We start from the raw sequence: 56,211 nt of genomic DNA, 5'->3' as shown, positions 1-56,211 counted from the left end.
ACCGAGCCAAGCACCAGGTTCTTCAGGGCGCCTACGCCGTGCGAACCCATGATCAGCAGGTCGAATTTGCCCGATTCGGCGTACGACGCGATCTCGTCGGCCGGATGGCCCACCTTGTGGACAGCCTTGGCCTCGATGCCCTGCTCCGACAGAAGCGCGCGCACGGGTTCGAGAACGACCCGGGCATCATCGTCGTAGTAGCCATGGACGAGGTCCGGCCCGGCGAATGCGGCCGCCCGGTGCGGCACCGGGAGGACCACGTAGAAGACCGTGAATGAATGACCCGTCACCCACAAGTCCCTGTGTGCGCCGAGGTAGGAAATCATTCGTTTCGTGTAGTCGCTGCCGTCGACAGCAAGAAGAATCTTCACGGTGGTCTCCTGGAGAGTAGTCTGAGTGACCGAATATTCGCCGCTGCTTCAGCATCCTGGTTTGCGCCAGATCAAACCTTCGACGTGCTGCGATTCCGATACTGGGCGTCTCATCACTGCCATTCAGAAGGGGCCTGTCATGTACCAGCGAATTCTTGTACCCGTCGACGGCAGCCCGACGTCGACACGCGGGCTGGACGAAGCGATCAGCATCGCGAAGCTCACACAGGGGCGGCTGCGACTGCTCCACGTGATCGATGAACTGTCCTTCGCCCTCGCGATGGATGCCTATTCCGGCTATGCAGGCGATTGGCTCAACGTCTTGCGCGACAAGGGCCGCAAGCTGCTCGAAGACGGCAAGGCGGCGGCGCAGGCCGCGGGCGTCGAGGCTGACATCGTGCTGTGCGACACGTTTTCCAGTTCGGTCCATGAACAGGTCACGGAAGAAGCCAGGAAGTGGTCCGCCGACCTGATCGTGGTCGGAACCCATGGCCGACGCGGTGTCGGCCGGTTCGTGATGGGAAGCAGCGCGGAATACATCCTGCGCTACGCCACCATGCCAGTCCTTCTGGTTCGTGCCCAGGAAGCGAGAACAAAGGCCGAATCGGAAGTGGCGGCGTCGAAACTGGAGCTGCCTTCGGCCGCGTTATCGTTCGAATAGCCCTCCAGCATGCGGCGGCGGCTGATCGCAGCTCGCCGGCGTGCGCAAACTGTCGGGCCAGGAGCGACGTGACGCCCAGCGACGCCTCGGTCTCCACCTCCAGAGCGCCTGGCGCTCTACATCGTCCAGGGGCTCCTGGACGAGAAACTCGTGCTCGAGCACCTGCAGATTCGCCTCCGAAGCGTCGGCACCGCCCGCCTCGCGCGGCACCACCCGTTGGCGCAACTGGGCCTCGATTGCGCGGCAGTGGAGAATCGAGAAAGGCACGCGCAGTTCCGTGGCCAACGCGCGAAATGCCAATCTTTCTTCGCTGCGCGAAGCGCGCGAGATGATCCGTCCTCAGCCGCCCCTCCCGCACGAGGTTACGCAGTAGCGCGTCCTCCAAAAAGCTGCATGAGGACGGCAAGATCGATGACATCGTCGCCAACCAGGTGCGGGGACGCGTGCGTTCCGCAAAATTGGCGGATCGAGTCCGGAATCCATCTCATTTCGATACGCCGCGCTCGGCGGCCTCCGGCACCGTCTGCCACATTTCGCGCACGGCATGCCTCGGCGAGGAGCTAGCCGTCCAGGGGGACGCCGCCGCCGAAACGACAGACCCACCGGTCAAAGAGATCCTGATTGGACGCTTCGATGGCCTTCTGCCATGTGGTCAGGTTCTCGAGATGGATGCGCTGGATCAGGCTCCAGGTGTCGTGAACCGCCTTGTGCCAATTCAGCGCCGCGGTCAGATAGCGGTTGGCAGGAAACGACTCAGAGGAAGGATCGACAATCATTGTTTGCTCCAGGTTGGACGCGAGTCGCCTCCATGCTGGAGGCGCGGCGCCGATAGCAATGGCGACGCTTGGCTGCGCGTTGTCATTGCTGATCATGCTAGTCAAGGCACCCGATAGACCCTTGACCCCTATCAAGTCGCGTCGAATTCGCCACGGCGGGTCGCTGGCCATCGAACTCGGACACCGCTGATCGATACTTCGCAAGCCTTCTCGCATGCGTTGCGAGATGGTCGAACCGCGGCGATGGCGACACACGCCGCAAGCCCCAAGCCCGAGCCGATGTCGGCGTTGCCTGATCAGCCCGGCGACCGACGCCGTCCTACGAGTCCTTGCCAACCCGGGCCTCAGGCTGCTCCAGCTCGCGGCCAGCCTGCGGTCTCGCCAATGCACCTACGCACGCTGCGAACAATGGGAATGCCATGGACTGCTCTTCGAAGCGATCGCCGCGCCTGGAAGGTTGCGCCAGCAACAATGACAGCGGCATCACCCAACGATTCACGCGGCACCTTGACGCAGCGCAATGCCCAGCGATGTCACCGCGATGGGAAGCTGTCGGCCGTTCGCTTGCGCGCGATCAAGCTCGGGCACGGCCTGGACAGGCCGCAGCGGCATGCTGCGCCACGCGCAGCGACCGTCCCTTGATTCAGCGCAAGGATGGGCCGGTGGGTCGCGCCTACATTGATCGCTCGACAACGAAGTGGAGATCGGCAATGAGCAAGATCCTTGTGGTCGTCTATTCGCACACCGGCACTTCACGCCGCGTGGCCGAACTTCTGTGCAGCCAGCGAGGCTGGCGCATGGCGGAAATTGTCGATGCCCGTCGGCGCAGCGGCGTCTTCGGGAACTTGCGCTGCCTGTGCGAGTCGCTGTTCAAACTCCGCCCGGCCATCCGCTACGACGGGCCGCTGCCGCACGACTTCGACGCGGTCGTGCTCGTGTCGCCCATCTGGGCACTGCAACTCGCCGGGCCGATGCGCAGCTTCGTCGAAAGGCGGCGCGATCACCTGCCCGATGTCGCCGTGGTCTCGGTCATGGGAGGTCAGGGGGCACCCAACGCCGTGGCCGAGATCGCCAGGCTCACGGGTCGCACACCCCTCCTGAGCACGGCGTTCACCGTCAGCGAAGTCGACGACGGCAGCTACGCCGCCCGCCTGGAAGCGTTCGGTGTGGCACTGAACGCCGCCAAGGACTCGAAGGCGGTGGTCCAGCCTGTGACCTTGTCGCCCCAGACGGCCTGAAGCGTGAACGGTGCTCCCGTCGCTCGGCGGCTGACCGCCCTCAGTCTCGCGTGGCTGCTTGGCGCGTGCGCTTCCGACCCCGGCATCTCGCCTCAGGGCGACGTGATGGCGAAGCCGGTCGCATTCCGCTGGCGCCCGACGTCCTCGTTCGCATCACTCGTCACGGCCCGCAGTGCCAGCGTCGTCGAGATCAGCACGCTGCGAATCGGGCGCGATGAACGCGCGGGCGTCCCTGAACTCGAGTTCGCTCCCGAGATCGACTTTGCCGACCGGCTGGCCTGGCCGCTGCCCGCGAACGCCCGGATCAGCCACATCCGCGATCTCGCCTCCGGCGTGATACTGGATCGCGAAGGCGTGATCCTGACCAGCGCCCACGTGATCGCCAACATCGACGAGGCGCAGGTGCGTTTGAACGACGGGCGCCGTTTTCGCGCTCGGGTGATCGGCAGCGACCGGTCCACCGATGTCGGTCTCCTTCAGATCGAGGCGATCGGGCTGACGCCGGCCGTGATCGGCGATTCCTCGCGACTGGTGCCGGGCGACTGGGTTGCTGCCATCGGCGCCCCCTTCGGCTTCCAGGGCAGCGTCACGGCCGGCGTCGTGAGCGCCGTGGACCGGCTCATCGGCGGCGCCGGAGAAATCCCCTTCATCCAGACCGACGTGGCCATCAACCCAGGCAGTTCGGGAAGCCCGCTCTTCAATAGCCGCGGAGAGGTCGTCGCAATCAACTCGATGATTTACAGCGGCAGCGGAGGCTACATGGGCCTGTCCTTTGCCGTCCCCATCAACCTGGCCGTTCAGGTCGCAGTGCAACTGCGGGCCCACGGCCAGGTCCGCCGGGCCCAGGTCGGGGCGGAATTCCAGGAGATGACACCTGCGCTCGCCCAGTCTTTCGGCTTGCAGGAGGCGATCGGCGCACTGGTGGTCCGGGTCGACAAGGGCGGCCCCGCGGCACAGGCAGGACTGATCCGTGGCGACGTTGTCACGGCTTTCGACACCGCACAGATCCCGCACTTCACCGACCTGCTGCAGTTGATCGCCAAGGGACGGCCCGGTAGCGTCGTCCGTGTAGATGTATGGCGGCACGCCGCGAAGCACACGCTCTTGGTAACGCTGGCGGAACCGCAGACGGCAAGGATCGATGCATCCTTGGCTCTCGCGTCGGATTGGGGCGATGGACTCGGGCTCAGCCTGGGCGAGCTGACCCCCGCACAGCACCGTCAGCTCGGCATCGACGAGGGCCTGATGGTGCGCGACGCCACCGGCCTGGCACGCAGCGAGGGCATCCGCGCGGGAGACCTCATCGTTGCACTCAACGACGCACCGTTGGATCGCGTCGCGGACTTCAGGCGCAGCCTCTCGAACACGCCGCCCGGCCGGACGATCGCCCTGCTGGTCCTGCGCGACCGCAGGCTCGCCTACGTGCCCATTCAACTGCCGCCGGCGCCGGCCAAGCCCTAGAACTCGGCCGTGTCACGGCGCATGAGGTCCGCGATCTTGCAGACGCGCCGCGGCCCATGCGGTGCAGGCGATTCACCCACGCGGCCCGCCCGTGGATCGCGGCACCGTCGACCGAGACACCGAGACATGCATCTGATGCGCTTGGCCCAGGAACCCGGCATCAATGTGCCATCAGGAGCGGCACGCTCATCCGATCGAGAATCTCCCGAGTTACGCCCCCGAGCACGATTTCGCGCACGCGCGCATGCCCGTAGCCGCCGATCACAATGAGGTCGGCATCGATTCGCGCCGCACCCGACAACAACAGGTCTGTGATGCCTGTCGCGGCCGCGTGCTCCTCCGCCTTCGCCCGCACTCCGTGGCGCTCCAGCCATGCGAGCGTCTGCGGAACCAGATATGAAGAAGCCTCGGTGGTTTCGCCGGGCTTGGTGACAGACATGAGCACGACGTTTGCTGCCCGAGCGAGCAGCGGCACCGAATCGCGCAACGCCATCGCAGCCTCGCGGGTGCCGTCCCAACCGACGAGCACATTCTTCGCGAACTCGCGCGAGTGGCACTTCCGAGGCACGATGAGAGCAGGCCGGCCTGAGTGAATCACGACCTGCTCCGGCAAACTGCCAGATGTCATTGCGTCCCCTTCCTTTCTATCCGCCTGTCCCACCACGACCAGATCACTGGTGCGACCATGGCGGATCACGGAGTCCACGGAAGGCTCCTCGACCAGCCGAACGTCGAACGACAAAGGAGTGTCGCCTTGGATCTGTTCGCGGAACACATGGGCGACAGCCTCTGCGCGCGCTCGCAAGTAGTCCGCCGACGCTGCCATGAATTCGCTACCCTTGCCCGCAATGGCAGCCGCGGGAATGCTGCCGTCATAAAGGCCGGTGGGGATGAGGCCGATCAGATGGCTGCCATGCTGCCTCGCCAGCGTCGCGGCGAGTCCGGTGCGAACGGCGCAGTGCTCCGAATGGTCGAGATGCACGAGGATCGTTCCGAGGTTCATGCCGGTACCGGTCGAAGGAGATGCAGCGATCCTCGAACGACGAACGCCCACCAACGTTGACGCCGATCAAGTCCGGCGCGGGGCGCGTCACCAGCGCTCATGCAGCTCGTGATACCCAGCATTGGCGTCATGAGGGGCGGGACATTCAGGTACCTGGCGCCTCGCACGGGCAATTCCGGTCGCGGCTTGCCGACGACCTGTGACGCACCCGGCAGCTTCGTCATGGCCTGGCAGGAAGTGTGCGGCGCTTGATCCAACGCAAGCCCACCAGCGTTCGCGCTGCCTACAGTGAGAAGGCGATCAACGAAAGGGACGCCATGAAATCCGACGCCATGCTGAGAAGCGACATCGTCGCCGAAATCAACTTCGATCCTGCCATTTCCGTGAACGCTACCGACATCGGCGTGATCGTCAAGGATGGCGTCGTCACGCTGAGCGGTCATCCCGCCAGCCACGCGGAGAAGCACGCGATCGAGCGCGCGGTCCAACGCGTCAAGGGCGTCAAAGCGTTGGCAGTCGAGATGTCCGTCAGGCTGCCGGCCGGTAGCGAGCGTACGGACGCGGACATCGCCAAGACGGCGGAGAACGTCCTCGAATGGAACGTGCTGGTGCCTGACGACGCCATCCACCCGATCGTGGAAAGCGGATGGATCACCCTGAACGGCCGCGTGGAATGGGAGTTTCAGCGAAGGGCGGCAGAAGTTGCCGTGCGGAATCTGCTCGGCGTCAAGGGCGTCACCAATCTGGTGGAAGTCAAAGGCCGATTCACGCCAGCCGACGTGGAACAGAAAATCAGCGAGGCCTTGCATCGGCAAGCCGATCGCGAGGCAAGGCACATCGAGGTCATCGTCAACGGTGCGCAGGTCACGCTGCGAGGCACAGTCAGGTCCTGGGCAGAACGCCGAGCTGCGCAAGGGGCTGCGTGGTCGGCACCGGGGGTCGCGATGGTGGTGAACAACCTGCTCATCGAGGCCTGAGCGTTCCGGTCGCACTCGTCATCGGTGGCACGTCGCGTATCGGCGCGGCCGTGGATCGTGTCCAGGATGCGGCAGTCCTGCTGCCCTCGCATTGACGCATGCGGTCGCCCGATCACAAGGACTTGAGGTGCGTCAAATCGCAGACGTCGAAAGGCGGCGACGATCGTTCAACTCCATCGAACGGAATACCCCATGGAAACTCTCTCCACGTCAGATCGAAAAGCCCTGGCCCGCGAACTCGACATTCTGAAGCGCAGCGTGCTGGACCAGCTTCGCAGCGGCGGAGCGCAGGTCGACCGCAGCACGCTCGCCAGCAGTCATGAGGTGCACAGCCATGCCGACGAAGCCGAATCCGAGCGCCTGGACGAAGTGCAGTTCGCCGAGATCGAGGTCGACCGTGCGCGGCTGCGTGACATCGAACAGGCCCAGGAACGCATCGCCTGCGGTCGCTACGGCGTGTGCATCGACTGTGGCGAGGAAATTCCCCGAGACCGCATGCTGGTGCAGCCGACGGCCATCCGTTGCGCCGCTTGTCAGACCTCGGCCGAAAGCCCGCACCGGCGCTGACGGCTTGCCTGCTCTTCCGCACGGTTTCGCGTATCGATCGGAGCACGGTCCCATGACAACTTCGGCCAAGTCCCTTCTGGTCCACCTGGACGGCTCCGCACGCGCCAGAGTCCGCCTGGACCACCCTGAACCTATGGCGCACCGTTGCGACCCGGCGAGCGCAGGCGCTAACATGGCTCGGTGACCACCTCCACCCACCTTGCCGTCCTGGACGACGAAGCGGACATCACACAATTGCTCGCCAGCTATCTGGCGGGCCACGGCTTTCGCGTCAGCCAGGTCCATTCGGGCGTTGCGCTCATGGAACTGATGTCACGCGACACGCCCACGCTCGTGCTGCTCGACCTGGGACTGCCCGGCGAAGACGGCTTTGCGATCGCCCGCCAACTGCGCGAACACTGGCGGTGCGGCCTGGTGATCGTCACCGGGCGGGGTGACGCGGTCGACAAGGTGGTCGGGCTCGAGGTCGGTGCAGACGACTACGTCACCAAGCCTTTCGACTTGCGGGAACTGGTCGCGCGCATCAAGGCCGTACTGCGTCGCGTGGCGCCTTCGGAGCCGGCTGTGGCCCCTGCCACGGCCGAGCCCACCTCATTGCTCCGCTTTGCCGAGTGGCAGCTCGACACTGCGGCACGGCGATTGCTCAATCCAAGCGGGCAGGAGGTCGCATTGACCGCGGGTGAATTCGATCTGCTGAGCACGTTGGTCACCCATCCGGGACGGGTGTTGTCGCGCGACTTCCTGCTCGGGCAGACACGCGGGCGCGACGGCGGCCCCTTCGACCGCACGATCGACGTCCAGATCGGGCGATTGCGGCGCAAGATCGAGGCGGACCCCGACACGCCCCAGATCATCAAGTCGGTTCGCGGCGCGGGCTATATCCTGATCCCCAAGGTCGAGGCGGCGTGATGCCCGCACCGTCCACCGGACCCGGGTTCGACGACGGAGCGGTGTTCCGCTCTCTCTTCCTGGCTTACCCGGACGCCCTCGTCCTGGTCGACCTGCAAGGGGTGATCGGCCTTGCCAATCCAGCGGCGATGGAGCTGCTGGGCTATTCCGAGCGGGAACTCGTCGGCCTGCCGGTGGACGAACTGCTACCGGACGCCATCCGGTCGCGTCATGCCGCCTATCGCAGCGCCTATGCAGACCACCCGCGGCCGCGGCCGATGGGCACGCAGATGGATCTGGTGGCCAAGCGACGGGATGGCAGCGAGGTGATGGTCGAGATTGCACTGAGCCCACTGCAAGACCATGGCCTTCCCTATATCGTGGCCGCGGTCCGCAACGTCGGCACCTATCCGCGCGTGAAGCAGGCCTTGCAGCGTGCCCGCTATGCCGAATATCTGGCGCAGTTCGGCCGCCACGTGGTGGACGCACGGGATTCGAAGAAGCTGCTGGACCTCGTTCCGGTGATCGCCGCAGAAGCCCTGCAGGTCGAGATGGCAAAGATCCTGCTGCTGGAGCCGAACGGCACGGAGTTCCGAATCGTCGCGGGCGTTGGCCTGCTGCCCGAAGAAGCGATGGGCGATCGAATCCCCAATGAGCCCGGCTCTCCCGCCGGCCATGTGGTCGCCCGCGGGGAGCCGGTGCTGATGCGCGATTACGCGCACGAACAGCGCTTTCGCATTCCTTCCCAATACATCAAGGCGGGCATGGTGTGCGAACTCTCGGTTCCGCTGTGGGACCGGGGCCGCACCATCGGAACGCTGGCTGTTCGCTCGCGCACGCCTCAACGCTTCGCCGACGACGAAGTCCGCTTCCTGGAATCGCTGTCGAGCATGCTCGCCACGGTCCTGCAGCGCGAGAGCAGCGAAGACGCGCTGAACCACGCCCAGCGGCTCGAAAGCGTCGGGCAACTGACCGGCGGTGTCGCGCACGACTTCAACAATCTGCTCACCGTGATTTCGGGCAACCTGCAGGTACTCGAGGACGCCCCGGCCTACGCCAACGATCCCCTGGTACGGCAGGTTGTGAGCGCCGCGGCACGCGCCACCCGGCGCGGCGCGGAGTTGACCGCGAAGCTGCTCGCATTTTCTCGGCGCCAAGTGCTCCAGCCGACCATTGTCGACGTGACCGCACTCCTTCAGTCCCTGACGAACATGCTCAGGCGCACGCTGGACCAACGCATCACCATCACCCTCGATGCGCAAGAGGTGCTTTGCATTGCGGACCCGGTGCAACTGGAGTCCGCCCTGCTGAACGTCGCCATCAACGCACGCGATGCCATGCCACAGGGCGGCACGCTGTCATTTGACTGCCGGTCGGTGCGCACCCTGCCCGATGACCTGGACGATCAACGTGACGAAAAGGAGGCAGAACGATTCGTGTCGATCGCCATCTCGGACACGGGGGTCGGGATGCCGGAAGCCATCAAGGCGCGCGCCTTCGAGCCGTTCTTCACGACGAAGGAGACCGGCCGCGGCACGGGCCTCGGGTTGTCGACCGTCTACGGCTTCGCGAAGCAGTCGCGCGGCGCCGTCAGCCTGACTAGCACGCCCGGCGAGGGAACGACCGTCACCATCTTCCTGCCGCAGGTCGAAGGGGACAGCGCGATGGAAGAGACGGAGCTTCCAGCCGGCGACGTGCCTGCAGGACTGCGGGTGCTGCTGGTGGAGGACGATCCCGAAGTGCGACGGGTGGTCCGGAACTCCCTCGCCTCGATGGCCTGCGAGGTCATCGACTGCGCCAACGGGGAGGACGCATTGCGCGTGATGGCAGCGGGCCGCCACATCGACCTGCTCCTGACGGACATCCTGCTCGGCACTGGCCTGCGAGGCACCGAACTTTCGGACGCGGCGCGTTCACTGCTGCCGGAGCTTCCGGTGCTGCTGATGTCCGGCTATTCGGGAGCACTGCTCGAGGAGCCCCAAGGCCGCGAACTGCTGCGCAAGCCCTTCACACGCGCCGATCTCAAGAAGGCCATCGCCAGAGTCCTCAACGCCACTCAGTGAACCGCGGCAGCCATCGGCGCAACGGTGCTCTGAATGAACGCGGTGAGCGCATCCACCTGCGGGATCTGGATGTCACGCCGGCCTTTTTCGCTGAAGCGGATCACGTCGCCTCTCGCGAGCCGTGACAGCGCCCGGCTCACCGTCTCCAGCGTCATACCCAGGTAGTTGCCGATCTCCGCGCGCGTCATGCGCAACGTGATCTGGTCGGTGCGCTGGCCACGCTGCGCCAGCGCATGGGCCCAATAGCGAAGGAAGCCTGCAACGCGCGCATCGGCAGGAAGCGTGCACAGGGAGAGCATCGATTCGTGATCACGGGTCAGCTCGCGGCTCATCGCCTCGTGCAGCGCGGTGAGCAATGCGGGCGTGTGCGCGGCGGCCTGGATCAATGCGTCGTAGCGGATGGCCCAGACCTCGCCGGTGTCCATCGCCACTGCATCGCAAGTGTAGTGCGCCGTTGCAATGCCATCCAGGCCCAGCCAGTCGCCCTTGAAATACAGGCCGACCACCTGCTCGCGTCCTTCCCCCGAGAGGTTGACCATCTTGTAGTAGCCAGAGTTCACGACGTAGAGCGTGCCGAACGCCTGGCCGACCTGATACACCGAATCGCCGGGGCGGACGATGCGTCGCTGGATGGGCATGCTGTCCTGAAGAAGCTGCAGCACGTCGGCAATGCGCCCGACCACAGATCCCGGGCCCTTCGGAGAGCGAGTCACTTCAGTCATCAATGGCTCCTTGCAGATCGATGGACAAAGCTTAGGAATCGAGTGCAACCGAAATGCCAACGTGGCGGCGGACTCGGTAACAACAGGTGAATGCTTTGTGTCCGAGCTGCAACGACGAAGGCAGTCAGCGAATTCTTGACGCCCATCAAACCCGGCGCCGGTGAAAGCCATACCGTTGCACCTGTGAAAGCCGCCCACTCTCCTTTCCCGACCTGGTCGCTGGATGAGCCACTGGCTGCGGGCCAGGCCGCCGCCGTCTTCGAGACGGCCCGTCGCCTGCGCGCGGATTCGCAGACGGGCGAAGCTCGCAAGGCGCTGCACGGCAAGAACCTGGTCCTGCTGCTCGCTGCGCCACCCGGACGCCAGATCTCACCTCTGCATCGCGCGGCCGAAGACCTCGGCGCCCGCGTCGCCGAGGTCCGCTTCGAGGCGGACGCCTCCGAGCAGCCTGACATCGGAGCCCTGGCTCGGCTTCTGGGACGCATGTACGACGCCATCGACTGCGACACCCTTCCGCCGTCCACGGTCCAAAGGATCGAAATGGAAGCCTCCGTTCCGGTCTACGCGGGACTCGGTCGGGACGACCATCCCGCCAAGGCGCTCGCGGATCTGCTGACGCTTTGCGAACACGCCTCGACGGCCGATTCGCAAACGACTCTGCTTTTCATCGGCGACCCGCAGCCTTGGCGCAGCAGCATTTTCCTGTCGGCTGCACGGCAACTGGGCTTCTCGCTGCAGCTCGCCGAGACGCGGCGACCTGAGGCGAAGGAGTTGCCTTACGTGGTCGATGCAACGCACCCTCCCGAATGGTCGCTGTATGCGCAGGGCCGCCTGATCGAGGAGGCCTTCCGATCGGAAAATCATCGCTGCGTCATCCAGACCGTGCTGCTCGACACGATTCCTCGGGCTTGAAGACAGTGCCATGACACACCCCAGCACGACCATCATCTGCCACGAACACCGGGCGCTGTCCGCGATGCTGCGCTCCATTACCCTGCTGCTCAGCGAGCACCGGCGCAAGGGGACTCTGCCTGATTTCAATGCCTTGGAGGCCATGCTGTTCTACGTTGATGAGTTCCCGGAAAAGCTTCACCATCTGAAGGAGAGCCAACTGCTGTTCCCCAAGCTGCGCGGGCGAAACGCACGGGCGGATGCGGTGCTTGACCGCCTCGAACGCGACCACGCGTGTGGCGAGCAGGCGATACGGGATCTTGAACACGCGCTCATCGGATTCCGGATGATGAGCGACACCGAGCAATGCCAGGCCCGCCGGGCCGAGTTCGAGCGCCTGATGAAGCAGTACGTCGACGCCTACCTCGAGCACATGCATGTCGAGGAAGCCGAGATTCTGCCGCTGGCCGAGGTTGTGCTCAGCGCCGACGAGTGGGCCGAACTCGACGCCGCCTTCCTGATGAACCGCGACCCCCTCGCAGGCTACGAAGCTGACGAGGTCTACCGCCCGCTTTTCAAGAAGATCGTCGGCGCGCTGCGGCATTCAGGCAATGTCGGCTCGGTGCTCGAAGCCTTCGCGGGCGCCGTGCTACCTGACCACATCCCCGACACCGGCAGCCCTTGATGAGCCACGGCCTGCGAAGCGCAGGCGTTGCAATGCGCGGTCGTTTGCCTGGGGCAAGCAGGCGTTCGATGGCCTGGCGCCGGCCCGTGTCTCAGAGCTCGCAGGATTCAAGGTAGTCGGGGACGGCAACCTGCCATCCGTGGCGCTCCTCGATCGCGAGCCGCAACGCATCGGCCGCCACCGGTTCGCCATGCGTCACGAAGACCCGCCGAGGCGCCGGCAGTGCACTCAGCCAGTCCAGCAGTTGCGCGCGATCGGCATGGGCCGACAACGTGTCGAGGTTGACGACCTCGGCGCGCACCGGGACGTATTCGCCATGGATCTTCACCTCTTTCGCGCCGCCGACCAGCGCCGCGCCGCGCGTGCCAGCGGCCTGGAAGCCGGCGAACAGGATCGTGTTCCTGGCGTTCGGCGCGTAGGCCTTGATGTGGTGCAGCACGCGGCCGCCGGTGGCCATGCCGCTGGCCGACACGATGATGGAAGGAAAAGGCAGTGTGTTGAGCCGCTTCGATTCCTCCATCGTGTTGACGATGGTCGCTTCCCTGCACATTGCCGTGCACTGCTCGGCGCTCAGGCAATGCTCGTCGAGATGATGGCGATAGACGCGCGTGACGTCCGCGGCCATCGGGCTGTTCAGGTACACCGGCATGTCAGGAATCCGGTGTGTCTGCTTGAGCAGGTGAATGCAGTGCAGGAGAGTCTGCGCGCGCCCCACGGCAAAGGATGGGATCACCACGACGCCTCCTCGGGCTGCGGTGCGGTTCACGACTGCGGCCAGCGCGGCCAAGGTATCGACGTCGCGGTGCAGGCGATCACCGTAGGTGGATTCGACGATGACGACGTCCGCACCCTGGGATGCCTCCGGTGGTCGCATCAGGAGATCGTCGCTGCGGCCCAGATCGCCCGAGAAGAGGACGGTGCCGCCCGTCCAGGCAACGCGCACGCTCGCCGCGCCCAGGATGTGTCCGGCGCGCGTCAGCCGCCACGACCAGCCCGGCCATGGGACGTGCTCCTCGCCGAATGGCACGGTCTCGAAGCGCGCCAGCGCATCGCGGGCATCCTGTTCGGTATAGATCGGCAATGCTGGCTTGTGCCTGGAGTGGCCATGACGGTTCGCGAAATCCGCCTGCTCCTCCTGCAGGCGCCCGGAATCGGTCAGCAGCAGCTTGCAGAGTTCGCGGGTGGCTTCGGTGCAATAGACCGGGCCCTTGAATCCAAGCCTCACGAGCCGCGGAACAAATCCGCTGTGGTCGAGGTGTGCATGGGTCAGCAACACCGCGTCGATGTCCGCAGCCTCGACGGGGAGCGGTTGCCAGTTGCGCAGACGCAGTTGCTTCACGCCCTGGAACAAGCCACAGTCCACGAGAAGCCGGCGGCCCGCGTGCTCGAGCAGGTACTTGGATCCGGTGACCGTCCCTGTGCCACCGAGGAATTGAATGCGCATCATCGCTCCTTGATGCATCGAAGCTTGGCACCCGGCGGACGGATCGACTTGATCCGCGTCAAACGACTGACGTCTCCCGGCGGGCAAGATGTCTTCCCTCGGAGGCCCACTTGACCATTCGCCACCTCGAGAGGCTCTTGTCACCGGCCTCGTTCCGGTCGCGACGAAATCTCCGTTGTGACCGACACGTCGGACGCCATCTCCAGATCGCGTTTGCTTGATCCAGATCGAAGAACCGGCTGCCAATCGGTCTAGAGTGTCCTTCAGAGTTTGGGCAAACCCTGGAGCTTCCACATGACCACCCAGATCGCGCAATGGCACGCCGAGCACGGAAACTTCTCTCTGCTTCTGAGCATTCTTGACGAGCAGGTCGCCAAGTTTCGCGACGGGGAAAGTCCAGACTACAACCTGATGCTGGAAATCGTCTCCTACTTGCGAGAGTTTGGGGATTGCTTTCACCATCCGCGCGAAGACGCCGCCTTCACGATCCTCGCTGCACGCGATCCGCAGATGCAACTGCCGATCAACCGCTTGCTTCAGGAGCATCGCGTCATTGCGGCAGCCGGCGAAGAACTCGTTGCGCGGCTGAACCAGGTGGTGAGCGATGCCCACGTCCTGCGCTCGACGGTGGAAGCGGCGGCAGCGCTCTACTTGGCCTACTACCGGCACCACATCGCCACGGAGGAAAGACAGATCCTCCCGCGCGCGCGCCTTCTGCTGAACGCACAAGACTGGGATGCCGTGGCCCGAGCGGCTCCATCATGCTCGGATCCCTTGTTCGGAAACACGCCGACCGGCACCTACCTGAGGCTGGTCGAGCTGATGCCGGCGCGACCATCGGTTGGAGGAAATCAAGATGCCGTCGCGAGCCCATGACTGAGTCTGTCCGCCATTCGTGGTCTCGACCTGTCACGCCCGACGAGATCGGGCCTCTCGCAGTGCCGCCATCCAACATGCCCCAGGGCCATTTCGCACCGGTGGATTCCTTGGGGATCTCGTCTCTGGGTTCCTCCATACCGCCCATCGATCAGGATGTGCCGAACAACGTCCCCACTCCAGCGGTGATAGCCATCGCCAGCGTGCCCCACAACGCCACTCGCCAAACGCTCTTGGCAACCGGCGTGCCGCCGATTTGCGCAGCCACGGCACCGAGCAAAGCGAGAAACACGATGGCTGTCCCGGCAGTCCATGCCAGCAACGTCGTCTCCGGTGCGAACGCGGCCACGGCAAGGGGCAACACTGCACCCACCGAGAAGCTGGCGGCAGAAGACAGCGCAGCCTGCAGCGGGCGGGCGCTGAATGCCTCTGTGATACCCAATTCATCGCGCGCGTGCGCCCCGAGAGCGTCGTGTTTCATGAGTTGGGCGGCGACCTGCTGCGACAGCATGCGATCGAGACCGCGTCGCATGTAGATGCTCGTCAGCTCGCGCTGCTCGGCCTCGGGGTCCGCACTGAGTTCGAGGCGCTCGCGCTCAAGATCGGCTTCTTCCGTGTCCGCCTGCGAATGGACGGAGACGAACTCGCCTGCCGCCATCGACATCGCTCCAGCAACAAGCCCGGCCACCGCGGTCGTCAGGACATTGGCATGGCTTGCCTGTGCCGATGCCACACCGACCACCAAGCTTGCCGTCGAGATAATGCCGTCGTTGGCGCCCAGCACAGCGGCACGTAGCCAGCCTGCACGATGAGTCCGGTGACGTTCCGAATGCAAACGGGCGTGATGAGATTTCATCGGTGGGACGTTGGGTACATCACAAGTCTCGGACAATTTGCATGCAATGCCAACGCCCACTGCGGAAACAAAAATCGTAGTGGTTCTCGCTCCCAGTCGCATCTACCGGTCATTCGCCCGGAGCCTGTCGTTCACTTGTAAAGTGGACCGGCATGAGGCCCCTGAAACCAGGTCGCAAGGTTGGCGATGATGATCTCAAGGAAGCCATGGCATTCAAGGCTTCGGGGCCCCTTGTTCAATTTGTCCCATCGCGGCTCTCACCTGCCCTTCAGAAGCGCGAACTGGAGGTCCTGAACGCATTTTCAAAGCTCCCTGCGGAGTCGCGAACACCCAGCGGCGCTGTGCTGGAAATCTTGCGTCAAGGACTTGATATTCCCCACTCGACGCTTGCGCAGATCTTGCGAAGGTTGGAGCGCAGAGGCGCTATCCGTTTGGATCGCAAAAGGACGTGAGATCCGATTGAGTCCGCTTGGGTGAAGCCGTCCTAGCGGCTGGGATCCGGCGACGTCGGCTGCGAGGCGCGAGCAGTGCGCCACATTGCATCGGTCCGAGTCCCGTTCTCGACTCCATCCCCACCCTGCCCTGCCCTGCCCGGTCAATTGGATCGAGCAGCCGCCTTGCGCGAACAAGATCTGACCGTCGACCCCATGCTGCCGGACGAGAGAATGGGCCGATGCAGGACAATCACTTCATGACTCAACCCCTATGAGCAGCGCGGAGCTACCCGGACGTCCAGACCCGGATGTACCCGCGAGGGTTCATCTGGACATGACGACGCTGCGCCTGTTCATCGCAACCGCCGAACTCGGCGGCGTGACGCGCGCGGCGGAGCGCGAGCACCTGGCACCGGCCGCGGCATCTCGCCGAATCCAGGAGTTCGAGGCGCAGTTCGGACTGCCCCTGTTCCGTCGCCTGCCGCACGGTATGGCGCTGACCGATGCCGGACGCACGATGCTCGCCCATGCGCGCAACCTGACCCACACCGTCGTACGGATGCAAGACGACGCAGCAGCGTACCGTCATGGCGAGAAGGGCGTGGTCCGCCTGGCGGCACCCAAGTCCGCAGTCATCCAGTTCATGCCGCGTGACATTCAGCGCTGCGGGATCGCCTGCCCGGACGTGCGCATCGACCTGCAGGAGATGAACAGCCAGATCGTCCAGCAATCGCTGGCGCGCGGTGTGGTGGACGTGGGCATCTACGAGGCCAGCCTGGGCTCGATCGACCTGCCGGCCTTGCCCTACCGCAGCGACCGCCTGGTGCTGGTCGTGGCGCGTGGCCATCCTCTGGCAACACGCCGCAAAGCGGGCATCGACGACATTCTTTCTTGGGACTTGATCGGCCTGGGCGAGGGCTCTGCGGTTTCCATTGCCCTTGAGCGACAGGCCGCCGAGGCGGGCCGGGTACTTCGCATGCCCATGCGGGTGGGCGGCTTCGACAGCATGGCGGCGCTGATCGCGCAAGGCTTGGGCCTTGGCGTGATGCCGCAAGCTGTGGCGCGCGCCATTGCGGGCGGGCCGCGTTTCGCGCGGGTGGCGATCGAGGGCGATTGGGCCGTGCGCCGCTTCGTGCTCTGCCACCGGCCGATGCCGCTGCTTTCGCTGGCGGCGCAGAGCGTCCTGCAGGTTCTTGCGGATACGCAAAACGCGAATCCTGAATCGCCGGATTAGCGATGGCCCCCTGAGGCCCTGCGGCCCATAGTCGAGTCTCACAACGAAGAGACAGACACATGCAACGCAGAACCTTCGCCTTCGCCGCCGTCGCCTCATTGGCAGCCCCCTGGGTCCGGGCACAGGACCTGCCCTCTGGACCGATCCGCATCATCGTGGGCTTTGCGCCCGGTGGCGGGACCGATGTGCTGGCACGCACGATCGCCCACAAGCTGTCCATCCTGTGGAACACGCAGGTCATCGTGGAGAACAAGGCAGGCGCGACCGGCGTCATCGCTGCCGAGTACGTGGCCAAGCAACCCGGAGACGGCAAGGTCCTGCTGATGGCGCATGTCAACAGCCACGCCATCGCGCCGGCGCTGATGCAGAACGTCAAGTACGACCCGCGCCAGGACTTTGCACCAATCACCCTGGTGGGGGTCACACCCAACATGCTGACCTGCAACGAGACGCAGCAGGTGCGCACGGTCGCGGGCATCGTCGACCTGTGCCGCCGCCAGCCCGGGAAAATCAGCTTCGGATCGTCCGGGACCGGCTCGGCACAACACCTGGCCTTCGAGATGTTCCGCATGGCGGCCAAGATCCAGGCGGTGCATGTGCCCTACAAAGGTTCCAGCGCCATGGTCACCGACTTGCTGGGCGGCCAGATCAACTATGCCTTCGACACCATGACGGCGGCCACGCCCTACGTGAAGCAGGGCAAGGTCATCGCCGTCGCACAGACCCGGCTCAAGCGCGCCAAGAGCCACCCCGATGTGCCCACGATGGCCGAATCGGGCTTTCCGGGCTTCGATGCGGCCTCGTGGTACGGCCTGGCCGGACCCAAGAGCATGCCCGCTGCCATGGTCAAGCGCATGAACGAGGACATCAACCAGATCCTGGCGCAGCCGGACGTTGCCGACAAGCTGGAACAGTTCGGCGCCGAAGACGCCGGCGGCAGCAGCCAGAAGTTCGCCGACTTCATCGTCTCGGAGAACACGAAGTGGGCGCGGGTCATCAAGGATGCCGGCGTTCGTGCCGACAGCTGACCCCCCCTGACCCGCACCCAGATCTACGACAGGAAGCAACCCATGAAGACCGAATCCAATCCGACAGCCCACGACGCCGCCCGTCCATTGCCGCTGGCCGGTGTGCGCGTGCTGGACATCAGCCAGGTGATGGCAGGACCCTACGCCTGCATGCTGCTGGCCGATCTCGGAGCGGATGTCGTGAAGATCGAGCCGCCCGAAGGCGGCGACCAGACCCGCGGCGCCATGGGCTTCAAGCTCAAGGGCTCGGACAGCATGGGCTTTCTGAACATGAACCGCAACAAGCGAAGCATTGCCCTGGACCTCAAGACCGCGGCGGGGCGCGAGGTGCTCTATCGAATGGTCAAGGACGCGGACATCCTGGTGGAAAACTATCGCCCGGGCGTGATGAAGCGCCTCGGCATCGACTACGAAACGCTCAGCAAACTCAATCCCGCACTGGTCTACGCGAGCATCTCCGGCTTCGGACAAACAGGTCCGTGGGCGAGCCGCCCGGGGTTCGATCTCATGGCCCAGGCCATGTCGGGCGTGATGAGCGTGACGGGCTACCCGGATGGCCCGCCGGTCAAGGCCGGGGTGCCGGTGGCGGACATCGGTTGCGCGCTGTTCGCCACCTATGCCGTCCTGGCCGCCCATATCGGCGCGAAGGCTTCGGGTCAGGGCCAGTACATCGACGCTTCGCTGTTCGATTCCGCGATGGCGTTTTCGGTATGGGATGTGTCCGAATACTGGGGCACGGGGCGCCAGCCCGAACCACTGGGCACGTCCAACCGCATGAGCGCGCCGTACCAGGCCATGAAGGCTTCGGACCGTTACTTCGTGATGGGCGCCACCAACCAGAAGCTGTGGCAGAAGCTCTGCACCGTCATCGAGCGGCCGGAATTGACGGACGACCCGCGCTTTGCGACGGTGGCACTGCGGCTGGCCAATCGTCTCGTGCTCGTCGAATCGCTGGAGCAGTCATTCGCAGCCCGCAGCGCCGACGAGTGGATCGAGTACCTGCTGGAGGCCGGCATTCCGGCCGGGCCCATCCTGACCTATCCCCAGGCCTTTGAAAGCGACCACGGCGTGCATCGCCAGATGCGCATCGAGATCGAGCACCCGGTCGAAGGAACCATTCCCAACATCGGCTTTGCCGTCAAGTTGCGCGGCACGCCCCAGCAGGTGCGACGTCCGCCCCCGCTGCTGGCCGAGCACACGCAGGAGATCCTCGAGGAACTCGGCATCGATCTGGCACAGCGCAGGGAACTTCAGGCGAGCGGAGCTTTCGGCGCATGAACGAGCAGGGCTGCGTCACCTTGACCCTCCGCCACGCGGTCGCGTCGGTCACCTTCGACCGATCTTCCGCGCGCAACGCGATGACTTGGACGATGTACGAACAGTTGGCGCAGATCTGCACGGATCTGGCGGCCCGCGGCGACGTGCGTCTGGTCACCTTCCGCGGGGCCGGCGGGCAGGCCTTCGTCGCCGGGACCGATATCGCGCAGTTCCAGGATTTCCAGAGCGGCGATGACGGAGTGGCGTACGAGCGTCGCATCGACGAGGGCATCGCCCTGATCGAGAGCCTGCCAATGCCGACGGTCGCGGCGATCGATGGCTGGGCGGTGGGCGGCGGGTTGGTGATCGCCGCCGCCTGCGATTTCCGGATCGCCACGCCGGCTTCGCGCTTTGGCGTGCCGATTGCGCGGACGCTGGGCAACACACTGTCGATGGCCAATCTCGCGCGCCTCACGGCGGCCTTCGGGCCAGCGGTCGCCAAGCGGATGCTGCTGCTGGCGGAGGTGCTCGATGCCGATCAGGCGGCCGCCAGCGGTTTCCTCCACGGCATCTGCCCGGCGACGGAACTGGACGCGTCGCTGGCCGCGTTCTGCGAGCGATTGCTGGCCCTCGCGCCCCTGACGCAGCGCGTCGCGAAGGAAGGGCTGCGGCGCCTCGCCTCGGTGAACCTGCCCGATGGCGACGACCTGGTCCGGCAGTGCTACGGAAGCGCGGACTTCCGCCGTGGCGTCGAGGCTTTTGTGGCGCGGCGCGTGCCCCTGTGGCAGGGCAACTAGCCACGCTTGAAAGGCCCTCCTTCCCGTGCTGACGGTGAACCAGCGTGAATCGGAAGGAACTTGGCAAAATCGAAGCGTCGTACGGCGCGCAGCACTCGACGGGCACCTGCGTCTGGCGGACCGAGCCTTGAAGGCGACAGCAACAGGAGTTCCATGAGCAACACCGAGACCGATGGGAAGCCAGTCTTGAAGTACCCATTCAAGTCCCCGCCCGAACGCGGCAGCGTCCTCGAGGTCGCACCGGGCGTGCACTGGATCCGGATGCCGCTTCCATTCAAACTGGACCACATCAATCTCTGGGCCCTCGACGACGATGACGACTGGTCGTTGGTGGATACGGGCCTGCGCGACGAAGAGACCGCCAGTGTCTGGCGCGAGTTGCTCGCCAACTATCCGAAGCAGCGCAGGCTGAAGAGAATCTTCGTCACGCACATGCATCCAGACCATGTCGGCATGGCTGGCTGGCTCTCGCGCAAGCTGGGCGCGCGCGTGTGGATGACACGCCTCGAGTACCTCACGTGCCGCGTGATGGCTTCGGACAGCGGCCGCGAGGCGCCGCCGGAGGCCCTGGCCTTCTATCGTGAGGCGGGTTGGAGCGACAACGCGATCGAGTCCTATCGCGCACGGTTCGGCAGATTCGGAAATCTGATCCACACGCTGCCCGACGCGTTCGAACGCCTGAACGACGGCATGGAATTGCGCGTCAACGGCAACATCTGGCGCGTTGTCACAGGCAATGGACATTCGCCCGAGCACGCCTGTCTCTATTGCCCCACGCTCAAGGTGCTCATTTCCGGCGATCAGGTGCTTCCGCGCATCTCGTCCAACGTGTCCGTCATTCCGACAGAACCCAACGCCAATCCGATGGCCGACTGGCTGGCGTCGCTCGCGAAGATCCGCAGGGAAGTGCCGGACGATGTGCTTGTGCTGCCTGCGCACAACGATTGCTTCCATGGGTTGCATGCGCGTCTCGACTACCTGGCATCTTCGCAACATCGTGCGCTCGACGAACTCGAGACGACCCTTGAGTCGCCCCGACGCGCGGTGGATGTGTTCACCACGCTCTTCGGGCGGCCCATCGACGAGTCCCAGATGGCGGTGTTCGGCATGGCAACGGGCGAAGGCATCGCCTGTCTCAACTACCTCGTTCACGCCGGACGCGCGGTCAAGACAACCGATGCCGAGGGCGTTGCCTGGTACCGCAGAAGCGCATAGGGACTCTACGCTGACCATTGAAGCACCGGCCCCAGCAACCACAGGGCGACGCTGATGGTCACGAACGACAGTACCGTCGCCAGCAACAGGGCTGCGGCACACATCTCCTCGAAGCCGTACTTCTGGGCCAGGATCGGGTAGATGCTCAGCATCGGCGTGGCAGCGAAAACCACGGCCGCGGCGCGCAGCGTCGGATCGCTCGGCGGCACGAGCCACATCATCAGTCCGACCGCCAGGGGGTGCAGCAGGAGCTTGCCCAAGGCAATGGTGGTCACGTCCCGCCGCATGCCCTTGGTCCTCAAGCCGACCAATGTGCCTCCGATCACGAAGAGCGACACCGCGGCCGAGGACATGGCCAGCATGTTGATCGAACGCGCCAGCACGCCGGTGATCGGGATGCCGATCAACGAGACGGCCAGGCCGCCCACGATCGCGAGGATGACCGGATTGCGGGAGAGTTGGGTGAGCGACTGCACGAGGATGCGATGCCACTTGCCCGAGCCCGCATGGCCACTGTCCGCCATCACCAGCGTGAGCGGAATCATCAGCAGGTTCTCCACCAGCATGCACATCGCCAGGCCGACCGCGGCAGAAGACGGCCCGGCGACCAGGATGGCGATGGGGTAGCCGATGAAGCCGCTGTTCGAACTCGAAGACCCCAGCCCGCACAGTGCACTCAGCGTGAAGCTCTTGCCCCGCCAGCGCCACGCCCAGCCGAAGGCGGCCATCATCACGGCGAGCGAACCGACGGCGTAGCCCAGCACATAGCGGCCATTCATCACCTCGCCGACGGGGCGTTGGGAGAGCGCCGTGAACACCAGCGCGGGGAGCGCGAACCTGACAACGTACGTGCCGAGCACGCGCATGTCCAACTTGCTGAAGATGCCGGCACGCCCCGCCAGGAAGCCGAGCGCGATGACGAGGTAGATGGGGCCGGTGATGGCCAGTGTTTGCAGCATCGAGTCAGCGCAGCCTGGTCCGCTGTGGCGGATTCCGACGCGCAAAGGTCATTAAAAGCATAGAGCGTGCCACGCTTTGGCTATGAGGCCCCTGCGGTCATCTCGTAGTGTGTCGTCACGGCGGAGTCATCCTGCGCCCCCAGTCCACGTGCCGCGGTGCCAAGGAAGGCGAGATAGGCAGCGTGCGCCAGCGCTGCCGGAAAACGCGACTCGCGCGTCGCGTCGAGCACCAGTGACATGTCCTTGACAAAGATGTCGACCGCCGACGTGATGTGGTCGAACCGGCCCGCGATCATCCGCGGGCCCCGGTCGGCGAGCATCCAGGAGCCCGCCGCTCCGCTGCAAAGTATTTCCAGCGTCAGGTCGAGCGGAAGACCCTGACGCTTCGCGAGCGCCAGCGCCTCGCCAGCGGCAGCCAGGTGCACGCCACACAGCAGTTGGTTGAGAACCTTCATCTGCGCGCCGGATCCCGCAAGGCCGAGGTAGTGCACATGGGCGCCAAACGTCTCGAGCACGGGACGTGCGACCTCGAAGGCCTCGCGCGTTCCCGAACCCATGATGGTCAGCGACCCACGCTCGGCGCCGATCGCGCCTCCCGTGACCGGCGCATCGATCAGCGCGATCGAGTGCTGCGCCAGGCGGCCTTCGAGCGCGCGAACATAGCCCGGATCCATGGTGCTGCAAGCGATGAACACGGCACCGGCCGGAAGCCGCCCAACCAGTCCACCGTTGCCAAACAGCACTGCCTCGGTCTGCTGCGAGTTGACAACGAAGCAGACGACGATGTGCACCTGGCCCGCCATCTCAGCCAGCGAGCTTGCCGGCGTGCCACCTTCCGCACGAAGCCAATCGAGCGCGTCAGCACGCACGTCGCAGCCCACCACGTCATAACCCTTTGCAAGAAGGTTGGCGACGGCCCCGCGGCCCATCGCGCCGAGCCCGATGAACCCCACTTTTGTCTTGGTATTCATGTCCAGATTCGGTTCTTGAAGTTGATGGTTACTCGATTGCCTTCACAACTCGGCCGCATGCCGATCAGCACGACGGCGAAACCACCGAAAAGGTGGCTTCGCACCGCCGTCATACTTAGACCCAGCCTTTGATTTGCTGGCTCATCGCCTGCGTCGAGATGCCGTAGCGGTCGTGCAGTGTCGGAAGTGCCCCCGCATCGAGGAAGGCATCCGGCAATCCGATCTGACGGAACGCCGTCGTGACACCGTTGCGCACCAGGACGCCAGCGACCGCTTCGCCCAAGCCGCCGATCACCGAGTGGTTCTCCGCCACCACGACCAGTCTCCCCAGTCGCCGCACCTCCGAAAGGATCGTCGCCTCGTCGAGCGGCTTGATCGTCGGGACGTGCAGCACCGCAACGTCAACGCCGTCGGCCTGCAGTTGCTGGGCAACTTCCAGGGAGCGCATCGTCATGAAGCCGCTCGAGATCACCAGCACGCTCTTGCCATCGCGAATCAGCTTCGCCTTGCCGAGTTCGAACTTGTAGTCGTACTCGTCCAGCACCAGCGGCACGTTGCCGCGCGGCAGTCGCATGTAGACAGGCCCTTGGTGATCGGCCATCTGAGGCACCGCCTGCTCGATGTCGAGTGCATCGCACGGATCAATGATCGTCATGCCCGGAGTCGCGCGCATCAACGCCAGATCTTCGGTCGCCTGATGGCTCGGTCCATAACCGGTGGTCAGCCCCGGCAGAGCGCAACAAATCTTGACGTTGAGGTTCTCTTCCGCAATCACCTGGTGCACGAAGTCGAAGGCCCGTCGGGTACCGAAGACGGCATAGGTCGTCGCGAAGGGAATGAACCCCTCCTTGGCCATGCCACCCGCGGCCGCCATCAGCAACTGCTCGGCCATGCCCATCTGGAAGAATCGCTCGGGATATTCCTTCGCGAACAGGTGCAGGTCGGTGTACTTGGCGAGGTCGGCTGTCATTCCGACGATCTCCGGGCGGTTGCGGCCCAGCTCGACCAAGGCTTTGCCAAACGGCGCCGCCGTGACACGCTGGCCCTCGCCGGCGATGGAAGCAATCATCGCCGAGGTCTTGAGTTTCGGCTTCTTTTCGGTGGTGGCGTTCATCATGCGGCTCCTTCGGTTTGCGTGCTGTCGACATGGGCGATGGCTTGCTGCCATTCCGGCGGGTCGACGCGGATAAAGTGGTTCTTGTCCCGGGTCTCGAGGAACGGGACGCCCTTGCCCATCAATGTGTCGAAGAGAATGACGCGCGGCCTGTCCTCATTCAGCGCACGGGCCGTGTCGAAGGCAGCGATGACGGCTGGCATGTCATTGCCATCGACGCGCTGCACGTGCCATCCGAACGCCGCCCACTTGTCAGCGAGCGGTTCGAAACCCATGATCTTTCCGGACGGGCCGTCGGCCTGCTGGTTGTTGATGTCGACCAGGCAGATTAGATTCGACAGGCGGTGGTGTGCGGCACCCATCGCGGCCTCCCATGTGGACCCTTCGTCCAACTCGCCGTCAGACATCGAGTTGTAGACGAAGGCCGGGTTGTTCTTCAGGCGCAACCCAAGTGCCATGCCCACGGCAATCGAAAGACCTTGCCCGAGCGATCCGCCGGACATCTCCATGCCGGGCGTGTAGGTGGCCATCCCCGACATCGGGAGGCGGCTGTCATCGCTGCCGTAGGTTTCGAGTTCTTCCTCGGAGATGATCCCGGCCTCGATCACCGCTGCATAGAACGCGATCGCGTAGTGGCCATGAGAAAGCAGGAAGCGGTCGCGGCCTTCCCACTTCGGATCCTCGGGCTTGTAGGTCATCGCGTGCTTGTAGGCGACTGCGAGGACGTCGGCCCATCCCAGCGCCTGGCCGATGTAGCCCTGCCCTTGGACTTCGCCCATGCGCAGTGCGTAGCGGCGAATGCGGTAGGCGCTTTGTTGAAGCGTCGATAAGTCAGACATGGAAATCTCCTGCAATAGTGATGAATGGCGAGGTGTGGGTGCGCGCGATCGTGAGTGGCGAGACGGCAACTCCGCGCGGCGCGTCGTGGAGGGAATTGCCGGTGAACATGGGATGTCAAAGGAAGCCGATCGAGATCCAGGGAATCGCAGCCACCGCCACCGTTCCGATGAACAAGGCGACCATGTAGCCCACGATCGGCTTCATTCCCTCGTTCGGATGGATCCGGCTGATCGCGCAGGCCGCGTAGTACCCGACCCCGAATGGCGGCGCGAACAGGCCGATGCCCATCGCGAGGGTCACGACCATCGCGTAGTGCACTTCGTGGATGCCGACCTGGCGAGCGATCGGAAACAGCAGCGGACCCAGCAGCACGATCGCAGGGATGCCCTCCAGCACCGAACCAAGGATGATGAAGGCGACGACCGATACCGCCATGAAGGTGACCGCGCCACCCGGCAACGCCTTCATCGCGTCTGCCAGTGCGGTCGAGAACCCGGACTGGGTCAAGGCCCAGGCCATGCCGGTGGCGGCACCGATGATGAACAGGATCGAACCGGACAGCGACGCGGTGCTGACCAGCATCGGATAGATCCGCTTCCAATCGAACTGCCGGTACACGAGCAGACCGGCGAGCACGGCGTAGACGATGCCGATGGTGGACACCTCCGTCGCCGTGGCGACGCCCTCGACCACCGCTGCGCGGATGACGACGGGAAGCGCAAGCGCGGGAATCGAGATCGCGAACGACTTGGCGATCTCGCGACCGCTCGCCTTGCGAACACCCGACAGGTCCTCGCCCCGATAGCGCCACCACACGAGTGCAGCCAGCGTCACCCCGACGACGACACCGGGCAGCAGGCCCCCCGTGAAGAGAGCGGCGATCGAGACACCCGTCGCGGAGCCGATCGTGATCAGCACCAGCGAAGGCGGGATCGTTTCGGTCTGCGCACCAGTGGCTGAAAGCAAGGCCACCAGGTCGCCGGGTTTCGCGCCTCGCTTGCGCATCTCCGGGAAGAGCGCCGGTGCCACCGCCGCCATGTCGGCAGCCTTCGATCCCGAGATGCCCGAGACCAGGTACATCGCGCCAATCAGGACGTACGAGAGTCCGCCTCGTACATGTCCCAGCAGGCTGGCCAGGAAGGTGACCATGGCGCGCGCGATGCCGGTCATTTCGATAAGCAGGCCCAGCAGCACGAACAGCGGAACGGCGAGCAGGATCAGATGGCTCATGCCTTCATCCATCCGGCCGATGACTACCACCGTGGGCGTGGTTGTCGTCAGCGCGATGTAGCCGAAGGTCGCCAGACCGAACGAGAACGCGATCGGCAAGCCAAGCAACACCATGGCGCCGACGCCGAGCACGAAGAAGAGGAAGAGATTCCAGTTTCCGAGCGACGTGAACAGCGGCCCCGCCAGAGCCATTGCTCCGGCAACGAGCGCGACCAAGCCCAGTGCCATCAAAGCGTCTTTCACTCGGCCAAGACGGAAGATCTGCATCAGACCGATCAGCAGCATCAGTCCGAGACCGACCGGCAGCGCTGATGCCCGCCAGGAGTTCGGGATGCCCATCGCCGGCGTCGTGACGAAGACCTCGTCCTGCGCGAACTCATAGGCGGGGTGAAGAACAAAGGCGAGGAAGGCAATGGCCGCAGCGATCGCGATCAGATCCAGGAAGGCTCGCTTTCGCGAATCAAGCTTGCCGACGATTGCTGTCATGCGCATGTGCTCGCCGCGCTGCAGGGCCACGATCGAGCCAAGCATCGCCAGCCAGAGGAACAGGATCGACGCCAGTTCATCAGACCACACGAGCGGCTCGTGCAAGACATATCGACTCGTCACCCCCATCAGCAGCACGACAACCTCGGCCAGCACCAGCAGTGCGGCCGGGACTTCGACCAGCGTGGCCAGGGCCTTGTTCAGGGTCTCGAGCCATGCGATCGGCGCACGCCCGCTTGTCGGATCCATGTGCCCGGCTGCGCCGGGCTCGTCACTAGAGATGTTCATGGGTTTCTTTCACGCGACAGGCGGCCGCCGGCCTCCGCAGGCGCGGCTCACCCATCACACATTCATTGAACGGAGCGCTCACCCCGGAGGCCACCGGGCGAGCGAGTGGCTGTCTGTCAGCCGAGCTTGCCGGAGACCTTCTCCAGAAGATCCCAGGGCGCTGCACCGTATTTCGTCTTCCACTCGCCGTAGAAGCCCGTGCTCGCGAGCTTCTTGCGGAAGTCTTCCTGCTGCACGTCGATGAAGGTGATGCCCTTGGTCTTGAGATCGGTCATCAGGCTGGTGTTGAGCTTGGCGACGTCGGCGCGCTGATCGGTCGCTGACTTGTCCAGCTCTCGCGTGATGATCTGCTGAACGTCCGGCGGCAGCTTCTGGAATGCGCGCTTGTTGCCCAGAACCCAGTAGCCGTCCCAGACATGGCCGGTCAGGCTGCAGGTCTTCTGAACTTCGTAGAGCCGCGCGGTGGCGATGATGGCGAGCGGGTTCTCCTGGCCTTCCACCACCTTCGTCTGCAGGGCCGTGTAGACCTCGTTGAAGTTGATGGGGGACGGCGCGGCATCGAGCGACTTGAACAGGGAAGTCAGCGGAGGCGCGGCAGGCACCCGTACCTTGAAGCCCTTCAGATCGGCTGCGGACTTGATCTCGCGCCCGGAGGAGGTGACGTGGCGGAAGCCGTTGTCCCAGATCTTCGAGACGGTGAAGATGGGCGTCTTCGCGATCTCGGCGCGAATGTGGTTGCCCAGATCGCCGTCCATCGCCTTCCACACGTCGTCATAGTTCTTGAAGGCGAAGCCGACGCTGGTGATGCCCGAGACCGGCACGAAGGTCGACAGGATCAGCGACGAGAGGTTGAAGAACTCGACAGAGCCGTTTCGCACCTGCGTCAGGAGGTCGGTGTCGCTGCCAAGTTGATTGGCCGGAAAGAGCTTGATGTTGACCCGGCCCGAAGTTGCTTCACGGATGCGATCGTGCGCTTCCTTGGCGCGCAGGTTCACAGGGTGTGTCGGGTCTTGTCCGGTGGCGTACTTGAGCTCGAACTCGGCTGCATCCGCTCGATGCGTGACGATCGAGAACAACGGAAGTACAGCGGATCGAGCCAGCAAGGTGCGGCGAGTTAGCTTGGTCATGATGTGCTTGTCTCCATTTGTGGTTCAGTCTGTGCCGTCAGTCCGCGGCACTCGGAGGATCATTGGCGGACGGCCTCTGCAAGGCTCCGCCGTCCGGGCACCTGGGCACCCGTTGGCTGTCGTCTGCGAGAACTGGAAAGCGCGGGGAGCGGAAAGCCTGGCAGCAGGCGGCTCCCTCTCAGGGCGTCAATGAATCAGCATTCCGCCGTTGACGTCCAGCGTCACGCCGGTGCAGTACGCCGACAAGTCGCTGCCGAGGAAGATGCAGGCCCCTGCGATGTCCTTGGGGTCGCCCAGCCGTCCGAGAGGGACCGTCTCGGCGATCTCGGCCTTCTTCTCTTCGGTCAGCTTGCCTTTGATGATGTCGGTGCCGATCAGGCCCGGGGTGATGCAGTTGACGCGGACGCCGACGGGACCCAACTCGCGCGCCATCGCACGGGCCAGCCCGAGCACCCCAGCTTTCGCGGCCGAGTAGTGCGGACCGCCGAGGATGCCGCCTCCGCGCTGCGCGGAGACGGAGGAGATGCAGATGATGGAGCCGCTGCGCTGACGCTCCATCGCGGGAATCACCGCCTGGGAACACAAGAGGGTGCCACGCAGGCTGACGTCGAGCACAGCGTCGTAGTCGGCGCCCGTGATGTCCACCGTCTTGCGCGGCTGGGTGATGCCGGCGTTGTTGACGAGGATGTCGATGCGGCCGAACTTCTCCAGCACCTGGTTGACCGCACGGTCAACGGCTGCCTTGTCCGTGACGCTCGCCACCACGCCCAGATGTTCGGTTCCCAGTTGCGCCGCGGCTTTCGCGGGCTCGGCGCTCTCCAGATCCATGATCGCGACCAGCGCGCCATGACTGGCCATCTGCAGCGCAGTGGCGAAACCCAAGCCATTGAGTCCGGCACCGCCGGTGATGAGGACGACCTTGTTTGATAGCAGCATGTTTGTCTCCACGTGTGTTGATGTCGTGATTGTGGGAACTTGCATGCATGAAGAAAAGCGATATTATTTCAGTGTAGGTTGATGTATCGTCATCATTGGGTTTACCCGGATTCACACCATGAGCTCGTCCTTTCCACCCTTCACTTGCCTCGCGGCCTTCGAAGCCGTGGCACGGCGAAGAAGCTTCACCTCGGCCGCGAGCGAACTGCATCTCACTGCCTCGGCCGTCAGTCACCAGATCGCCAAGCTTGAACAATTCCTGGCCATTCGGCTCTTCGAGCGCACTGCGCACAACGTCGAACTCACCATTGCCGGCGATGACTACTTGAGGCGGGTCAGCGGCGCAATGGCCGCAATCGGTGCGGCCACCGACAACGCGAGGAAGGGGGTGCGCAACACGCTGCATGTGCACTCGACACCGAGCTTCGCCACCCTTTGGCTGATGCCGCGCCTCACGGATTTCGCGAAAGACCATCCCAGCATTTCGCTGTCGATGTCAGCGTCCGTCGTGCATTCGGATTTTTCCGCCGGCCACACGGACATCGACATCCGATACGGCGCGGCGCATTGGCCGCAACTCGCGGTCAAGACGATCTTTGACGAGCAGATCATGCCCTTGGCAAGTCCCTCGTTCATCAGGCGCCATCGCATCACCACGCCTGAAGACCTGATGAACGTTCCGCTCATCCAGTCCACCGTCGGCGTGCTCCAGTGGCCGGACTGGTTCACTGCCCAGAAGATTGCCCATACGCCTGGGAGCTACGCCTATCGATTCGACCGCGCATTCATGGCGCTCGATGCTGCAGTGCAGGGCCTGGGAGTGGCATTCGAAAGCACTTCCATCGGCGAGCCGCATCTACGGAAGGGTCGGCTGCGGCCGGTATTCGCATCAGGAGAGTATTTGCCGGTGCAGGCGCATTTTCTGGTGTACCCAGAGCGACACGCTCAACGCCCAGAGGTCATGAGCTTCGTCGACTGGGTTCTGGAACGGGCCGCCAGCGAACCGGATCGAGAGATGCGAAAAGCTGGATGGAAAAGACCTTCACGACGGCCACGGCCTGAACCCGGCAAAGCGTGAACAGATGCGATTGGCCCGCTTTGCAGATACATGGGTGGTGTCGCGACAGGCTCCTCGGTTGCAACAGCGCCCGGATCAACGCAGGGTATTTCGCACATTGATCCACACCGAATACTTCCGGGTAAACACCTAAGGGTTTACACTGACCCCGCAGGGCGCTGTTGCCCTGGTGGAGTCCCCAATGATTTTGTCGTTCCTCTCTGTGGCAATCGTTCCAAGCCTGGCTGCTCTCGTAGGGTTTCTGGTCGGAAGTCCATCGGCTCGAGTCGAGCCCTCGACTGAATTGAGTACTTCGGTCGCCTGAGGAGCGGTCGGGGCGCGACAGGCGTCGTGCGCTTTCCTTCAGGTCGTCAGCGTGACGAGCCGTCCCGACAACGGCGCACTGGGCAGCGTGTCGAGCGGCACGCTGTGTCGCGCCGTCGTGATCACCAGCTTTTCACCACCCGTGTCGTCCGGCGCCGGTGAAAAGGCCAGGTCGGTCGCGCACGGCACGGGCAAGCCCACGACCCGGTCGAGCTGGCCATCGGGCGTGAACCGCACCACGGACCAGCCATCGCACAGCGCGGTCCAAATGCCTCCCTGCGCATCGAACGCCAGGCCGCTCACCCGCCCCGAGCCCTTGGGCACCGAAGCAAGACGTCGCACCACGCCCTGGCCCGGCTGCAGCAGCAAGATCGCACCGGACACCGGCGCGGTCGCGTAGAGCGCATCGCTCGTGGCGCTCCAGCCGAGGGACTGCACTGTTTCGCCGACTCGCCACTGGACATCCAGCGTGCCGTCCCCGCGCACTTGTCCCACGGCGGCGCCGGCCTCCGGCAATGCGATGGCGGCCCACACGGTTTCATCGTCGCCATTGCATACCGCGAGCACCTGGCCCGACAACCAGGGCGTGAGCGGACGCTTGCTGCCCTGCGCGTCGACGCGGAAAGCAGCGCGTTCCGTGACAACGACGACATCGCCACCGCTTCGCAGCAAGCCGACGACAGGCCCGTCGAGGGTGGTGACCTCTCGGTCCTGGCCGAGCTCGAACAGATGCACTGAAGGGGCAAGCGCATCGGCCCACCAAAGGCGCTCGCCATCGGCCGACCAAATCGGATAGGCGCCATGAAAGGCCCAGCTTCCCGGCAGCGCGGTCACTGCCGCCTCGGTGCTGGCGGTTGCGTCCGCACCGACCGGCGGCAACTGCGCCCCGACACGCCGCGCCGCTTCGGCCACCTCGGGTCCCAGCAACTCGAGACGCGAGCGCGTGAGGCGGTAGGCCGGACCTGCGACGCTGATCGCCCCGCGCACCTGTCCCGCGCTGTCGACCACCGGCGCACCCACGCAGCGCACACCGAGAACGATCTCCTCGTCGTCGATGGCATAGCCGCGCGCCTTCGTGATGCGCAGTTCGGCCTGCAGCCGACGGCGGTCTGTGATCGTGAGCGGCGTCAGCGGCTTCAGCACCGCGTCGCGCACGATCGCGTCGCGCGCGTCGTCGGGCATGGCGGAGAGGATCGCCTTCCCCTGGCTGGTGCAATGCACGGGCTTGCGCTGGCCGAGCGCAGCGGCCGAACGCTGACTGTGCGCGCCATCGCAGCGTTCGAGCGAGATCACCTCTCGGCCATCGAGCGTGGCGAGATAACTGGTTTCGCCCGTCAGGTCGCGCAGTGCGCGCAATTCCAGCGCGGCGGCCGCGACGAGATCGGGCATCGCGTAGGCCTGTCGCGCCATCTCGAAACAGCGAAAGCCCAGGCAATACACCTTGCGCAGCGGGTCGCGCCGGATCAGGCCGCGTGCCACCAGCGTCGCGAGCAGCCGGTAGACCGTGGTGCGCGGAAGCGAGAGCCGCTCGGCCAACTCGCTCTGCCCCAGGCCTTGTGGCGAGGAACCGATGGCGTCCAGCACATCGAGCGCTTTTTCGAGAGCGCCGGTGCCTTCGCCGGGTGATGTGGCCATGCTTTTCGCCTTTTTGTCTCAAATGATGGTACTTGACGTGCCGAACGATGTCGGCAGCCTGTCGCGGGTCATTCTATTTTTCGGGCGTGTTCCCTACGATCAGCACCATTCCTCCTCACCGACTGCCCTAGCCTGTTCGTTCCCACTGTTTGAGACAAGACCATGACCACCACGCCTCCCCCGCCCCTGTCTTCGATTCCTCAGAGGGCACCCGCGCCCTACGTCTCCGACGCCGTGCTGGATCGGCTCGCCAAGGCCACGAGCGGCTCGCTCACGACGCAGCTCTACATCAAGGGCTTCCGTCAACCCGTGCTGCACGGGCTGACGCCGCTGAACAAGAAGATCAAGCCCTTCGCGGGCCGGGCGTACACCATGCGCTTCATCCCGGCGCGCGAGGATGTGGATGTCTACGGCAATCTCACGACGGAACCCAGCGCCGACAACCTGCAATGGGTCGGCGTCGAGCAGATCGAGCCCGGACACGTGCTCGTGATCGACAGCAACAAGGACGGCCGCGCCGCCTCCATGGGCAATATGCTGATCACGCGGATGATGATGCGCGGCGCTCGCGGCGTGATCACCGACGGCACCTTCCGCGACGGCACTGAACTCAGCCAGATGGACTTTCCGATCTGGTGCACGGGCGTCACCGCGACCACGCGCCTGTCCTATCACCATGTGGCCGACCTGCAGGTGCCCATTGGCTGCGCCGGCGTCGCGGTGTATCCCGGCGACGTGATCCATGGCGACGGCGACAACATCACCGTGATCCCCGCCCACCTGGCCGAAGAGATGGCCGACCTCTGCGAGAAGCGCGACGACATCGAGGCCTACCTCGCATTGCGGGTGCAGGCCGGCGAAGCGCTCTGGGGCCTCTACCCCCCGAGCGATGCAACGCGCGCGCAGCACAGGCAATGGGTGGCCGACGGCCGCCCGACGATCGCGCCGGCCAAGCCGGCAGGCAGCCGCTGATCCACTGACCCGGATAGAACAGGAGACCCGAACATGGCCGCTTCGAAATTCACGCCCGAGGACCACGCCGCGCTGATCCGCCGCTACTTCGATGCCTGCAACGCTGCCGATTACGACGCACTGGTCGATTGCTTCACGCCCGATGCCGTGCACTACTTTCCGGCAGGCTTGCCCGAGATCCCCTGGCGCTCGGCCGACACCATCGCGAAGAAGTGGCAATGGTGCGTGGAGACGCTGGGCTCGCAATGGACCATCGACAAGCTGATCGTGAGCCACAACTCGCCCGAGGCCATGATCGAGTGGACGCACTGGAAGAACAAGAGCGGCACCGCCCTGCGCGGTGCCGAGTGGTACGACTTCGACCCGGAGACCGGCAAGATCGCCGAGATCCGCGCCTACTACGCAGCGCCTGCCGACAAGGAGGTGAAGATCAACGAACTCGTCGCCTTCGACTACGTGGGACGCGGCTATCCGCTCAAGAGCAAGTAAGAAAGAGATGCTCCAATCCATCGAAGCACGCACCGGCGCCGCCATCGGCGAGCGCTGGGCCGAATCCACGGGCACCGAGATCGACGAGGCCGTGCGGGCTGCGGCGAACGCGGCCGATGATTTCGCCTCCACTGCCGCGGCCCGGCGCGGCGCCTTGCTGCGCGCGCTGGCCGATGCACTTGAAGCCGATCGTGAAGCGCTGGTCGCGCTCGCCGATCGCGAAAGCGGCCTCGGCCTGCCCCGCCTGAACGGCGAACTCGACCGCACCACTTTCCAACTCCGCGGCTTTGCGGATGAAGTTGAACGCGGCGCGGCGCATGCCCTCACCGACGACGCAGCCGTCGCCGGTGCGCCGCCGGCCGGTCGCCCGCGACTTACCTGCGTGCGCGTGCCGATCGGCCCGGTCGCAATGTTCTCGGCCAGCAACTTTCCCTTCGCGTTCTCGGTGCTGGGCGGCGACACGGCCTCAGCGCTGGCCGCAGGGTGCCCCGTTGTCGTGAAGGGCCATCCCGCACATCCCGAGCTCTCTCGTCGAACCGCGGTATTGGCTCGAAAGGTCGTGGACGCCCAAGGCTTGCCCGCAGGCGTCTTCCAGTTCGTGCAAGGCGCTTCGATCGAAGTCGGCGTGAGGCTGGTCCGGGCGCCGGCCATTGCCGCCGTCGCGTTCACCGGTTCGTACAAGGGCGGCATCGCGCTGGCCAAGGTCGCCGCCGAACGGCCGCGGCCCATCCCCTTCTATGGCGAACTCGGTTCGGTCAACCCGCTCGTGGTCCTTCCGTCGGCGCTCGCATCGGACAGCGCCGAGTTGGCCGCGACGCTGGCGGGATCGATCTGCCTCGGTGCGGGCCAGTTCTGCACCAGTCCCGGCGTGATCGTGGTGCCCGAAGGCACCGCTGGCGATGCCTTCGTCAGCGCTCTCGCAACGGCACTTCGGGGCATGCAGCCGCATGCCATGTTGTCGGCTGGCATTCGTGCGACCTTCGAGCGCGGCGTGGCGCAATGGCGTGGGACGCCGCAGCTCGCGCCCCTGGTCGACGACGACACGGGCGGGGAGTTGCCACGACCGTTCCTGGGCGAGGTGTCGGGCGCAGACTTCATCGCCAACCGGGCCTTGCACGAAGAAGTGTTCGGCTCGGCCGTATTGGTCGTGCGGGTCGCGTCGACCCATGAAGCAACACAGGTGCTGGCTGCCATCGGCGGCTCGCTGACTGTGACCCTCTGGGGTGCCGAGACGCAGAGCGAAGACACACGCCGTCTGGTGCGCGCTGCCACGCAGGTCGCTGGCCGCGTGCTGTTCAGCGGCGTTCCGACAGGTGTCGCCGTCACCGCGGCCCAGCATCACGGCGGCCCGTATCCGGCATCGACCCAACCTTTCACCACTTCGGTCGGCTATGCGGCCATGGACCGCTTTCTTCGACCCGTGGCCTTGCAGGACCCGCCTCAATGGATGCTCGATCGCAAGGGAGTGCCCGTATGACGCTGCGCCACATCGTGCTGTTCCGAAGAAAGGCGGAGGTGGCGAAGAACCCCGGACTGGAAGAAGCGCTGACGAACCGCATGGCCGCCCTCGGTGCGCAGATCCCGGCCATCCAGCGCTGGAAGTTCGCTGCCAACGAACTGGACCGTCCGATCTGCTGGGGCTACGTCCTCGAATCGGAGGTGGCCGACGCGAAGGCGCTCGACGACTACCTGTTCCATCCCCTGCATCAGGCTCTTGTGGCCGATCTCAAGCCCTATTTCGAATGGGCGGCGGTCGACTACACCGTCTGAACGGGTCACCCTCCATGAGCAACGCTCAACCCAACATCGAGCGATGGCCGCGCGCTGCGCTCGAAGGCGACGTCGCCCGGCTCTTTGCTGCGGCCGGCCTCGCCGAGCCCAAGGCGGGCAGCGTCGCCCGACCGCTGGTTCTCGCGGACATGATGGGTCACACCACCCATGGCCTGGCATTGGCGCCCGGCTACGTCGATGCGCTGGAATCGGGCGACATGGCTTGCGACGGCGAACCCGAAGTGATTTCCGATCGCGGGGCGTGCGTCGCCTGGAAGGGCCATCGCCTGCCGGGCGCCTGGCTGATCGAACGCGGCATCGATCTCGCGCTCGAGCGCATCGCGATCCACGGCGTCTTCACGCTCACCATCGCCGGGAGCCACCACACCGGGGCACTCGCTACCTACCTTCCGCGCCTGACGGAGCGCGGTCTGCTGCCGATCCTCAGTTGCTCCGGGCCAGCGGCTGCCGGCGTGGCGCCGTTCGGCGGCACGCGCAGCCTGTTCACGCCCAACCCCATCGCGGCAGGCATACCGACGACCGGAGATCCCGTGCTGCTGGACATCAGTGCGTCCATCACGACGAACAATCGGGCGAAGCAACTCGCGAAGGCGGGCCAGCGCTTTCCAGCCGCCTGGGCGCTGGATGCGGCGGGCCATCCGACAGACGACCCCGCCGCGGCCGTGTCGGGCGGCGGGAGCCTCTTGCCTATCGGCGGCCTGGATCACGGGCACAAGGGCTACGGCCTGGCATTGCTTGTGGAAGCATTGACTCAGGTACTGTCGGGGCTGGGGCGCAACACCCACCCGAGGGGAACGCTCATGAACGTCTTCCTGCAAGTGATCGACCCCGACGCATTCGGTGGTCGGTCAGCATTCGAGGCGGAGAGCACCTGGCTGGCCGAGGCGTGCCGGAAGAATCCGCCTCGGCCTGGCGTTGAAAAGGTACGTGTCCCGGGCGAACATGCGATGTCACAGCAGCGCGCGGCGCAAGCGCAAGGGGTGCCGCTGTCGCGCACCATCGCCGATGCCTTGGCGGCCTGCATGGCCGAGCGGGGCATCGTTCGTACGACTGCATGACGATATCTTTCGGGCGGCGTGTCCGCCTGTTGCCGACCGCCGTCGCAGAGCGCGCTTAGACTCCCGACAACTCCGAATGCCCCGTCATGCTACCGGCGCCACATCCTGAGCGCGCCTCACTTCACAACGAGGTTCACGCCCGTCCACCCGAGGCCATGGCTGCGCCTTTGGCGATCGCGCATCGGGTCATGCTCGCCGATGCGGCGCAGCGGGTGGAAAGTCGGCTTCATCTGGCCGCGCTGCTGCGCGATCACCAGTTGCCCCTGCCCGACGAGCACACGACCCATTTGCGCGTCGACCTGGGTTCCTTCCGACTGCGATGGGAACTGCACACGGAGTTCGTCACCTGGACATTCACGGTTCGTATCAGGGACAACGAACTCGCAGGCAACCGCCTTGCAAGCGCCGCCGAGGCCGTGCCACACGCATGGATGAACGGTCTGCCTGGCCAATGCTTGAGCAGTCTCGATGTGTGGGTGCTTCCCGGATCGCGAACCACGGGTGATACCTGGCGTCAGCAGGTCCTGAGAGAAGAATCCGTGCTGGGTTCTGCCGTGGCCAATCACCAGGCCGAAGTCTTCACCGACTTCGTCATTCACCCGGACGGCTCTTCCCGGTTCCTGGTGTATGCGGACGCATTGCCATCGCGCAGACTGGGCAGGCTGGTGCAGCGCTTGCTGGAGATCGAGACCTACCGGATGGCTGCGATGCTGGGGTTGCCAGCGGCGCGCAATGCCGGCGCCGCGCTGTCGAGCGCCGAGAGCGATCTCGCGGAGATCGCCCTCGCCATCCGCAGCGCACAACGGCACGAAGAACCCAAGCTGCTGGATCGGCTGACTCGACTGGCCGCGCACGTGGAAAGCCAGTACGCGGCGACACACTCGCGGTTTTCGGCAAGCACGGCCTATTTCGAGCTGATGGATCAACGCATCGCGCAGATTGATGAGGCGGCCCTGGAAGGGCTGCAGACGATCGGCGAGTTCATCGAGCGGCGCCTGACACCGGCACGCAAGACCTGCGAGTGGGCGGCACGGCGCCAGGATGCCCTCTCAGGGCGGGTTTCGCGGATCAGCAACCTGCTACGCACCAGGGTCGAGATCGAGCAACAGCAGAGCAGCCAGGCCTTGCTGGAAGCACTGAACCAGCGCCAGGACCTGCAATTGAAGCTGCAGGCGACCGTCGAGGGGAGTCCGTGGCGGCCATCACCTACTACATCGTGGGGCTGGTGAGCTATCTGGCCAAAGGCGGCCAGAGCATCGGATGGCCGTTCTCCGTCGAAACCACGACCGCACTCGCCATTCCTCTCGTGGGAGCCAGTGTCTGGCTGTCGCTGCGGCGGCTGCATCGAAGCATGTTTTCGCACTGAGATGCGGTGCCTGGCACCGCATCCCGGCGCGATCAGGGTCGCTTGCCAAACGCCTCGGTTTCGGCCGTCCACTGGAGCGCCTGTTCGCTCAGGCTGAAACCCAGGCCCGGGCGGTCGGACACATGCATGCGACCGTCCTTCAACTGCATCTGCTCGTTGAACATCGGACCCAGCCATTCGAAGTGTTCGAGCCAGGGCTCGATCGGGTACGCGGCGGCCAGGTGCAGATGGATCTCCATCGCGAAATGCGGAGCCAGCTTGCGCCCCTTGAACGCACCGAGGCTCATGATCTGCAGGAAGGGCGTGATGCCGCCGACGCGCGGGGCGTCCGGCTGGATGAAGTCGCTGCCCTCGCTCATGATCAGCTGCGCGTGCTCGCCGAAGCTGGTGAGCATCTCGCCGGTGGCGATGGCCGTATCGAAGCGCTCCGTCAACTGGGCGTGGCCCTCGAAGTCGTAGGCGTCGAGCGGCTCCTCGATCCACGTGAGATCAAAGCCTTCGAACGCACGGCACGCGCGCGTGGCCTTCTGCCGATCCCATTGCTGGTTGGCGTCGACCATCAGCGGAAACGAATCGCCGAGCAGCTTGCGCACGGCACCCACACGCTCGATGTCGATCGCGAGGTCGGGCTGTCCGACCTTGAGCTTGATCCCGCCGATGCCGCTCTCGCGGGAGATCTCGACGTTCTTGAGCACCTGGTCGAGCGGCGTGTGCAGGTAGCCGCCCGAGGTGTTGTAGCACTGCACTGAGTCACGCTCGGCGCCGAGCAGCTTGGCGAGCGGCAGCTTCGCACGCTTGGCCTTCAGGTCCCACAACGCGATGTCGAAGGGCGCGATGGCCTGCGTCGTGAGGCCGCTGCGGCCCATGCTGGCGCCAGCCCACAAGAGCTTGGTGAAGAGGCGCGAGATGTCGTTCGGGTCCTCGCCGATCAGGTTGGGCGCGAGCTCCTTCGCGTGCGCGTACATGCCCGGTCCGCCCGCGCGCTTGGAATACCCGAAACCTATGCCCGAGTGGCCGTCGCGCGTGGCGATCTCCGCGAAGATGAAGGCGATCTCGGTCAGCGGCTTCTGCCGGCCCGTGAGCACCTTGGCATCGCTGACCGGCGTGGCCAGCGGCAGGTAGACCAGCGACAGCTTGATGTGCGCGATGCGGTCGCCGGTTTCGGCGGCAGTGCGCGCGTCGGCGCCGACCTGGGCGTAGGAAACGATGTTGGATTCGACAGCACTCATGACTCAGTCCAGTTTGATGCCGGCGGTCTGCACGACCTTCGACCAGCGGTTGATTTCATCGTTCACGAACTTCGTGAACTCCGGCGACTTCGACGAGAGCACGACGAAGCCGTTGCCTTCGAGCTTCGCGCGCACCGCCGGATCGCTGAAGGCAGCGACCATCGCCGCCTCCAGCTTGTCGACGATCGGCTTCGGCGTGCCCTTCGGCGCGGACAGGCCGGTCCACGACACGGCGGTGAAGCCCGGGTAGCCCGACTCCGCCACGGTCGGCACGTCCGGGTAGAGCGGGTTGCGTTCGGCGCTCGTCACCACCAGGGCGCGCAGCTTGCCGGTCTTCACGAAAGGCAGTACTGCATCCTGGTTGGTGAACATGCCCGGAATCTGGTTCGCCACCACATCGTTGAGGGCCGGCGCACCGCCCTTGTAGGGGATGCCGACCATGTCGAGGCCGGCCACCTGCTTCAGGTATTCCGTGGTCACATGGCCCGACGACGCGTTGACCTGCCCGTAGCTGAACTTGCCGGGGTGGGCCTTGACCCAGGCCACGAACTCCTTGAAGTTCTTGGCCGGAAACTCGGGGTTGACCACCAGCACGTTCGGGCCCGCAGCGAGTTGGGAGATGTGCACGAAGTCGCGCGCCGAGTCGTACGAAGGCTTGGGCGTGAAGCCATGGATGATCGCGTTGCTGCCGATGCCCGACAGCAGCAGCGTGTAGCCGTCGGCCGGCGCCTTCGCGGCCTGGTCGGTGCCGATGGCGCCGCCTGCACCGCCCTTGTTGTCGACCACGAAGGGCTGCTTGAGCTGCTTGCTCAGGCCTTCCGCAATCATGCGGCCCATGATGTCGCTGGTCCCACCGGCCGGGAACGGGACGATGATCTTCACGGGCTTGTTGGGGTAGTCCGCCTGGGCCTGTGCGGCCATCGGCAGCGCGGTGGCGAGGGCCAGGGCGGTAGCCAGAAAGCGACGTTTGTTCATGGTGCGTTGTCTCCTTGGATGCGATGGGGATGAGGTTGGTCTGATTGAATCGGGGTTGCCACCGGCGAACCATGCAGGGTGTCCCCTAAGCGGGCGGCGGCGTCCCGCCCACTGGGACGAAGGCGGGCACTTCAGTCCGAGATGCCGAGGGGCCACGGCACGAACTCGTTCAAGCCCACGCCCAGTGCCTCGCTCTTGGTCGGCTCGCCGGACGCATGGCGCAGGATCTGTTCGAAGATGGCGCGGCCCATCTGTTCGATGGTGGCCTCGCCGTCGATGACGACCCCGCAGTTGATGTCCATGTCATTGGCCATGCGTGCATACATCGGCGTGTTGCTCGCGAGCTTGATCGTCGGCGCCGGCACCGATCCGAAACAGGAGCCGCGGCCCGTGGTGAAGCAGATCAGGTTCGCACCGCCTGCGATCTGGCCGGTCGCCGACACCGGGTCGTAGCCGGGTGTGTCCATGAAGACGAGGCCGTGCTGCGTCACGGGCTGCGCGTATTCGTAGACCTCCATGAGCGGCGCGTTGCCGCCCTTCTTCGCACCGCCCAGCGACTTCTCGAGCACGTTGGCGAGGCCTCCGGCGTTGTTGCCCGGGCTCACGCGGCCGTTGATCTGGGTGTCCCGTCCCTCGTTGTAGCGCAGCCACCAGTCGATGCGCGCCACCAGCTTCTTGCCGATTTCGGGCGTGACGGCGCGGGCCGTCAGCGTGTGTTCGACGCCGAAGATCTCCGAGGTCTCCGAGAGCATCGCCGTGCCGCCATGCTCGATGAGGATCTCCATCGCGCGGCCCAGCGCCGGATTGGCCGACAGGCCCGAGAAGCCGTCGGAGCCGCCGCATTGCAGCCCGATGCTGATGTGCTCGGCCGACACCGGCTCGCGCCGGACGTCGTTGGCGGCCGCGAGCATGCTGCGCACCTGTTCGATCCCGGCGGCGATGGCCTTCTTCGTGCCGCCCGCCCGCTGGATGACGAGCGTCTGCAGCATGGCGCCCGGAACCAGCTTCTGATGGGCCAGGAACTCATCGAGCGCGTTGTGTTCCTCGCCCAGCGCGATCACCAGCGCGCCCGCGGTATTGGGGTGACGGATGTAGCCGCCAATGGTCCGGCGCAGCAGTTCCATCGGCTCGCCGCTGCGCTCCATTCCCGCACCCTGCTCGTGCACGAAGGGCACCACGCCATCGACGTTCGGTAGATCCGCCAGCTCCTCCTCGTCGAAATGGCTCGCGATTTTTCGAGCGACCGTGGCAGCGCCGTGGCTGACGATGAACACTCCGACGTAGTTGCGTGTCGCCACTCGGCCATCGGCGCGCACGATGCCCTGGAAACGCGCACGCTCCGAAGGCGGAAAGAGCTTCGTCGGCACATAGTCGAGCCCGTGACGGTAGTCCTTGACCAGATCGCCGAAGGCAATGTTGTGGCTGTGCATCCAGGTGCCCGGCGGCAGGTCATCGGACGCGAAGCCGATCACGGTGTTGTACTTGAGCACCGGCTCGCCCTTGGCAATGAAGCGCGCTGCCAGCTTGTGGCCCGCGGGCACGAGTTGCAGCGTGGCGACGCCTTCGCTCGGCACGGCGGTGCCTGCGGGCACTTCAATGCGGGCCACGACGACGTTGTCTTTGGGGTCGAGGCGGATGAAGGGGTTGCGCTGGACAGCTTCCGAGGGCTTCACGGTCGATGCGATCGTCGGAACGATGGCAGCAGTGGTCGCTGTGTTCGATGTGTTCATGGGGGTTGTCTCCTCTTTGGTCAAGCCAGGACGCCGATGGGCCAGGGCACGAATTCGTCGCGCCCGACGCCGAGCTCCTCGCTCTTGGTGGCCTGGCCCGAGGCATGCGCGAGCATCCGATCGAACACCAACTGGCCCATCTGTTCGACGCCGATGTCGCCGGCCAGCACGCCGCCGCAATCGATGTCGAGGTCGTCTTCCATGCGCGCGAAAACGGCCGAGTTGCTGGCCAGCTTGACGGTGGGCACCGGTGCAGCGCCGAAGCCGGAGCCGCTGCCCGTCGTGAGACAGACCATGTTGGCGCCGCTGGCGACCTGGCCCGTGGCCGACACGGCGGCATAGGCCGGAGCGTCCATGAAGACCAGCCCGCGTTGCGTGACCGGATGGGCGTACTCGTAGACGGCCTGCAGTGGCGAGCTGCCGGCGCGGTGCAGGCCGGCGCCCTCGTCGGCCGAGGCCGCGCGGGTCATCCCGGTGTCTCGTCCCGCCGTATAGCCCTTCCACCATTGGATGCGCTGCTCCAGCTGCGCCCCGACGGCCGGACTGGACGCACGCGCCACGGCGCGCTGCGCCACCGGCGCGAGTTCGCTGGTCCCGGAGAGGATCGCGGTGCCTCCATGGCCCACCAGCAGGTCGATGGCTGCGCCCAGCGCCGGATTGGCCGACAGGGCGGTGTCGCCATCGGTGGCGGCCGATTGCAGGCCGACCACGAGATGCTCGACCGGGACGGTCTGGCGCCGGAAGCGGTTCGCCTCGGGCAGCATGGCCTCGACGGCGGCGATTCCGGCGGCGATGGTGTTCGCGGTGCCACCGATTTCCTGCATTACGAGCATGTGCAGCATCGGGCCGGGCACGAGTTGCTCCTGTTCGAAGAACGCGCGGATGTTGTTGCGCTCGCAGCCCAGCGCAATGACCACGGCACCGGCGATGTTGGGATTGCGGATGGTGCCCGCGATGGTCCGGCGCAGCAGGTTCATCGGCTCGCCGGTGGCCTCCATGCCGCAGCCGATCTCGTGCACGAAGGGCAACACCTCGTTCACGTTGGGAAACGCAGCCAGTCGCTTGGCACTGAAATGGTCGGCAACACGCCGTGCGGCCGTGGCGCCGCAGTTGCCCACCACGAAGACGCCAATGTGGTTGCGCGTGCCCACCCGGCCATCGGGGCGGACAAATCCTTCAAAAGTGACCTCGTGCATCGTAGTTCCTTGTGATGGAAGCGCTTCCATTTTCAGATAAACAAAAAGGGCGAAGTGCCCTCTTCGAAATTGCTGTCCTTGCGCGTCGATGGCGATTGTATGGAAGCGCTTCCATGAACGCAAGCACCGCGGTATAACCCTGGCCTTGACCCGTAAACAGCCCCCTCCTCCCTTGTCGTCTCCTTCCCCCGAGCGCGCGCGCATGAGCGATGTGGCGCAGGTGGCGGGCGTCTCGCTCGTCACCGTCTCGCGGGCCATCAACGAACCCGACAAGGTGGCACCCGACACCCTGGCCGCTGTTCGTGCCGCCGTCGAGCAACTCGGCTACGTGCCCAACCTCACCGCAGGCAGCCTCGCCTCGAACCGCTCCCGCATCATCGCGGCGATCGTTCCCACGATCTCGAATCTGGTGTTTTCCGAAACCGTCGAGGCACTCGCGCAGACATTGGCCGACGGCGGCTACCAACTGCTGCTGGGCCAGAGCGGCTATCGGCCGGGCGACGAGGCGACGCTGGTCGATACCTTCCTCGGCCGGCGCGTCGACGGCCTGGTGTTGACCGGCAGCGCTCAATCGCCCGCGCTGCGCGCCAAGCTCAAGCGCGCCGGCGTGCCGGTCGTGCAGACCTGGGACCTGCCAACCCCGCCGAACGCACCGATCGACATGCTGGTCGGGTTCTCGAACCTGGATGCCGGCAAGGCGGCCGCGCAGCACCTGATCGACCGCGGGCACCGGGCCTTGGCCTTCATCGGCGCCGAGGAAGACCGCTCGCGGCTGCGGCTCGAGGGCTTTCGCGCCGTGGCAGCCGCGCACGGCATCGATGACGTCCAGGCAGAACTGATCCGCCCTCCGGCCCTGATCGACGACGCCGGTCCCCGCCTTGCGCAAATCCTGGCGCGGCGACCCGAGGTGACTGCGGTGTTCTGCAACAACGACCTGCTTGCAGCGGGCGTGCTGTTCGAGTGTCTGCAACGCGGCTGGCATGTGCCGGGACGCATCGCCGTGCTGGGCTTCGGCGACCTGGCCGTCGCGCGTGCAGCGTCGCCCCGCCTGTCGACCGTGCTCATTCGCCGCGCCGAGATGGGCGAGCGCGCGGGCCAGATGCTGCTCGCGCGCCTGTCGGGTGAGACGAAGGGTCCGAGCCTGATCGACATCGGCTTCGAGATCGTGGAGCGGGCCAGCACGTGAACGCCACGAAAGTGCTGATGTCGGACGTGGCGAGAGCCGCGGGCGTGGCACGTGTCACCGTCTCGCGCGTGCTGAGCGATCCCGACAGCGTTGCCCCCGCCACGCGCGCGGCGGTCCAGGAAGCGGTGGCGCGGCTCGGCTATGTCCCGAATCTCAACGCCGGCACGCTGGCATCGAGCCGGTCCCGCATCGTCGGCGCCATCGTGCCGACACTGTCGAACGCCTGGTTCGCCGACACCATGGACGGCCTTTCTCAAGTGCTTGGCACGGCGGGCTACCAGTTGCTGCTGGGCCAGACGGGCTACGACGTCGATGCCGAAGAGAAACTGGTCGACGCGTTCATCGGCCGCCGCGTCGATGCACTGGTGCTCACGGGCACCTCGCACAACGCCGGCATCCGATCCAAGCTGCAAAAAGCGGGCATCCCGACGGTCGAATGCTGGGACCTTTGCGACGACCCGATCGACATGGTGGTCGGCTTCTCCAACGAGGCGACGGGGGAGGCCGTGGCCGCGCACCTGCTGGCACGCGGCTGCCGCCGCTTCGGCTTTCTCGGGGCGGACGAGGACCGCGCACGCAAACGCCTGCAAGGCTACCGGAGCGCCATTGCACGGGCAGGGGCCGGCGACGTGATGGTGCAGGCCACGGCACCGCCCTCTTCCATCGACGACGGTGCCGCCGGCCTCTCGCGACTGCTGGCCAGCGCGCCGGACCTGCAAGGCGTGTTCTGCAGCAATGACACCCTCGCGCTCGGGGCATTGCTCGAATGCAGGCGTCGTGGCCTGGCAGTACCCCGCGACTTGTCGGTCGTGGGCTTTTCAGACCTTCCGGTGGCCGCCGCCTGTGTCCCGCCGCTCACCACGGTGCGGATCGACTCTCGCGCCTTGGGCGAACGTACTGGCGAACTGCTTGCGCAGCGCCTGCGCCGTGATCCGCCCGCAGGCGCGCGAATCCACGACGTGGGCTTCTCGCTGGCGATCCGCGACAGTGCCTGACAGCTGGCTTGGTCGCCCGCGGCGCGAACGCTCAGAAGATGTCGGGCTCTCCCGCGGACTCGCCAAACTGCGTTTGCAGGAAGTCCATGTCGCAGCCCTGATCTGCCTGCAGGATGTGCTCGGTGAACATCCATCCGTAGCCACGGCCGAAGCGCGGCGGCGGGGGGGTCCATCCGGCGCGTCGACGCGCCAGTTCTTCATCGCTGACCTGCACATCGAGCGTACGGTTCGGCACGTCGATGCTGATGATGTCGCCGGTTCGCACCAGCGCAAGGTTGCCGCCGATGTACGCCTCGGGCGCGACATGCAGTGCGCAGGCGCCGTAGCTGGTGCCGCTCATGCGCGCGTCGCTCACCCGCAGCATGTCGCGAACGCCCTGCTTCAGCAGCTTCACCGGAATCGGCACCATGCCCCATTCAGGCATGCCCGGGCCGCCCTTGGGGCCGGCGTTTCGCAGCACGATCACGTGGTCCTCCGTGATGTCGGCGTCTTCGTCGTCAAGCATCTTCTTGAGCGACGGGTAGTCGTCGAACACCACTGCCGGCCCGCTGTGCTTCAGGAACTTCGCGCTCATCGCGCTCGGCTTGATCACGCATCCGTCGGGCGCCAGGTTGCCCTTGAGGCGCGCCAGTGCGCCTTCGGTGTAGACCGGGTTGTCCAGGGCCCGGATCACGTCGTCGTTGTAGACCTGGGCGCCTTCGATGTTTTCGCCGACGGTCTTGCCGGTGACAGTGGGCTCGCCGAGATGCAAATGCGAGTCGATGCGCTTCATCAGGGCGGGCAGGCCACCGGCGAAGTAGAAGTCTTCCATCAGGTACTGGCTCGTGCCGCTGGGCCTGACGTTCGCGATCACCGGCACCCGACGGCTGATCGCGTCGAAGTCGTCGAGGCTGATGTCGGCCTTGGCGCGCCGCGCCATGGCAATCACGTGAATGATCGCGTTGGTCGAGCAACCCATCGCCATGGCCACCGTGATGGCGTTCAGGAAAGCGTTGCGGCTCTGGATGCGCGAGGGCCGCAGGTCCTCGTGCACCATCTCGACGATGCGACGGCCGACCTGCGCCGACATGCGCTGGTGGCCGGCCTCGACCGCGGGCACGCTCGACGCGCCGGGCAAGGCCATGCCGAGCGCCTCGGCAATCGCGGTCATGGTGCTGGCCGTTCCCATCGTCATGCAGGTGCCGGGGCTGCGCGCGATGCCGCTGATGATGCTGTCCCACTCGGGCTCGGTGATGAGGCCCGCGCGCCGGTCGTCCCAGAACTTGAACGCATCGGAGCCGGAGCCGAGGGTCTTGCCGCGCGAGTTGCCGCGCAGCATGGGTCCGGCCGGCAGGAAGATCGCGGGCACATCCGCACTCGTGGCCCCGAGCAGCATGGCCGGAGTCGTCTTGTCGCAACCGCCCATCAGCACCACGGCATCGACCGGATAGCAGCGGATCATCTCCTCCACCTCCATCGCCATCATGTTGCGGTAGAGCAGCGCGGAAGGCTTCACGATCGAGTCGTTGAGCGAGAGGGTGGGCATCTCCAGCGGAAAGCCGCCGGCCTGCAGCACGCCCCGCTTGACGTCGTCGACGCGCTGGCGGAAGTGCATGTGGCAGGGGTTGTAGTCCGACCAGCTGTTCATGATCGCGACCAGGGGCTTGCCTTCCCAGTCCTTCCGGTCGTAGCCCATCTGCATGATGCGACTGCGATGGTTGAAGGTGCGGAAGTCGTCGTCGGCGAGCCAGCGTTGGCTGCGCAGTTTCCTGAGTTCGGCCATACAGCGATGTACTTCAGTTCCGGGCCGCTGTCGACCACGTGCCCGCGGCCTGCAGCAAGCCCCGCGTGTAGCCGAGCGCGAAGGACATGAAGCGCTCCCGGCCCTCGTCGATCTCCGAGACCGGCACGTGGTCGGGGCAGAGCGGGCCAGCATAGCCGCCGCGCTGGTAGGCCTTGATGGCCTGGAACATGTCGACATCGCCCTCGTCCGGAAACACCTCCTGGAAGTCGAGGTAGCCGCCGCGGATGTTGCGGAAGTGGACCATGAAGATGCGTCCCGTCGAGGCAATTTCCTCGATCACCGGAATCATCGCCTTGCCGGGCTCCTTGAACATCTCGGCTACCGTGCCCTGGCAGAAGTTGAGGCCATGGTTCTTGCTCGGCGACAACGCCAGGAACTTGCGCAGGCCATCGGCCGAGCCGACCACGTGCTCGATCCCGTTGAGTCCGCCGACCGGATACGCAGGGTCGTGCGGGTGGCATGCCAGCCGTACACCGGCCTTGTCGGCCGCGGGCACCAGCCCCTCGACCAGGAACTCGATCGCATCCCACCCGGCCTTCTCGGTCACGGGCGGCACCTCGCGCGCCATCTTCTGGCCGCAGAGCATCGCCGAGGCGGAACCGCCCTCTTCCTGGTTGCTCGGATAGCCGACTCCCCAGTACGAGTGCTTCTGGTCGTCAGTGGCCGAGTACTCGGCATGGACGAAGCCCGAATTCCTGGCACCACCCCGCCCTGGCTTGAGGCCGGTTCGCGTGATGCCCACCATCTGGACGTTGTACTTGAGGCAGGTGATGCCTGCGTCGGCCGCCTTCCGGATGTTCTGCGCCAGCATGGCGCGCTGCTTCTTCGCGCTCTCGATGTCGGTCAGCGAATCGAGCAGGATGGAGCCGACATCCAGCGCGAAGACATCCAGCCGGAGGTCGAAGCCTTCGACCCATTGGCGATAGTCGCGCAGCTTTGAGGCGTCCCAGGCGCTGACGCCACCCGCGGCCGAAACCAGTTCGGTGCCGCGGTTGTCGAGCACGACGTGCTGCACGCCGAGCTGGGTCGACAGACGCAGCCTACGTTCGTCGGGGTTGAGGAGCTGTTCACTGATGTACATGTCCGTCTTGTTGCCTCGTCAATGTGGAGGCTTCATCTTGGATGGACACGTGTTCATCGTAAAGCCCGCTACGCGCTCCGACGCTCGCGAATCCCCGCGCCGTCCCAGATAGCGGGACGACCGACACCATCCTCAAAGACGCGTCACGCCCCTGGCGGCAGTCGTCCGGCGTCCCTCAGACGGATGAACTCATCGATGGTCCGGAGCATCGCGTCGAGCAAAGGCGACGCTTCGTCCTTGAGCCGATAGAAATGCAGATCCATCGATGCTTCTGCGCCGGTCTTGAGCGGACGATACGCAATGCCCGGGAAATGCACGTTCAGCATGGATTCGGGCACCAGGGACACGACGCGCCCGGTGATCACCGAGAGGGTCGCCGTCACCACGTCATGGACCGGCGCGGCGAACTTCGGTTCGAACCCATGCCTTCGGCAGATTTCGAGCGCGCCCGCGATCAGGTTGGGCGCGGCGCCGGTGATCAGCGTCTCCCCCTGAAGCGCCTTCAAGTCGACCACGTCCCGTTGCGCCAGCGGGTGGCGCTCGCTGAGCGCGAGGAACAGCGGCTCGCGCGTGAGAAATGCGCCGCGAATGTCCGGTTCGTCCGGAAGCCATCGCTCGAAAACGATCTGCACGCGCCCCTGTCGCAGCGCGGCGACTTGGTCCGCAGTCTGTGCGTGGTTCAACACGACCACCACGTCCGGATGCGCGGACGTGAACTGCGCGCGATGCGGACGGCAACATCTGGGCAGGCTGGGGCAGCGACGGCTCGGCAGACGCCGACGCAGGCGCCTTGGACGGTGTGATGGTCTTCAACCCTCAAGGGAGCGCCATCGGCCACATCAGGCTTCCCGAGCGTTGCGCAAACCTCTGCTTCGGCGGCGCGGACAACAATCGCCTCTTCATGGCCAGCAGTCACTCGATCTACGCGCTCTACGTGAACACAAGGGGCGCGGAGAAACGAATGTCCGACAACGTATCGCCCTGAAGTCCGATGTGGAAGAGCGACCCAGTTCGTGCACGACAAAAGATCCCCATCGACGGAGCCACCCCACGCGATCACTCTCGTTACGCCGTCGCACGGAGATGATCAGTCGCCGAAAGGTCCATCCGATACAGCCGCACCGCGTTGTCCGCAAGAGCATCTTCAGTAGAACTAAAGCTTGCAGTCCAGCCGAGGTCATCTAAGATCCCCGGCAACCATGCTCACGCTGCCAAGATGCCGATTTCCGTCCTGCATGCGGGCACTGGGCAGCCGACTCGTCGGCTTCGCCGGCATGGCGCTTGCCGCCGGCGGGTGTGCGACTGGTGGCAGCTCCATCCAGCTCACCTCCGTCACCGGGGATGATCTTGTGCGCGAAGGCAAGATTCTCTCTGCGGGGGAGCTCAATGGATTGGCTCGCCCCGGAACGGTCCTTGTCCGGCTCACCCCGAACGGCGCCGTGCAGCGCTGGACCAGCGGGGCCGACGGCACCTTCGTCGCTCAGACCACCATGACGATGGAATATGGCCGCACCCCCACGACTGGCGCATGGGGACACGGGCGATGGGCCCTGCACGACAAGACCTACTGTCTCCATATCGACTGGATCACCAAGGACAACGGAAAGGTAGCGACCGAGAAGTCCTGCTACGCGGTCTACCGGATGGACGCAAGGCTCTTCATGGCACCGGAAAACATGACGCCGTCCATGAAGGCGGAGAGATACGGCGAGGTCCGCTTCGGCAGCTGACTTCCTGGCGCGACGATTTCAACCTGAAAGGCAGTCCATGAAAACCATCCTCGCAAGCCTGACACTGGCTCTGTGCTCGTCCGCCTGGGCCCAGGGGCTGCCGGCCTTTCCACCCGATGCACCGGTACCGAAGGCTGCGGAGATCACGGAGTTCATCAAGGACAAGAAGTTCGTCGGAACCCGTCAGGACGGGATCAGTGCCCAGTTCAACTTCCGCAGCGACGGCAAGTTCGACGTCATCTTCCCGCAGGCCAAGGAGTTCGGGACCTGGCGCACCGAGGACGGAAGTCTTTGCGTGGACGATCCCGTCAATGGGAAGACCTGCAACCAGGTCCGCATCGTCGGCGAGAACCTCCTGTATCGCCGCAACAGGAACGGCGAGGTTGTGACGCTGAAGGCTCAATAGCACTCCAGGGAGACGCGTGGCTTCGCGATGCCTCGCGAAGCGCAATGCGCGGGATCAGAAAGTCGGCGAAGCCCGCGTTGTCTGACTTCCGCGCGGACGATGCCTGCCTTTCGCATCTCAATCCAAGCTCAGGAGGGGCAAGACCACAGGGCTGGATGTGCACCCGCGATAGAGCGCGGCCGGCAACGCACAGGCATGTCTTTTCACATGACATCGCTGCTTGAACCTTGCGGCACGCTGTCTATATTTCTCAGCTCCACGACGGGCCAAAGCGTCGTGCTTGGCCGGACATGCACAAGGAGAGCCTGATGAACCTCCCACCCGACACGTGCCATGGACATGCAGAGCTTGCGAGCAGCGTCGCGCTGACTTGTGGCGACCGTTCAGGCAAACCGGTTGTCCTGCAGGCGTTGGCGGGATTGGTGTTCTGTGCCGCCGGTCTGGCGCACGGCCAATCTGCGCCAGACGTCACTTGCCACATCGAATACGCAACGACTCGCGATGGCGTTCGGCTGGCAACGGAGGTTTACCTTCCATTGGCGGCGGGCCGCTATCCGGTCGTCATGCAGCGGACCCCTTACAACCGCAATGGGGCGCCCGCGGACGTCAGCTGCGCCAACACGGCACTGCAGACCTATGCACGCAACGGCTACGCGGCCCTCAACCAGGACGTTCGCGGGCTGTACCGCTCGGATGGCATTTTCGATGCGATGCGCCAGGAAGCGAACGACGGCTACGACGCCATCGAGTGGGCAGCGCGCCAGCCTTGGTCAACCGGGAAAGTGGGCACGTTCAGCGGCTCGTACGTCGGCTTGACGCAATGGCAGCCAGCGATCCAGACCCCTCCGAGCCTGGCGGCGATCTCCCCCAACATCACCGCATCCGACTATCACGATCACTGGACTTATGTGAACGGGGCGTTCGCGCTTTGGTTTGCCCAGAGCTGGATTCCTCTCACATTGGGAAAGGAAACAATGCTTCGCCAGCTCCTCGCCTCCGGCATGTCGCGTGAAGAGGCGAATGCGCAGGTGGCGGCCTTCACCGAACGCAGCAACCGCGAGCTGACCTCGAACTGGGTGTGGCAACTTCCCCTGAAGGCATTCCCCGAATTCAGGTCGATCGCACCGTACTATTACGAGTGGCTTGACCACCCCGACTACGATGCCTACTGGCAGGCCCTCGATGTCGAGCCGCGCTATCAGAACGTGCGCGTGCCGACGCTCAACAGCGGCGCCTGGTACGACATCTTCCAGGTGGGGACCGTCAGGAACTTCCAGGGCATGAGGGCCAATGGTGGCACCGCCGAGGCTCGTGAAGGAAGCAAGCTGATCATGACCTGCTGCGGGCATGCGGGCACCAGCGGACAAGTCAGCTGGGGCACGGCGAGCCCACCGATCACCACCGAGCTGCGCTTCTTCGACCGCTATCTCAAGGGCATCAGCAACGGCGTGGAGAGGGACCCGGCCGTCCAACTCTATGTTCTGAATCCGCCGGACACCGGGACCCAAGGCAGCGGCTTCTGGGTCCACGCAGATCAATACCCGCTGCCCGGCACGCGCAACACCACCTACTTCTTCACCAGTGCCGGGCGAGCCAACAGCAGCGCGGGCGACGGCAAGCTGGATTCCACCCCGCCTTGGGAGGATTCCGCATCGAACGGCGGCAGGCGCCGTCTTCTGGAGGAACTGCGCTCCAGCATTCCCGACCAGTTCGTCTATCACCCGAACGACCCGGTACCGACCGTAGGCGGGAATCTGTGCTGCCAGCCTCAGTTGCTGGCCGCCGGCGCCCACGATCAGACGCGAGTCGAAGCGCGCAACGACGTCCTCGTCTACACGAGCGAGCCGCTGGCGGAGGACATGGCAGTCATCGGACCTGTCAAGGTGGTGCTGTGGGCCGCTTCGTCGGCGCGCGACACGGACTTCACCGCCAAGCTGGTGGATGTGCATCTGGATGGCTTTGCGCACAACGTGCTCGACCGACTCGTACGGGCGCGGTTCCGTGAAGGCTCGAAGTCGCCACCGAGCCTGATTCGGCCTCTCACGCCGTACGAGTACACCATCGAACTCGGCAACGCCGGCACCGTCTTCAAGAAGGGCCATCGCATCCGGGTCGAAATCTCCTCATCGAACTTTCCCCAGTTCGCCCGCAACCTGAACACCGGCCTGGACGACTCGGAAAGCGTGCTCAGTGTCTCGGCGCTGCAGGTCGTATTGCATGACAGGCACCACACCTCGCGTCTGGAGTTGCCTGTTGCCACCACGGTGCGAATCCCGAGTCCGTGAAGGCTGAGCGTCGCAAGCCCATGCACATGTCCCGAATCCTTTGCACGGTGGCAACCGCGTGGATGATGCTGGGACCCGCATGGGCTTACGAAGCCGGCCGCATGACAGGCAGTGGCGCCTTCTTCTGCCCTGATGTCACCCTGCAAAGGGTGACCCACACGTTCGAATTGAACTGCGCAACGGGGACTGATGTCGAAAGATCCGACGTCGCAGGGCCCAACAGGTTGGAGATCGGTCTGTCCGGCGGTTCGGACTTCCATCTGACCCGTTTGAAAAAGGGCCTGTGCAGCTGGGACAAGCCCGCTGCTCAGAATCGTCCCGCCACTCGCATGGAGACCTTTTACGGCGAAGGCCTCGGGACCTTCAACGGACTGGCTGCGTCGATCATCTTTACCTTCACCGACGCTGGCGAGACTGGGACCGAAGACACGGCACAGTTCGAGATCAAGCTCGCGTCAAGTGGAGCAACCATGCTCGAATGCAAGTCGGACCTCCCGCTGATCCTCGGCAATCACCGGGCCTACGGGCCCGGCAACCAGGCCGCCGGAACACAGTCCGGATCGACGGTTGCGGCGCAAGCGTCTGCGCTCGCCGATACCAATGGCTCGGCTGGCGCCCTGTACAGTCCGTTCGCTTCTTCCGAGGGCACAGCGAGCCTGAAGGCTTCGACGCCGCCGCAGAGCGGTCCCGAGGAATCCTCCACGGACGTCGTCGTCGTGATGGTCGGTGCCATCTCCTCGGTGGCGGTCGCGGCAGGCCTTGGCTTCGTCGTCCTGCGCTTCTTGCGCACGAGCTAGCGGATTGCGAACAGGCGTCGCGTTCGCGGCCGTCGTGGCCGTCCTGGCCGCGCGATCCTTTCAGTCCACGGCGCCCATCGGCGCCCGGTGCGCCGTAGCTTGCATCACGCAGAGGCAAGTCCTGCCTGGGCGAGCGGGCAACGACTGCCGCACCCGCCCGGCCCAGCCGCTCAACTCACCTGCACGTTGATCCGTCGCGGCTGAGCGTGCTCCGCCTTCGGAATCCGCAGCTTGAGCACGCCCTGCGCCAACTCCGCGGAGATCTTCTCGGTATCGAGTTCCTTGCTCAGCGTGAAGACGCGATGGAACCGGCCCAGTCCGACCTCGGTGTGGCTTGTCTGCAGCCCCTCCGGGATCGTCAGGTCGATCTCGCCCTCGATGGTCAGCGAGTCCGCTTCGACGTTCAGGTGCAGCTTGTCACGGGGCACGCCCGGCAGGTCGGCATACAGCGTGATGCCGGAGCTGTCCTCGATCACGTCCACGGGGGGCGTCAGGGAGGACTCGGCGTAGCGCCGGTCCTCCGTGTGCGCCGGCGTGCGAGCGGTGTCGTTTGTCTTCTGGATGTCGTTCATGTCGTTTCTCCCGGTCATTCATTGGATGGCGATGCGCCGCGGCAGCGACGAGGCCCGGCGCTGCACCGTGATGTGCACGACCCCGTCGCGCGCCTTGGCCTCGACGGACTCGGGGTCCGCGTCGTCAGGCAGGGTCAGTACACGCCGAAAGGCACCTTCGAAACGCTCGTTGATGTGCAACGTTTCCTTCCCATCGGGAGCCGGCGCGGCGCCCTTGCGCTCGCCGGCGATGGTCAGGATGCCGCGGTCGAGATGGACCTCCAGCGTCCCGGGGTCGACGCCCGGGGCCAAGGCATAGATTTCGACCGTCTTGGCGGTGCCGCCGACGTTGAGTGCCGGAAAGCCGCTGCGGCCGAAGCCACGGATGGTGGGGGAGAGATCGAAGGCCTGCTGCATCTCGCGCTGCAGGCGATCCACCTCCGCGAACATGTCGCGAGGGAACAGGGATCGATACATGGCGAATACCTCCATTCAAGGTTGAACGGAGCGCCGGAGGCGTCTCCAGCGCTTCCGGTATCGGAACTAAGGGCTGCCCGCGCGAGTTCAAGGGGGATGACGTACATCCCGGCTACGCAACCCGCTTGGCCTCGATCGCCTCGCGCGACCATTCGGGCGCAACCATCCGGATGAAATCGAAGGCGAACTTCTTCAACAGATGATCCCTTCGCAAGCTGATCATCGCGCTCGACGACGGAAACAGATGATCGACCTGAATGGAGCGCAGATCCCTGTCCAGCGCCGCGTTGAACGCCATCTTCTGGAGCACCGCGACGCCGACGCCCGCGGCCACGTAGGCCTTGATGATGCTGGCGTCCATGGCGCGCATCACGACCCAGGGCGTGATGCCATGCCTGCGGAACTCGCCCTGGACGACCGAGCCGGACGTGTAGCTGCTGTCGTAGGTGATGAGCGGCCATCGCGCGATCTGTTCCATCGTCAGCTTCCCCATCTTCAACAGGGGATGCCGCGGAGGCACGATCAGACACCGGTCGATGTCGTACGCCTTCACCGACACCACGCCCTTGGGCATCGGATCCGGGAGGGTGCAAAGGCCGATGTCGATGGTTCCCGCCGTCACGCCCGCTAGGATCTGGGACGGCGGACCCACCGTGAACTCCAGCTTCACCTGCGGATAGACAGAAAGGAATTGCCGCGTCACCTCGATCAGCGAATAGCGCGCGTGGATGTGCGTCGTCCCCACGCGCAGCGTGCCTTCGCTATCGGCAGGCAGGTCCTGCTTCAGGCGCTTGAGGGCCTGTGCGTCCTGCAGGACCCGGGCACATAGCGAGAGCGCTTCCTTGCCGGGCTCGGTCAGCGCCGTCAGCCGGTTGCCGGATCGCACGAACAGCTCGACGCCGATCTCCTTTTCAAGCGCGCGAACCATCTTGCTCACGCCGGGCTGCGTCGTGTGGAGCGAATCGGCCGCGCGCGACACGCTGAAACCGCTGTCGACCACCTGGCGCATGCACTGGAGTTGCTGGAAGGTGATGGGCATCGTTCTCTCCGACTATTCCTTCTTGGCAATGATAGCGACCTGAATATTCATTTCACACAATGGTCTGCGGCATCAAGAATCGACTCACCCAAGCAATCCCGAAGCGACAGACATGCAAGAGCCAGCCGATTCCCACGACGTCAACGCGAGCTTCCGCGGTGGCGGACGCGCGCTCGAATACCTCGACCAGATCAACAAGGCCTCCATCGTCGCCCTGGCCGATGCGCGAATCGTGTCGGCGGACGTGGCCAGGCGCATCGCGACCGGCATCGTCGCTGTGATCCAGTCCGAGCACGGCAAGCCCCGGCCGTGGTCAGCCGACTACCTCGACTACGAACCGAAGCTGCTGGCCGCGGTAGGCCCCGATGCATCGCGGCTGCATTGCGGGCGCAGCCGGCAGGACATCTCGGCGACCATCGCCCGCATGAATCTCCGCGCGGGGGTGCTGGACGAATGCGATGCCCTGATCCGTGCCCGCCAGGCCTTGCTCGCTCTTGCACAGGCGCACAGGGAAACCATCGTCCCGGCCTACACGCATGGCGTACAGGCCCAGCCAACGACACTGGCTCACTACCTGCTCGGCGTGGACAGCGCGCTCGCTCGCAGTGCGTCCCGGCTGCGGGGCGGTTACGCACATGTCAACCAAGGGCCCCTGGGTGCGGGC

At 65.0% G+C, this 56,211-nt stretch carries 53 protein-coding genes and 3 pseudogenes (2 of these 56 cut by a window edge); 31 read left to right on the top strand and 25 right to left on the bottom strand.

Translation table 11 applies throughout. The annotated features are described in order from the left end of the window. Positions 1-371, bottom strand: partial view of a universal stress protein gene (locus QTH97_RS22550; RefSeq protein WP_286570697.1) — the 5' portion only. 52 nt of this gene lie to the left of the window's left edge; 371 of the gene's 423 nt are visible here — the first part of the coding sequence; the start codon lies at positions 369-371; its stop codon lies off the left edge, out of view. A 25-nt stretch (positions 372-396) separates the two neighbouring features. Between QTH97_RS22550 and QTH97_RS22545 the strand changes: the two genes are divergently transcribed. Further along, on the top strand, positions 397-1,032 hold the full coding sequence (locus QTH97_RS22545; RefSeq protein ID WP_353655647.1) for a universal stress protein: 636 nt from the start codon (positions 397-399) through the stop codon (positions 1,030-1,032). Here QTH97_RS22545 and QTH97_RS22540 read toward each other — a convergent pair. Both QTH97_RS22540 and QTH97_RS22535 read right to left on the bottom strand, forming a co-directional pair. Beyond that, the gene (locus QTH97_RS22540; RefSeq protein ID WP_286570696.1) at positions 1,018-1,299 is read right to left on the bottom strand and encodes an ATP-binding protein; all 282 of its coding nucleotides are present in this window, start codon (positions 1,297-1,299) and stop codon (positions 1,018-1,020) included. The two genes, QTH97_RS22545 and QTH97_RS22540, sit on opposite strands and share 15 nt — an antisense overlap. A gap of 293 nt (positions 1,300-1,592) precedes the next feature. Then, the gene (locus QTH97_RS22535) at positions 1,593-1,904 is read right to left on the bottom strand and encodes a hypothetical protein (protein WP_286570695.1); all 312 of its coding nucleotides are present in this window, start codon (positions 1,902-1,904) and stop codon (positions 1,593-1,595) included. A 614-nt stretch (positions 1,905-2,518) separates the two neighbouring features. On the opposite strand from QTH97_RS22535, the gene QTH97_RS22530 reads away from it, so the two are divergent. Next, a complete protein-coding gene (locus QTH97_RS22530; RefSeq protein ID WP_286570694.1) occupies positions 2,519-3,046 on the top strand; it encodes a flavodoxin family protein in 528 nt (175 codons plus the stop codon). A 3-nt stretch (positions 3,047-3,049) separates the two neighbouring features. Next, a complete protein-coding gene (locus tag QTH97_RS22525; protein WP_286570693.1) occupies positions 3,050-4,507 on the top strand; it encodes a trypsin-like peptidase domain-containing protein in 1,458 nt (485 codons plus the stop codon). Positions 4,508-4,667: 160 nt separating this feature from the next. On the opposite strand, the gene QTH97_RS22520 is transcribed toward QTH97_RS22525, so the two are convergent. Then, positions 4,668-5,510: a universal stress protein gene (locus QTH97_RS22520; protein WP_286570692.1), complete on the bottom strand. Its 843-nt coding sequence runs from the start codon at positions 5,508-5,510 to the stop codon at positions 4,668-4,670. A 317-nt stretch (positions 5,511-5,827) separates the two neighbouring features. On the opposite strand from QTH97_RS22520, the gene QTH97_RS22515 reads away from it, so the two are divergent. The 4 genes from QTH97_RS22515 (at position 5,828) to QTH97_RS22500 (ending at position 10,005) form a co-directional block, all read left to right on the top strand. Continuing rightward, positions 5,828-6,487, top strand: coding sequence for a BON domain-containing protein (locus QTH97_RS22515; protein ID WP_286570691.1), 660 nt, complete (start codon positions 5,828-5,830; stop codon positions 6,485-6,487). Between the two features lie 192 nt (positions 6,488-6,679). Then, a complete protein-coding gene (locus QTH97_RS22510) occupies positions 6,680-7,054 on the top strand; it encodes a TraR/DksA family transcriptional regulator (protein WP_286570690.1) in 375 nt (124 codons plus the stop codon). A gap of 180 nt (positions 7,055-7,234) precedes the next feature. After that, positions 7,235-7,963: a winged helix-turn-helix domain-containing protein gene (locus tag QTH97_RS22505; RefSeq protein WP_286570689.1), complete on the top strand. Its 729-nt coding sequence runs from the start codon at positions 7,235-7,237 to the stop codon at positions 7,961-7,963. Beyond that, positions 7,963-10,005 (top strand): PAS domain S-box protein, encoded by a 2,043-nt coding sequence (locus tag QTH97_RS22500; protein WP_286570688.1) that lies wholly within the window; start codon positions 7,963-7,965, stop codon positions 10,003-10,005. The genes QTH97_RS22505 and QTH97_RS22500 overlap by 1 nt, the downstream gene beginning before the upstream one ends. On the opposite strand, the gene QTH97_RS22495 is transcribed toward QTH97_RS22500, so the two are convergent. Then, entirely contained in the window at positions 9,999-10,727 is a 729-nt protein-coding gene (locus QTH97_RS22495; RefSeq protein WP_286570687.1) for a Crp/Fnr family transcriptional regulator, read from the bottom strand. The two genes, QTH97_RS22500 and QTH97_RS22495, sit on opposite strands and share 7 nt — an antisense overlap. Before the next feature lie 135 nt (positions 10,728-10,862). Here QTH97_RS22495 and QTH97_RS22490 point away from each other — a divergent pair, with 135 nt between their 5' ends. Continuing rightward, positions 10,863-11,639: a Rossmann-fold NAD(P)-binding domain-containing protein gene (locus tag QTH97_RS22490; RefSeq protein ID WP_286570686.1), complete on the top strand. Its 777-nt coding sequence runs from the start codon at positions 10,863-10,865 to the stop codon at positions 11,637-11,639. Positions 11,640-11,649: 10 nt separating this feature from the next. Continuing rightward, positions 11,650-12,303, top strand: a complete 654-nt coding sequence (locus tag QTH97_RS22485; RefSeq protein ID WP_286570685.1) for a hemerythrin domain-containing protein — start codon at positions 11,650-11,652, stop codon at positions 12,301-12,303. Between the two features lie 91 nt (positions 12,304-12,394). Here the strand turns inward: QTH97_RS22485 and QTH97_RS22480 are convergent, their stop codons facing one another. Next, positions 12,395-13,747, bottom strand: a complete 1,353-nt coding sequence (locus QTH97_RS22480) for an MBL fold metallo-hydrolase RNA specificity domain-containing protein (RefSeq protein ID WP_286570708.1) — start codon at positions 13,745-13,747, stop codon at positions 12,395-12,397. Between the two features lie 294 nt (positions 13,748-14,041). Here QTH97_RS22480 and QTH97_RS22475 point away from each other — a divergent pair, with 294 nt between their 5' ends. Beyond that, entirely contained in the window at positions 14,042-14,623 is a 582-nt protein-coding gene (locus QTH97_RS22475; protein ID WP_286570684.1) for a hemerythrin domain-containing protein, read from the top strand. A 151-nt stretch (positions 14,624-14,774) separates the two neighbouring features. On the opposite strand, the gene QTH97_RS22470 is transcribed toward QTH97_RS22475, so the two are convergent. After that, on the bottom strand, positions 14,775-15,479 hold the full coding sequence (locus QTH97_RS22470) for a VIT1/CCC1 transporter family protein (protein ID WP_286570683.1): 705 nt from the start codon (positions 15,477-15,479) through the stop codon (positions 14,775-14,777). Between the two features lie 768 nt (positions 15,480-16,247). On the opposite strand from QTH97_RS22470, the gene QTH97_RS22465 reads away from it, so the two are divergent. The 5 genes from QTH97_RS22465 (at position 16,248) to QTH97_RS22445 (ending at position 21,444) form a co-directional block, all read left to right on the top strand. Further along, positions 16,248-17,147, top strand: a complete 900-nt coding sequence (locus QTH97_RS22465; protein WP_286570682.1) for a LysR family transcriptional regulator — start codon at positions 16,248-16,250, stop codon at positions 17,145-17,147. 59 nt (positions 17,148-17,206) lie between these two features. Then, positions 17,207-18,175, top strand: a complete 969-nt coding sequence (locus tag QTH97_RS22460) for a Bug family tripartite tricarboxylate transporter substrate binding protein (protein ID WP_286570681.1) — start codon at positions 17,207-17,209, stop codon at positions 18,173-18,175. A 42-nt stretch (positions 18,176-18,217) separates the two neighbouring features. Beyond that, positions 18,218-19,453, top strand: coding sequence for a CaiB/BaiF CoA transferase family protein (locus QTH97_RS22455; protein WP_286570680.1), 1,236 nt, complete (start codon positions 18,218-18,220; stop codon positions 19,451-19,453). Continuing rightward, positions 19,450-20,229, top strand: coding sequence for an enoyl-CoA hydratase/isomerase family protein (locus QTH97_RS22450; protein WP_286570679.1), 780 nt, complete (start codon positions 19,450-19,452; stop codon positions 20,227-20,229). Before QTH97_RS22455 ends, QTH97_RS22450 begins: the two co-directional genes overlap by 4 nt. Before the next feature lie 153 nt (positions 20,230-20,382). Continuing rightward, positions 20,383-21,444, top strand: a complete 1,062-nt coding sequence (locus tag QTH97_RS22445) for an MBL fold metallo-hydrolase (protein WP_286570678.1) — start codon at positions 20,383-20,385, stop codon at positions 21,442-21,444. A 5-nt stretch (positions 21,445-21,449) separates the two neighbouring features. Here the strand turns inward: QTH97_RS22445 and QTH97_RS22440 are convergent, their stop codons facing one another. The 7 genes from QTH97_RS22440 to QTH97_RS22410 all read right to left on the bottom strand — a co-directional run bounded on the left by QTH97_RS22440 (position 21,450) and on the right by QTH97_RS22410 (position 29,395). Further along, a complete protein-coding gene (locus tag QTH97_RS22440) occupies positions 21,450-22,403 on the bottom strand; it encodes an AEC family transporter (protein WP_286570677.1) in 954 nt (317 codons plus the stop codon). Positions 22,404-22,483: 80 nt separating this feature from the next. Then, a complete protein-coding gene (locus QTH97_RS22435; RefSeq protein WP_286570676.1) occupies positions 22,484-23,374 on the bottom strand; it encodes an NAD(P)-dependent oxidoreductase in 891 nt (296 codons plus the stop codon). Between the two features lie 115 nt (positions 23,375-23,489). Continuing rightward, on the bottom strand, positions 23,490-24,488 hold the full coding sequence (locus QTH97_RS22430) for a transketolase family protein (RefSeq protein WP_286570707.1): 999 nt from the start codon (positions 24,486-24,488) through the stop codon (positions 23,490-23,492). Continuing rightward, positions 24,488-25,327 carry a transketolase gene (locus tag QTH97_RS22425; RefSeq protein ID WP_286570706.1) on the bottom strand — a complete coding sequence of 280 codons (840 nt, stop codon included), beginning with the start codon at positions 25,325-25,327 and terminating at the stop codon, positions 24,488-24,490. The genes QTH97_RS22430 and QTH97_RS22425 overlap by 1 nt, the downstream gene beginning before the upstream one ends. 115 nt (positions 25,328-25,442) lie before the next feature. After that, positions 25,443-27,332 (bottom strand): TRAP transporter large permease, encoded by a 1,890-nt coding sequence (locus QTH97_RS22420; protein ID WP_286570675.1) that lies wholly within the window; start codon positions 27,330-27,332, stop codon positions 25,443-25,445. Between the two features lie 116 nt (positions 27,333-27,448). Then, entirely contained in the window at positions 27,449-28,459 is a 1,011-nt protein-coding gene (locus QTH97_RS22415) for a TRAP transporter substrate-binding protein (protein WP_286570674.1), read from the bottom strand. A 186-nt stretch (positions 28,460-28,645) separates the two neighbouring features. Next, a complete protein-coding gene (locus QTH97_RS22410; RefSeq protein ID WP_286570673.1) occupies positions 28,646-29,395 on the bottom strand; it encodes an SDR family NAD(P)-dependent oxidoreductase in 750 nt (249 codons plus the stop codon). Between the two features lie 118 nt (positions 29,396-29,513). Between QTH97_RS22410 and QTH97_RS37015 the strand changes: the two are divergent. Both QTH97_RS37015 and QTH97_RS22405 read left to right on the top strand, forming a co-directional pair. Further along, a pseudogene (locus QTH97_RS37015) lies at positions 29,514-29,699 on the top strand (LysR family transcriptional regulator); the annotation flags it as partial. Between the two features lie 84 nt (positions 29,700-29,783). Continuing rightward, entirely contained in the window at positions 29,784-30,473 is a 690-nt protein-coding gene (locus QTH97_RS22405; protein ID WP_353655648.1) for a LysR substrate-binding domain-containing protein, read from the top strand. A 342-nt stretch (positions 30,474-30,815) separates the two neighbouring features. Here the strand turns inward: QTH97_RS22405 and QTH97_RS22400 are convergent, their stop codons facing one another. Then, positions 30,816-32,411 (bottom strand): IclR family transcriptional regulator domain-containing protein, encoded by a 1,596-nt coding sequence (locus QTH97_RS22400; RefSeq protein ID WP_286570671.1) that lies wholly within the window; start codon positions 32,409-32,411, stop codon positions 30,816-30,818. Between the two features lie 162 nt (positions 32,412-32,573). Here QTH97_RS22400 and QTH97_RS22395 point away from each other — a divergent pair, with 162 nt between their 5' ends. The 6 genes and pseudogenes from QTH97_RS22395 (at position 32,574) to QTH97_RS22370 (ending at position 38,087) form a co-directional block, all read left to right on the top strand. Beyond that, positions 32,574-33,383 (top strand): RraA family protein, encoded by an 810-nt coding sequence (locus tag QTH97_RS22395; RefSeq protein WP_286570670.1) that lies wholly within the window; start codon positions 32,574-32,576, stop codon positions 33,381-33,383. A gap of 33 nt (positions 33,384-33,416) precedes the next feature. Then, complete coding sequence (locus tag QTH97_RS22390; protein ID WP_286570669.1) at positions 33,417-33,872, top strand: nuclear transport factor 2 family protein; 456 nt, start codon at positions 33,417-33,419, stop codon at positions 33,870-33,872. 7 nt (positions 33,873-33,879) lie between these two features. Then, positions 33,880-35,349 carry an aldehyde dehydrogenase (NADP(+)) gene (locus tag QTH97_RS22385; protein ID WP_286570668.1) on the top strand — a complete coding sequence of 490 codons (1,470 nt, stop codon included), beginning with the start codon at positions 33,880-33,882 and terminating at the stop codon, positions 35,347-35,349. After that, a complete protein-coding gene (locus QTH97_RS22380; protein WP_286570667.1) occupies positions 35,346-35,642 on the top strand; it encodes a Dabb family protein in 297 nt (98 codons plus the stop codon). Before QTH97_RS22385 ends, QTH97_RS22380 begins: the two co-directional genes overlap by 4 nt. A 14-nt stretch (positions 35,643-35,656) precedes the next feature. After that, positions 35,657-36,721, top strand: coding sequence for an Ldh family oxidoreductase (locus QTH97_RS22375; protein WP_286570666.1), 1,065 nt, complete (start codon positions 35,657-35,659; stop codon positions 36,719-36,721). A gap of 86 nt (positions 36,722-36,807) precedes the next feature. Continuing rightward, positions 36,808-38,087: pseudogene (locus QTH97_RS22370) on the top strand (DUF3422 family protein). A gap of 32 nt (positions 38,088-38,119) precedes the next feature. Here the strand turns inward: QTH97_RS22370 and QTH97_RS22365 are convergent. From QTH97_RS22365 to QTH97_RS22350, 4 genes are all read right to left on the bottom strand, one after another. Then, entirely contained in the window at positions 38,120-39,316 is a 1,197-nt protein-coding gene (locus QTH97_RS22365; RefSeq protein WP_286570665.1) for an L-talarate/galactarate dehydratase, read from the bottom strand. A gap of 3 nt (positions 39,317-39,319) precedes the next feature. Next, positions 39,320-40,291: a Bug family tripartite tricarboxylate transporter substrate binding protein gene (locus QTH97_RS22360; protein WP_286570664.1), complete on the bottom strand. Its 972-nt coding sequence runs from the start codon at positions 40,289-40,291 to the stop codon at positions 39,320-39,322. Between the two features lie 131 nt (positions 40,292-40,422). After that, entirely contained in the window at positions 40,423-42,021 is a 1,599-nt protein-coding gene (locus tag QTH97_RS22355; RefSeq protein ID WP_286570663.1) for a UxaA family hydrolase, read from the bottom strand. A 20-nt stretch (positions 42,022-42,041) separates the two neighbouring features. After that, on the bottom strand, positions 42,042-43,217 hold the full coding sequence (locus QTH97_RS22350) for a UxaA family hydrolase (protein WP_286570662.1): 1,176 nt from the start codon (positions 43,215-43,217) through the stop codon (positions 42,042-42,044). 202 nt (positions 43,218-43,419) lie between these two features. Between QTH97_RS22350 and QTH97_RS22345 the strand changes: the two genes are divergently transcribed. After that, positions 43,420-44,403: a LacI family DNA-binding transcriptional regulator gene (locus QTH97_RS22345; protein ID WP_286570661.1), complete on the top strand. Its 984-nt coding sequence runs from the start codon at positions 43,420-43,422 to the stop codon at positions 44,401-44,403. Beyond that, on the top strand, positions 44,400-45,398 hold the full coding sequence (locus QTH97_RS22340; protein ID WP_286570660.1) for a LacI family DNA-binding transcriptional regulator: 999 nt from the start codon (positions 44,400-44,402) through the stop codon (positions 45,396-45,398). The genes QTH97_RS22345 and QTH97_RS22340 overlap by 4 nt, the downstream gene beginning before the upstream one ends. Before the next feature lie 31 nt (positions 45,399-45,429). Here the strand turns inward: QTH97_RS22340 and araD are convergent, their stop codons facing one another. The 3 genes from araD to QTH97_RS22325 form a co-directional block, all read right to left on the bottom strand. Further along, positions 45,430-47,160, bottom strand: coding sequence for an L-arabinonate dehydratase (gene araD, locus QTH97_RS22335; RefSeq protein WP_286570659.1), 1,731 nt, complete (start codon positions 47,158-47,160; stop codon positions 45,430-45,432). Between the two features lie 13 nt (positions 47,161-47,173). Continuing rightward, positions 47,174-48,262 (bottom strand): mannonate dehydratase, encoded by a 1,089-nt coding sequence (locus QTH97_RS22330; RefSeq protein ID WP_286570658.1) that lies wholly within the window; start codon positions 48,260-48,262, stop codon positions 47,174-47,176. A gap of 143 nt (positions 48,263-48,405) precedes the next feature. Beyond that, on the bottom strand, positions 48,406-48,945 hold the full coding sequence (locus QTH97_RS22325) for a LysR substrate-binding domain-containing protein (protein WP_286570657.1): 540 nt from the start codon (positions 48,943-48,945) through the stop codon (positions 48,406-48,408). Between the two features lie 41 nt (positions 48,946-48,986). Between QTH97_RS22325 and QTH97_RS22320 the strand changes: the two are divergent. The 5 genes and pseudogenes from QTH97_RS22320 to QTH97_RS22300 all read left to right on the top strand — a co-directional run. Then, a pseudogene (locus QTH97_RS22320) lies at positions 48,987-49,247 on the top strand (SMP-30/gluconolactonase/LRE family protein); the annotation flags it as partial. Between the two features lie 214 nt (positions 49,248-49,461). Next, complete coding sequence (locus QTH97_RS22315; RefSeq protein WP_286570656.1) at positions 49,462-49,992, top strand: DUF995 domain-containing protein; 531 nt, start codon at positions 49,462-49,464, stop codon at positions 49,990-49,992. A 37-nt stretch (positions 49,993-50,029) separates the two neighbouring features. Beyond that, positions 50,030-50,398 carry a hypothetical protein gene (locus QTH97_RS22310; protein WP_286570655.1) on the top strand — a complete coding sequence of 123 codons (369 nt, stop codon included), beginning with the start codon at positions 50,030-50,032 and terminating at the stop codon, positions 50,396-50,398. 308 nt (positions 50,399-50,706) lie between these two features. Further along, the gene (locus QTH97_RS22305; RefSeq protein ID WP_286570654.1) at positions 50,707-52,683 is read left to right on the top strand and encodes a CocE/NonD family hydrolase; all 1,977 of its coding nucleotides are present in this window, start codon (positions 50,707-50,709) and stop codon (positions 52,681-52,683) included. Positions 52,684-52,745: 62 nt separating this feature from the next. Next, complete coding sequence (locus tag QTH97_RS22300) at positions 52,746-53,480, top strand: hypothetical protein (protein WP_286570653.1); 735 nt, start codon at positions 52,746-52,748, stop codon at positions 53,478-53,480. Positions 53,481-53,650: 170 nt separating this feature from the next. Here QTH97_RS22300 and QTH97_RS22295 read toward each other — a convergent pair whose 3' ends face one another. The 3 genes from QTH97_RS22295 to QTH97_RS22285 form a co-directional block, all read right to left on the bottom strand. After that, the gene (locus QTH97_RS22295; protein WP_286570652.1) at positions 53,651-54,052 is read right to left on the bottom strand and encodes an Hsp20/alpha crystallin family protein; all 402 of its coding nucleotides are present in this window, start codon (positions 54,050-54,052) and stop codon (positions 53,651-53,653) included. 18 nt (positions 54,053-54,070) lie between these two features. Next, entirely contained in the window at positions 54,071-54,508 is a 438-nt protein-coding gene (locus tag QTH97_RS22290) for an Hsp20/alpha crystallin family protein (RefSeq protein WP_286570651.1), read from the bottom strand. Between the two features lie 112 nt (positions 54,509-54,620). After that, positions 54,621-55,547, bottom strand: a complete 927-nt coding sequence (locus QTH97_RS22285) for a LysR substrate-binding domain-containing protein (RefSeq protein WP_286570650.1) — start codon at positions 55,545-55,547, stop codon at positions 54,621-54,623. A 112-nt stretch (positions 55,548-55,659) separates the two neighbouring features. Here QTH97_RS22285 and QTH97_RS22280 point away from each other — a divergent pair, with 112 nt between their 5' ends. Next, on the top strand, positions 55,660-56,211 hold the 5' portion of the coding sequence (locus tag QTH97_RS22280; protein ID WP_286570649.1) for an argininosuccinate lyase. Its footprint extends 942 nt past the window's final position; 552 of the gene's 1,494 nt are visible here — the first part of the coding sequence; its start codon is at positions 55,660-55,662; the stop codon falls past the right edge of the window.

The sequence above is a fragment of the Variovorax gracilis genome (assembly GCF_030317115.1).
Taxonomy (GTDB): Bacteria; Pseudomonadota; Gammaproteobacteria; order Burkholderiales; family Burkholderiaceae_C; genus Variovorax; species Variovorax gracilis.
The sequence above is the reverse complement of the archived record's forward strand: the minus strand, read 5'-3'. Positions and strand labels throughout refer to the sequence as shown.

Coding starts and splice junctions, on each gene's coding strand:
- QTH97_RS22535 (WP_286570695.1), bottom strand. CDS start 1,904: ATGATCAGCAATGACAACGCGCAGCCAAGCGTCGCCATTGCTATCGGC.
- QTH97_RS22530 (WP_286570694.1), top strand. CDS start 2,519: ATGAGCAAGATCCTTGTGGTCGTCTATTCGCACACCGGCACTTCACGC.
- QTH97_RS22520 (WP_286570692.1), bottom strand. CDS start 5,510: ATGAACCTCGGAACGATCCTCGTGCATCTCGACCATTCGGAGCACTGC.
- QTH97_RS22515 (WP_286570691.1), top strand. CDS start 5,828: ATGAAATCCGACGCCATGCTGAGAAGCGACATCGTCGCCGAAATCAAC.
- QTH97_RS22510 (WP_286570690.1), top strand. CDS start 6,680: ATGGAAACTCTCTCCACGTCAGATCGAAAAGCCCTGGCCCGCGAACTC.
- QTH97_RS22500 (WP_286570688.1), top strand. CDS start 7,963: ATGCCCGCACCGTCCACCGGACCCGGGTTCGACGACGGAGCGGTGTTC.
- QTH97_RS22495 (WP_286570687.1), bottom strand. CDS start 10,727: ATGACTGAAGTGACTCGCTCTCCGAAGGGCCCGGGATCTGTGGTCGGG.
- QTH97_RS22485 (WP_286570685.1), top strand. CDS start 11,650: ATGACACACCCCAGCACGACCATCATCTGCCACGAACACCGGGCGCTG.
- QTH97_RS22480 (WP_286570708.1), bottom strand. CDS start 13,747: ATGCGCATTCAATTCCTCGGTGGCACAGGGACGGTCACCGGATCCAAG.
- QTH97_RS22475 (WP_286570684.1), top strand. CDS start 14,042: ATGACCACCCAGATCGCGCAATGGCACGCCGAGCACGGAAACTTCTCT.
- QTH97_RS22470 (WP_286570683.1), bottom strand. CDS start 15,479: ATGAAATCTCATCACGCCCGTTTGCATTCGGAACGTCACCGGACTCAT.
- QTH97_RS22465 (WP_286570682.1), top strand. CDS start 16,248: ATGACGACGCTGCGCCTGTTCATCGCAACCGCCGAACTCGGCGGCGTG.
- QTH97_RS22460 (WP_286570681.1), top strand. CDS start 17,207: ATGCAACGCAGAACCTTCGCCTTCGCCGCCGTCGCCTCATTGGCAGCC.
- QTH97_RS22455 (WP_286570680.1), top strand. CDS start 18,218: ATGAAGACCGAATCCAATCCGACAGCCCACGACGCCGCCCGTCCATTG.
- QTH97_RS22450 (WP_286570679.1), top strand. CDS start 19,450: ATGAACGAGCAGGGCTGCGTCACCTTGACCCTCCGCCACGCGGTCGCG.
- QTH97_RS22445 (WP_286570678.1), top strand. CDS start 20,383: ATGAGCAACACCGAGACCGATGGGAAGCCAGTCTTGAAGTACCCATTC.
- QTH97_RS22440 (WP_286570677.1), bottom strand. CDS start 22,403: ATGCTGCAAACACTGGCCATCACCGGCCCCATCTACCTCGTCATCGCG.
- QTH97_RS22435 (WP_286570676.1), bottom strand. CDS start 23,374: ATGAATACCAAGACAAAAGTGGGGTTCATCGGGCTCGGCGCGATGGGC.
- QTH97_RS22430 (WP_286570707.1), bottom strand. CDS start 24,488: ATGAACGCCACCACCGAAAAGAAGCCGAAACTCAAGACCTCGGCGATG.
- QTH97_RS22425 (WP_286570706.1), bottom strand. CDS start 25,327: ATGTCTGACTTATCGACGCTTCAACAAAGCGCCTACCGCATTCGCCGC.
- QTH97_RS22420 (WP_286570675.1), bottom strand. CDS start 27,332: ATGAACATCTCTAGTGACGAGCCCGGCGCAGCCGGGCACATGGATCCG.
- QTH97_RS22415 (WP_286570674.1), bottom strand. CDS start 28,459: ATGACCAAGCTAACTCGCCGCACCTTGCTGGCTCGATCCGCTGTACTT.
- QTH97_RS22410 (WP_286570673.1), bottom strand. CDS start 29,395: ATGCTGCTATCAAACAAGGTCGTCCTCATCACCGGCGGTGCCGGACTC.
- QTH97_RS22400 (WP_286570671.1), bottom strand. CDS start 32,411: ATGGCCACATCACCCGGCGAAGGCACCGGCGCTCTCGAAAAAGCGCTC.
- QTH97_RS22395 (WP_286570670.1), top strand. CDS start 32,574: ATGACCACCACGCCTCCCCCGCCCCTGTCTTCGATTCCTCAGAGGGCA.
- QTH97_RS22390 (WP_286570669.1), top strand. CDS start 33,417: ATGGCCGCTTCGAAATTCACGCCCGAGGACCACGCCGCGCTGATCCGC.
- QTH97_RS22385 (WP_286570668.1), top strand. CDS start 33,880: ATGCTCCAATCCATCGAAGCACGCACCGGCGCCGCCATCGGCGAGCGC.
- QTH97_RS22380 (WP_286570667.1), top strand. CDS start 35,346: ATGACGCTGCGCCACATCGTGCTGTTCCGAAGAAAGGCGGAGGTGGCG.
- QTH97_RS22375 (WP_286570666.1), top strand. CDS start 35,657: ATGAGCAACGCTCAACCCAACATCGAGCGATGGCCGCGCGCTGCGCTC.
- QTH97_RS22365 (WP_286570665.1), bottom strand. CDS start 39,316: ATGAGTGCTGTCGAATCCAACATCGTTTCCTACGCCCAGGTCGGCGCC.
- QTH97_RS22360 (WP_286570664.1), bottom strand. CDS start 40,291: ATGAACAAACGTCGCTTTCTGGCTACCGCCCTGGCCCTCGCCACCGCG.
- QTH97_RS22355 (WP_286570663.1), bottom strand. CDS start 42,021: ATGAACACATCGAACACAGCGACCACTGCTGCCATCGTTCCGACGATC.
- QTH97_RS22350 (WP_286570662.1), bottom strand. CDS start 43,217: ATGCACGAGGTCACTTTTGAAGGATTTGTCCGCCCCGATGGCCGGGTG.
- QTH97_RS22345 (WP_286570661.1), top strand. CDS start 43,420: ATGAGCGATGTGGCGCAGGTGGCGGGCGTCTCGCTCGTCACCGTCTCG.
- araD (WP_286570659.1), bottom strand. CDS start 47,160: ATGGCCGAACTCAGGAAACTGCGCAGCCAACGCTGGCTCGCCGACGAC.
- QTH97_RS22330 (WP_286570658.1), bottom strand. CDS start 48,262: ATGTACATCAGTGAACAGCTCCTCAACCCCGACGAACGTAGGCTGCGT.
- QTH97_RS22315 (WP_286570656.1), top strand. CDS start 49,462: ATGCTCACGCTGCCAAGATGCCGATTTCCGTCCTGCATGCGGGCACTG.
- QTH97_RS22310 (WP_286570655.1), top strand. CDS start 50,030: ATGAAAACCATCCTCGCAAGCCTGACACTGGCTCTGTGCTCGTCCGCC.
- QTH97_RS22305 (WP_286570654.1), top strand. CDS start 50,707: ATGAACCTCCCACCCGACACGTGCCATGGACATGCAGAGCTTGCGAGC.
- QTH97_RS22300 (WP_286570653.1), top strand. CDS start 52,746: ATGATGCTGGGACCCGCATGGGCTTACGAAGCCGGCCGCATGACAGGC.
- QTH97_RS22295 (WP_286570652.1), bottom strand. CDS start 54,052: ATGAACGACATCCAGAAGACAAACGACACCGCTCGCACGCCGGCGCAC.
- QTH97_RS22290 (WP_286570651.1), bottom strand. CDS start 54,508: ATGTATCGATCCCTGTTCCCTCGCGACATGTTCGCGGAGGTGGATCGC.
- QTH97_RS22285 (WP_286570650.1), bottom strand. CDS start 55,547: ATGCCCATCACCTTCCAGCAACTCCAGTGCATGCGCCAGGTGGTCGAC.